This is a genomic window from Kribbella sp. NPDC023972, from assembly GCF_040639075.1.
Classification (GTDB): Bacteria; Actinomycetota; Actinomycetes; order Propionibacteriales; family Kribbellaceae; genus Kribbella.
In genome coordinates, this window is the sequence record NZ_JBEZZH010000005.1 from 1 (window position 1) to 54468 (window position 54468).

Sequence of the window (54468 nt, forward strand, 5' to 3'; positions counted from 1 at the left end):
TCGATCCGCGCAGCGGACGCCGAAGGCGCCCTTGACCCACGCCACCACGACCAGCACCATCAAGCAGCCCGGAGCCGCGCCCCACAGCTGTCCCCCGAGCACGCGTCACCAGCGCTCGCCTTACCCCAGCACGCGTCACCACAGGCCCCTCACTGGAACACGCGTCGCCCCAGTCCTCCTACTGGAGCACGCGTACCGCATTCGCCGTACCCCGAGCACGAGTAGCCGCAGTCCCCTGTTCGTGCCGACGACCTAGTGAGAGTGCGAGGCCGTGGGTGGCGGTGGGATGACTCCGTCGAGGAGGGCTCGGGCGTTCGTCAGGTTGGCGGTCATGCGGTCTACCCGTCCAGCTTGACTCCGAGCAGTGCGTCGACGGCCTGAGCCACCAGAGCTGGAGCCTCCGCATCGTCCCCGTTCGCCTCAGCCCACGTGTCGATGGCGGACAGGGCGGCGACGGTGTCGAGGTCGTTCGTGAGGGCCGCGCGTACGGCGTCGATCGCAGCCGTACCGTCAGGACCCGAACCGCGGGTGACGGCGCCACGCCAGACGTCCAGGCGTTCCTGCGCGTCGAGCAGCTCGGACGACGTCCAGAACCAGTCAGTGCGGTAGTGGTGGGCCAGGAGCGCCAGCCGGATCGCCATCGGGTCCGCCCCGGCCAGGCGCTCCTTCGACACCAGCACCAGGTTGCCCTTCGACTTCGACATCTTCTCGCCGTCCAGGCCGACCATCGCCTGGTGCACGTAGGCCCGCGCGAACGGGTACTTCCCGGTCGCCACCTGCGCGCCGCTGGCCGACATCTCGTGGTGCGGGAAGATCAGGTCCGACCCACCGCCCTGGATGTCGAACGTCATGCCGAGGTGTTCCAGCGCGATCGCGGAGCACTCGACATGCCAGCCCGGCCGGCCGCGACCCAGCGCGGAGTCCCAGGCAGGCTCACCCGGCCGCTCGTGCCGCCACAGCAGGCTGTCCAGCGGGTCCTGCTTGCCCGGGCGATCCGGGTCCCCGCCGCGCTCGGCGAACAGGGCCCGCATGGTCTCGCGGTCATACCCGGACACGTTCCCGAAGGCCGGATCCGCCTTCACCGCGAAGTACAGATCGCCGTCCACCGAGTAGACCGCGCCGGCGCGCTGCAACTCCTCGATCGCGGCCGCGACCAGGTCGACCGACTCGACCACGCCGACGTAGTTCTGCGGCGGGATCACCCGCAGCGCGGTCATGTCGTCGCGGAACAGCTGGATCTCCTGTTCCGCCAGGTCGGTCCAGTCGACCCCGGTCGCGGCCGCCCGCTCGAGCAGCGGGTCGTCGACGTCGGTGATGTTCTGCGTGTAGTGGACGTCGTACCCGGCGTCGCGCCAGAGCCGGTTGATCAGGTCGAACGTCACGTACGTCGCCGCATGGCCCATGTGCGTGGCGTCGTACGGTGTGATCCCGCACACGTACATCCGCGCCGTACCGCCGTCGGCCGGCGGCACCTCGACCGGACCGCCCGACGCGGTGTCGTAGAGGCGCAGTCGCCGGGCCGGACCCGGCACGACCGGGATGTCTGGTTTCGTCCACGCCTGCATGATCTGGAGCTTATGACAGCCCGGACTTCCCGGACGCGACACGGTTCCACTCTCCGGTCCCCCGGTCCGGCCGGCGCGGGAGCGACTACCCTGCCCAGACCCGTTCGGCGTACGACGCGAAACTCGTCGCCGGCCGCCCGAGCAAGCGCTCGATGTCATCCGTCGGCATGGTCACGTGCCCCTCGCGCATGATCTCGAACAACGCGTTCAGTTCGTGCACGGCCTCCTCGGGCCAGCCGGCGGCGAGCAGCTCGTCGCGGTACGCGGCCGGCGTCACCGCGACATACTCCATCGGCCGGCCCGAGACCTTGGCGATGGTTTCCACCGCGTCGGCGAACGTGATCGACTCCGGCCCGGACAGATCGTAGATCCGGCCGTCGTGACCGGTCGAGGTCAGAACCGTCGCAGCGACCTCGGCCAGATCCTCCACGTCGACGAACGGCTCTCGCAGGTCGCCCGCCGGCAGAGCGAGTCGGCCCGCCAGCAGCGGTTCGCGCCAGAGGTCCTCGTCGAAGTTCTGATCGAAGTTGTTCGACCGCAGGATCGTCCACCCTGCCCCGGATGCCTGGACCACTCGCTCCGCCTCGGCCATCCCGGCGCCGAACCGCCCGGCCCACTTCTCCGTGGCACGCCCAGACAGCGTGACGAAACGCCGTACCCCTGCGGCCACCGCCTGGCTGACGAACGGCTCGATCGGCGCGGGATCCTCTGGCGCGATCAGATACACCGCTTCGGCTCCGCGAACAGCGTCCGCCCAGCTGCTCCGGTCGGTCCAGTCGAACCGGGTCTCGCCCGACCGCGACGCGGCGCGTACGTCGGCTCCTCGTTCGCGCAGCCGCGGCACCACCCGGCGGCCGGTCTTACCTGTTGCCCCTAGCACCAAAATTGTCATACCCAGAGTCAATCCGGCCGCGGCGTCCGAACCCATGGGCGACCGGACCGCGGGCATGTCCGTGCGGCCCACCTATTGTGGCTGCCGTGGATCCTCTCGCCGACCTGTTGCGCGGCCTCCGCGCTGAAGGCGCCGTTCTCGGTACGCCGGTGCTCGCCGCGCCCTATGCGCTCCGCTTCACCGACGGCGCGGCGCTGACCCTTTGCGCTCCTCTGCTCGGCGACGGCTGGCTTGTCGTCGACGGTGCCGAACCACGGCTGATCAGGCCGGGCGAGACCGCGGTCGTGCGTGGACCGAATCCTTTCGTGTTCACCGACGATCCGTCGCGGACCGGACCTGCCCTGGAGGTGAGCTGCGACGGCCGGATCGACTCACCCGGACCGATCGACCACGGCACTGTTTTGCTGGCCGGCGCGTACCACGTCCGGCAGGAACTCCCCCGCCGCCTGCTCGACGAGCTCCCGCCGCTGGTCGTGATCACCGAGGACCACGACTGCTCACCGTTGCGCGACTACCTGCACGAGCGCGTCGCCGCCGGCGCTCTCGGTCGTCACGTCGTACTCGACCGGCTGCTCGACTGGCTGATGGTCTGCACCTTGCGCGACTGGTTCGAAGGCAATCAGCCACCCTGGTACGACGCCCTCGGCGACGACGTGGTCGGTCCGGTCCTGCACGCGATGCACGCCTCCCCCGCCGCGGGCTGGACCTTGGCCGGCCTCGCCGAGGTGGCGGCCGTGTCCCGGACGACCTTGGTACGACGCTTCACCGAGCTGACCGGTCAAGCTCCCCTCGCCTACCTGACGGAGCTGCGGATGACCCTCGCTGCCGACCTGCTGGCCGAGCCCGGTGCGACGGTCGCCGCAGTGGCCCGCCGGGTCGGGTACGCCGACGCGTTCAGTTTCAGCGCCGCTTTCAAACGCGAACGCGGCGCCAGCCCCAGCTCCTACCTGACCCGTCAGAAGGCAGGCCAGGGAATGGCCGGCCAGTCATCACTCGGGTAGGGGTGAACGCCGGTTTTCAGCAGCATCGCGCAGCGCTCGCGGGTCGCGGTCAGCTCGACCGCGGTGATGAGATCACACAGTTGCTGGCCGAGGCCTCCGGCGAGTTGGTCGGCCAGTTTGCGTACGTCGTCCAGCACGTCGGCCGGGATCGGTTCACCGGCCCAGCCCCATAGCACCGTCCGCAACTTGTCGTCCGCGTTGAACGTGACACCGTGGTCGACACCGAACACACGCCCGTCGCCCGGGTTCAGCACATGCCCGCCCTTGCGGTCGGCATTGTTGACCACGGCATCGAATACGGCCATCCGCCGCAACGCCTGATTGTCCGCGTGCACCAGCGTCACCGGGTTGTGCCGCCCGTCCAGCGCGTCGAGTACGCCGATCCAGCCGTCGGGCACCCGCCCTTGCGGGACGATGTCGACCAGCTCGGTCTCCTCCGGCCCGAGCTCGGCCTCGTCGATCCACAGCTGCACCATGCCCTCGCCGAGCGGCCCGTCCCGCAGCAGGGTCGGCGGCACCAGCGACCAGCCGAGCGCTTCGGAGACGACGTACGCCGCGTACTCGCGCTGGGCCAGGGTGCCGTCGGGGAAGTCCCACAGCGGCCGCTCCCCCTGGACCGGCTTGTAGACGACCGTTGCGGACTCGCCGTCGCGACTCACCGAGCCCTGGAACGTGCCGTTCGACGCTGCCACCAGCCGGCCGTGCAGGGACAGCTCCCCAGTGGCGAGCAGGTCCGGAGCGATCATTCCGGCAGGTGCCTGCGGTAGCCGTTGGCACGCGGGCAGATGTGCCCGTCCGCGTCGATCGGCCGCCCGCAGAACGGGCAGCTCGGCCGTCCGGACGCGACCAGGGCGACCGCCCGGCGGGCGAACGCGCGGGCCTGCTCCTCGCTGATCCGGACGATGAACACCTCGGCGTCCTCGGACTCCATCGCGGCCGCGACCGGGTCGGTCTCCTCCAGCTCGGCCTGCTCGCCGGTGACGACCGAGAACACCTCGATCACCACCCGCTCGGCGTCCGCCTCCCACGCCAGCGTCATCGTGCCGGCCCGGAACTCCTCCTCGATCGGCTGCTCCAGCGGATCGGTGTCGTCGAGCCCCACCGCGGTGGCCGGCTCCCGGTCGAACCGCCGGGCCACCTCGTCCAGCATCACGTCCAGCCGCTCCGCGAGCGCCATCACCTGTTCCTTCTCACAGGCCACCGAGGTCAGCCGGGTACCCGCCCTGGCCTGCAGGAAGAACGTCCTCGCACCGGGTTCACCCACGGTGCCCGCGACGAACCGATCCGGGTCGTCGTAGGAATGCACAACTCGCGCCATAGCTAGACCCTATTACCGTCCGCCCACAACCGCGTCTGAGGACTGCTTCCTGGTTCGCCGGGCCTTGGCAGGAGGGGGCGGGATCAGGGAGGCGAGCTCGCTGCCGGAGTCGTTCAGGCGGACCAGGAACGGACGGGTCGCGGTATAGGTGATGATCGTGGTCGACGCGGTGTCCACCACGATCCGCTGGAAGGTGTCCAGGTGCTGCGCGAGCGCGTCCGCGACGATCGCCTTGATCACGTCGCCGTGTGACACCGCCACCCAAAGCGCGCCGTCCCCGTGGCTCTTCGCCAGCGCCGCGTCATGCGCCCGTACGGCGTCGACCGCACGCTGCTGCATCGCCCGCATCGACTCCCCGTTCGGGAACGTGACGGCCGACGGGTGCTGCTGCACGACCGGCCACAGCGGGTCCTTCATCAGCGTCGCCAGCTTCTGCCCGGTCCAGTCGCCGTACCCGCACTCGGTCAGCCGGCGATCCGTTGCCGGGCGCAACTCCTGGTGGTGTTTCGCGATCGCGGCCGCGGTCTGCTTGCAGCGCTCCAGCGGTGAAGTGACGATCGCGGCCAGCGGCAGCTCGGCCAGCCGTTGCGCGACCGCCTCGGCCTGCCGCAGCCCGGTCTCGTCCAGCTTCACCCCCGGCGTGCGGCCGGCCAATGTGCCGGACGTGTTGGCGGCGCTGCGGCCGTGCCGGACCAGAATCACCGTGGGCATGACCTGCACGTTATCCGGTCGGGGCAAGTCGGTCGTGCCTGGCGGTCCCGCGCAGTAGGCGCTGGACCGCCAGGCACGACCGCAGCTGCCATGATGGAGAGGTGATCGTGGACTGCGGCGTGTACGCCGAGGGGGAACGGAAGGACCTGCCCAGAGACCCCGAGACCGTTGCCCAGGCCATCGACGACGACGGTCGCTGCTTCGGCTGGGTCGGCCTGCACGAGCCGACGGACGCCGAGATGCGCCGGGTCCAGGGACTCTTCAGCCTGCACGAACTCGCTGTCGAGGACGCACTCAAGGCCCACCAGCGCCCCAAGGTCGAGCGGTTCGGCGACGCGATCGTCGTCGTACTGCGCACGCTCTGGTACGTCGACGAGGGCGACGCCGTGGAGACCGGCCAGCTGAGCGTCTTCATCGGCGCCCGGTACGTCGTCACGGTCCGGCACGGCGAAGGTGGTGAACTGGCCACCGCCCGGCACGAACTGGAGGAACGCGCCTCGGTGCTCGGCCACGGCCCGTCCGCCGTCCTCTGGGCGATCTGCGACTCGGTGGTCGACGGCTACGAGGAGGTCGCCCAGCAGGTCGAGGCCGACGTCGACGAGGTCGAGTCCTCGGTCTTCTCGCCCGAACGCACCAGCGACGCCGAACGCATCTACAAGCTCAAGCGCGAGGTGCTCGAGATGCGCCGCGCGATCCAGCCGCTGCGCGACCCGATGGAGCAGTTCGCGCACGGTGTCCCCGGTATCAGCCCGAACGCCGCGCCGTTCTTCCGCGATGTCGCCGACCACGTCAACCGGGTCTCGGACCAGACCGAGGCCCTCGACGTACTGCTCAGCTCGGCGCTGAACGCGCACCTGGCCCGGGTCTCGGTGCAGCAGAACGACGACATGCGCCGGATCTCGGCCTGGGTCGCCATCGCCGCGGTCCCGACCATGGTGGCCGGGATCTACGGGATGAACTTCGACAACATGCCCGAGCTGCGCTGGCACTACGGGTACTACGCCGTACTCCTGCTGATGGCCGTCGTCTGCTTCACCATGTACCGGTTCTTCCGCAAGGTCGGCTGGCTCTAAGTCGCTGTGATGGTGCTGGTGGCCAGCAGGATGACGATCACGATACCGACCAGGATCCGGTAGAAGGCGAAGATCTCGGTGGTGTGCTTGGCGACGAACTTGAGCAGCCAGGCGACCGACGCGTACGCGACCACGAAACTGACCACTGTCCCGACCAGCACCGGCACCAGCCCGACGTCACCGTTGACGGCGTGCGGCAGCTCGAAGATCGCGGCTCCGACCAGCGCCGGGATGCCGAGCAGGAACGCCATCCGGGTCGCCGCGACCCGGTCCAGGCCGCGGAACAGGCCGGCCGAGATGGTCGCGCCGGAGCGCGACACCCCGGGGATCAGCGCCAGACACTGGATGACGCCCATCACCACCGCGTCGATCAGAGTGATCCGGGTCAGCGGCCGCGACTTGCTGCTCAGCCGCTCGGCCGCGACCATCACGAACGACCAGCCGATCAGGGACGCGGCGACCCACCACAGGCTGCGCAGCGGCCCGGAGATGATGTCCCGGCCGAGGTAGCCGACGACGCAGATCGGCAGCGAGCCGACGATCACGAACCAGCCCATCCGGTGGTCGAACTCACCGCGGTACTCGGGGTGCCGGATCCCCTTGAACCAGGCGACGGCGTACCGGCTGATGTCCTTCCACATGAACAGCACCACGGCCGCGATCGCGCCGAACTGGATCACCGCGGTGAAGGCGGTGATGCTCGGGTCGTCGATCTGCTGGCCGAGCGCCTTCGAGGCGATGGTGAGGTGGCCGGTGCTGGACACCGGCAGGAACTCGGTGAGCCCCTCGACGATGCCGAGGATGATGGCTTCCCAGATGCTCATGGAGGATCAGTCACCGACCCCGGCGAGGTCGAGCGCCTCGGCGACCGTGCGCAGATCGGCGATCCGCTGGTCGACCGTCGGCGCGAACGGGGTCAGCGAGACCGTGGTGGCGCCGGCCTCGGCGTACGCGGTGAGCTTCTCGGCCATCCGCTCCTTGCCGCCGAGCAGTGAGATCGAGTCGATGAACCCGTGCGGTACGGCGGCCATCGCCTCCCGGTGCTGCTTGCCCAGGTACAGGTCCTGGATCCGCTTGGCCTCCTCGGCGTACCCCATCCGGACAGCCAGGGCGTTGTAGAAGTTCTTCTCCCGGCTGCCCATGCCGCCGATGTAGAGGGCGGCGTACCCGCGGATCGGGTCGGCCGCGGCCTGCAGGTCGTCACCGGTCATCACCGGCACGGACGCGACGACGTCGAAGCCGTCGAGCCCTTCCTGACGGGTTCGGCGACCCGTCGCGATGTGCTTCAACTGCTCTCCCAGATAGGCGGGGTCGTTCAGGATGCCGAGCCAGCCGTCGGCGATCTCGCCGGCCAGCTCGAGGTTCTTCGGGCCCACCGCGGCCAGGTACACCGGCACGTGGTCGCGGAGCGGGTGGATGGACAGCTTGAGCGGCTTGCCGGGGCCGTCGGGCAGCGGCAGCGTGAAGTGCTCACCCTCGAACTTCACCGTCTCACGCCGCATCGCCGCGTTGACAATGGCGACGTACTCGCGGGTGCGGGCCAGCGGCTTGTCGAACCGGACGCCGTGCCAGCCCTCGGACACCTGCGGGCCGGACACGCCCAGGCCGAGCCGGAACCGGCCGCCGGACAGCCGGTCCAGGGTGGCCGCGGTCATCGCGGTCATCGCCGGGGTCCGGGCCGGGATCTGGAAGACCGCGGCGCCGACGTCGATGGTGGAGGTCTGCGCGGCGATCCAGGTCAGCAGGGTGGCGGCGTCCGAGCCGTACGCCTCCGCGGCCCAGGTGACCGAGAAGCCGAGCCGCTCGGCCTCCTTCACCAGCCTCAGATGATCCAGATGGTCGTCGCCACCGAAGACGAAGCCGATGTTGAGTCCGAGTCGCATGACAGGCGAGCCTAACGAGCCGTTGTCGGTGCCCCGCAATAGGCTCGGGTACATGCAGCAGCGCTATCTCGGTCACAGTGGACTGGCGGTGAGCCGGATCGGCCTCGGCACCATGTCCTGGGGGCGTGACACCGACGAGCATGAGGCGCGTGAGCAGCTCGCTGCGTTCGTGGCCGCCGGCGGCACACTGATCGACACCGCCGCCGCGTACGGCGACGGTGACAGCGAGCGACTGATCGGCTCCCTGCTCGGTGACGTGGTGGAGCGTGACGACCTGGTGATCGCGACCAAGGCCGGTTTCAGCGTCCGCCGTGGTGAGCGGATCACCGACACGTCCCGGGGTGCCCTGCTGCGCGATCTGGAGGGCTCGCTCCGCCGGCTGAACGTCGACCACATCGACCTGTGGCAGCTGCACACCTGGTCGGACGACGTACCACTGGAGGAGACGCTGTCGGCGCTCGACCACGCGGTCAACTCGGGCAAGGTCCGGTACGTCGGGGTGTCCAACTACGCGGGGTGGAAGTCGGCCCGGGCCGTCACCTGGCAGCAGGCCTGGCCCGGTCGCGCGGTCCCGGTGTCGAACCAGGTGGAGTACTCGCTGCTCGCCCGGGACGCCGAGGCGGACGCGATTCGGGCGGCCGGCGGGCTGGGGATCGGGATCCTGGCCTGGTCGCCGCTTGGCCGGGGTGTGTTGACTGGGAAGTACCGCACCGGGATCCCGGCGGACTCCCGGGCGGCGTCTCAGCATCTGTCCAGATTCGTCGACCCCTACCTGGACGGCCGGGGTTCGGGCATCGTTGAGGCAGTCGCGCGAGCCGCCGACGGGCTCGGCTGGACACCGCTCGAGGTGGCCCTCACCTGGGTGCGGGACCGGCCGGGCGTGTCGGCGGCGATCGTCGGTGCCCGGACGGCGATGCAGCTCAAGTCGGTCCTGGGAGTGGAGGAGCTCACCCTCCCGCCCGCGATCGTCGCAGCGCTGGAGGATGTGTCGTAGAGCGGTTGTGGAGGTGCGGATGGCCGAATACGAACTGCAGCAGTTCGAGGTGTCCAGGACGGAGTCGCGCGGCGCCGTCCGCCGGTTGCTGACCGAGCACGCCGAGTACGGCGGCTGGGAGCTGGCCCGGCTGCGTCGCTACCCCGACGGCACCCGCAGAGTCTGGCTCCGCCGCCGCATCATCCGGGTGATGCGGACCCTGTGAGCAAGGCCGCCGTCACAGGTCGTGGCGGTACTCAGACCGCTCGGCCAGGGTGGGGATCGCGATCTCGGAGATGGTCGGCAGTCTCGCGCTGTGCCGGTCGGGCTTTCACGAGGATTGTCAGCGCGACGAGAGTGGTCAGCAGGCCGGCGCCGATCAGCGTGTGCTCGGCTCCGGCGGCCGCGATGATCGGCCCACCGGCAAGCATCCCGGCGGAACTCCCCGCGTTGACGACCACGGTCTGCCCGGACAGCAGCGTCCGCCGCTCGGCGCCGGCTGATGATCGGGTGATCAGGACCGAGATCGCGGAGATCCCGAGTACGACGGCTATGCCCGCAAGTGCGCCCATCAGGGCAATGACCGGCGGTGTCGTCCACAACCCCATGCCGATCCAGCACACGCCCATGAAGCCCCAGGCGAAGGCGGCCAGTCGTACTGGTGGCACACGACGTACGACGGCCAGGGAGATCGCCGTACCGATGATGGACCCGACGCCGTACCCGGTCATGCCGGCAGCCACGTAGACACCAGGCTCACCACGCTGGGCGCCGATGACGGACAGGCCAAGGGTGAAGGCAAACCACGTCACACAGCCGGTCCCACGAGCTATCCAGCCGTAGAGCACATCGGGACGCCCTTTGAGGCTCCCCCGGATCGAGGGCATTGCTACACGTTCAGGAGCTCGCTCTGCCTTCACAGTGCAGGCCAGTAGCCCTGCTGCCACCACAGCGACCGCCTCCACCCACAGCAGCCCGTTGGTGAGACCTGTTGACACTGCAAAGGCTCCGATGACCGGTCCGACCATCATGCCGACCCTGCGGAGCCCGTCCTGCCACGTGAGCAGTACGACTGCCTTGCCCTCACCCCACCGGTCTCCGGTGTCAGCCAGCAGGGCTGACCGACCAGGAGTCGACAGAGCGTCGCCACACCCGAGCAGTAGACCGCTGACGACCAGCAACTCAGGTGTGAGGATTCCTAGCGCAGCTGCAGCCGGCACAGACGCCAGAGCGAGTGCGGTCACGACTGCAACCACAGCAAGCCGTGGACCCGAGTCCACCCACTGCCGCGCCTTCCTGGCCCACCACGGCGACAACAGCACCGGTACGCCGGACGCGCCGGCGACCAGCCCGGTCGCAGCGACAGAGCCGGTCTCATGGAGGATGACGAGCGGCAACGCGACCTGCGTGAACCGGAGCGCGAGGTCCGCCGTGCCGCCACCTGCCAGCAAGGCGAGCGCTTCGTTCCGGGCTCTCATGCCTTTGATTCTTGGAGTTGTCAAGCGACCCGGGTAGTCGGCGGCCGCTGGGTGGGCGTCATAGGCTGCACCTATGGCTTCATTACCGTCGGTCGAGGATCTCCGACTGGTGCAGGCGATCAGCCGGACCGGAGCGGTTGGTACCGCCGCCCGCGAGCTGCGGATCTCGCAACCGTCCGCGTCCCAGCGACTGGCCCGGCTCGAGCGCATGTGCGGCACCAAATTGTTCGAGCGCGACACCCGCGGCGCCCGCCCGACCCCAGCCGGCGCCGAGCTCGGCCGCCGGGCCGACCACATCCTCGGCCACCTCGAGGAGGTGTACGCCGCCACCCGCGAAGCCGCCGCCGGTCACCGGCTGGTGATCGGCGCCTTCTCAAGCATCGCGCCGATCCTGTTCCCGATCCTCGACGCCGACCTGCTCGACCTCGACATCCAGCAGGAGGTCGACCACGGCCACTTCCTGGTCGAACGGATCGCCGAGGGCACCATGGACGCCGCCTTCATCGCTATCGCCGACCAGATGACACTGCCCCGCGGCACCATAGCCCGCCTGGTCGGCCGCGACGAACTCGTTCTGTTCGTTCCACCCGGCGCGGCCTCACCCGGCCGCGGCAAACAACCGTTGAAGGACCGCCCGATCCCGTTCTCCACCTACGACCGCGGCGCCGAAGAGATCCACGCACGCCTGGTCGCCCTCGGCGCCGTACCTCGCCGCGGCGTGACGCTGAGTACCACCGTCGGCATGGCGCGTCGCCGTACCCACCTGGCCCTCGTCCCCCGCAGCGCCCTCGCCACCGAACTCCGCCCCGGCGAACGCCTCATCCCGGCCCCGTTCCGCTACCGCCTGACGCTCTCGCTCGTCACCACGCCGACCCCGCCCAAACCCCTCATCGAGTACCTCCCCAGCCTCCGCGCCACCCTCAACCTCTTGTGAGTCAGGGTTTGCGGTACGACGCTGTAGCTGAGGTGAGTGCGATGGCAGTACGGCAGTGGACGGTCGACATCGTGATCGACGAGGTCGAGGACGAGCGGACCACACATGCCGAGGCCCGGCTGCGGACCGACGGCGAACAACTGGCCGGACGAGGCACGGCGTACCGGCACCCGAACGACGTCGAAGTACCCCAGATCGGCGACGAACTCGCCGCCGCCCGGGCCCTGTCGGAGCTGTCCCACCGCCTGGTCCTCGCAGCAGCCCAAGACATCGAGGAAGTCACCCACCGGCGCCCGCACCTCCGCGGCTGACACGTAGACCGGCGTGAGGACTCGTCTCAGAGCGCCCTCGGAGGTCAGTCCGCGCCCAGGATCCTGAGCCCGTGAAACTCCCGGAAGTCATCGAAGTCCTTCAGGTTCAGGGTGGCGAGAGGCAAGTCGTAGGTGAGACAACACGCCGCGATCCACATGTCATTGATGGGTCTCGGCCTTCCTCGCTCGACGCCGGCGGCAGACAGCCGACCCCAAGTGGTCGCGACGGCCTCGTCGCCCGGCAGAACGGGGATACCGGACAGCCAATCCGCGAGCGCCTGCCGGCTGCTCGCTCCCCAGTGACGGATCTCCGTCCATTTGGTCACCTCGCCCAGCGTCACAAAGGTGATGAGCGGCTGACGACCAATCAGCCGTGTGGTCAATGGACCGGTCAGCTTCCGCTTGTGCACCAGGGAAGCGACGTCAGTGTCGAGGACGACTGGCTGCACAGGTCAGGCGATCTCGCGGTGACGTTCGGCGTACGTGAACGCCAGGAACTCTTCAAGTTCCTCGTCGGACTGGAAGGTGTCGGCGGCCAGATCATCGAGCGACCGAATCGGAGCGGTGCCTTTCGCCGCCAGCAGCTCCGCCAGGGATAGCCGGGGACGAACGAGTGGCGCTCCAGCCTGGTCAGCCTTGTCCGTGGTCATTCACACCTCCTTGTTGCCTGGAACTCAGTGTAAGACCATCGAGCCCGCAACCTTGCCGGGCCACCGGCGGCCCAGCTGGGCTGACCTCGGGGGCTAGGCCTCGTCGAGGAAGCGGTCGAGGACTCGGGAGCCGAACTCCAGGGCGCTGGTGGGGACGCGTTCGTCGATGCCGTGGAACATGCCCATGAAGTCGAGGTCTGGCGGCAGTTGCAGCGGTACGAAGCCGAAGCACCGGACGCCGAGTCGGCTCCAGGACTTGGCGTCGGTGCCACCCGACATCAGCAGCGGCGCGGTCCGGCTCTGCGGGTCCTCGGCCGCCAGGCACGCTTTCATCGCCTCGACCAGACCGCCGCTGAACTCGGTCTCCAGCGCGATGTCCTCGACCACGACCTCGCGCTGGACCTTGTCGCCGATCAGCTCGTCGATGGTGGCGAAGAACTCGTCCTCGTATCCGGGCAGGAACCGGCCGTCGATGTGCGCCTCGGCGTCACCCGGGATCACGTTCACCTTGTAGCCGGCGTTCAGCATCGTCGGGTTGGCCGTGTTCCGGATCGTCGCGCCGAACATCCGGCTGAAGCTGCCCAGCTTCGCCAGCGTCTCGGTCATGTCTTCCGGGTCGAGCTCGACCTCGAGCACGTCCTCCAGCGTCTTCAGGAACTCCCGGACCGTCGGCGTGACCCGGAGCGGCCACTCGTGACCGCCGATCCGGGTCACCGCCTCGACCAGGTTCGTGACCGCGTTGTCGTTGTTCACCATCGACCCGTGGCCCGCCGTACCGCGGGCCTTGAGCCGCATCCAGCTCATGCCCTTCTCGGCGGTCTCGATCAGGTACAGCCGCAGGTCGTCCTTCACCGTGACCGAGAACCCACCGACCTCGCCGATCCCTTCAGTGCAGTCGGCAACGGTGTCCGGGTGGTTGTTGATCAGCCACTGGGCGCCGTACACACCGCCGGCCTCCTCGTCCGCGGTGAACACCAGCCGCACCGGCCGCCGCGGCTTCGCCCCGGCCCGCTGCCGGGCCCGGACCACCGACAGCACCATCGCGTCGAAATCCTTCATGTCGACCGCGCCCCGGCCCCAGACGCACCCGTCGAAGATCTCCCCGGCGAACGGGTCGACCTTCCAGTCCTTCGGGTCGGCCGGTACGACGTCCAGGTGCCCATGCACGAGCAGCGGGTCGGCGCTCTGGTCCTCGCCCTCCCAGTGCGCGACCAGGGTCGCCCGGCCCGGCTCCGACTCGTAGATCGTCGACTCGATCCCCACCTCGTCGAGCTTGGCCGCGACGTACTCCGCCGCGACCCGCTCACCGTTGCTCTTCCCGTTGCCGTAGTTCGTGGTGTCGATCCGGATCAGCTCGCTGCAGAGCTCCACCACCTCGGCGTCAGGCGTGTACGACGTACGATCCCTGGCAGTCGGAGAAGTCATGGTCACATCCTCTCGCACCCTCGAATGACATCGGGTCAGACGGGTATCTGAAAGGTGTGAAGGGCGACCGGGTGGAGATCGTCGTCGATACCGGCAGCGGTGTGTCGACGTACGAGATCGCCGCGACCAAGGCCGGCCGCCGGGTCGAGATCAACACCACCCGGAACCTGACCGAGGTCGTCGAGGTCACCCGGTCCGGCACCCCGGTGCGTACCGCTCGGTTCATCTCCGCGCGCGTGATCGCGCTGGTCGAGCACCCGGCCGGCTCGCCGAACGGGTCGGCACCGGGCTGATGACCGAGCCGGTCCGGATCGAGTCCACTGGCGCGACGCTCCCCGGTGACCTGACTGTGCCTGCTGGCGCGACCGGGCTGGTGATCTTCGCCCACGGCAGCGACAGCAGCCGCCACAGTCCCCGGAACCAGTACGTCGCCGGGGTCCTCGGCCGGGCGGGTCTCGCCACGCTGTTGTTCGACCTGTTGACGACAGAGGAGGCGGCCGACCGCAGGAACGTCTTCGACATTCCGCTGCTGGCCGGCCGACTGGCAGCCGCCCATCGCTGGGCCGCTGATCGTCACAGTGACCTTCGCATTGGGTACTTCGGCGCCAGCACCGGCGGGGCCGCCGCGTTGTGGACGGCGGGTGACCCTGGCTCAGGCGCGAACGACGTGGGGGCGGTGGTGTCCCGCGGCGGGCGGGTCGACCTGGCCGGTTCGCGGCTCGCCGAGGTCGCCGCGCCGACGCTGTTGATCGTCGGCGAGCTCGACACCGACGTACTGGAGCTCAATCGCCAGTCCCAGCGGCAGATGCGCTGCGTCAACCGTCTCGAGGTCGTTGCCGGTGCCACCCATCTCTTCTCCGAACCCGGCACGCTCGAGCGCGTCGCCGTCCTCGCACGCGACTGGTTCCTCCGTGAACTGGCCGGCCACTGAGCCTGAGCTGGTCTCAACCCAGCACGCCCTCGCCCAGGCGACACCTCCACCGTGGACGCCGCCAGACACCTGCCTGGTCGGTGGAGTGTGGGTCTGCTTTCCCCGCGACCTGTCCGGCACCGGGTCAGCGGGCGATCGGGCCTGGGGCGCCGCGGTCGTCATCGATCACGGCGGCGTCGTCGGACGGTGTCTGGTTCCCGGTCACGCCTCAGCGTCGTACGTCCCCGGTCTGCTGGCTCTCCGTCTCGGCCCGCTGCTGGAGGACGTGGTACGCCGCCTCGAACCGCAACCCGACGTACTCCTGCTGGACGGGACCGGGCGTGATCATCCGCGGCGTGCCGGGCTGGCCTTGCACCTTGGCGCCGTACTCGATCTGCCGACGGTGGGCGTGACTCACCGGCCGCTGACCGCCTCCGGGGAATGGCCGGCCGACGTACCGGGGGCGATGTCTCCGCTGTTCATCGGCCCGGACCAGGTCGCGATGTGGCTGCGCACCCGGCCTGGCACGCGGCCGCTGGTCGTGCACCCGGGTTGGCGGACCGACCTGACCACGGCTGTTGCCGTCGTATCCCGGTGTCTCGCCGGACGTCGTACCCCCGAGCCGTTACGGCGGGCCCGCCAGGCCGCGCGGCTGCTCAGAGGACCTTGAGTCCGTACATCTCCCCCAGCGGGTCGGCGATCAACTCGACCCGGGTGCCGTCCGGGTCGCGGAAGTAGATCGACGTACCGCTCTCCTCCAGGTACTCCACACCGGCCTCGTCGAGGTTGTGCTTCAGCCGCTCCCACTTCTCGGGCTCGACCGAGATGGCCAGGTGATGCAGTCCGCCAAGCACTTCGGCGTACGGCCCGAGATCCAGCCCCGGGAAGTCGAAGAACGCGAGCAGGTTGCCATTGCCGATGTCGAAGAAGAAGTGGTTCGACCCGTCGTAGTCCCGGTTGCCGACGATCTCGGTGAGCGGGAACTCGAGCACCCCTTGGTAGAACCCCACCGTCCGCTCCACGTCCGCACACAGCACCGCGACATGATGCAGCCCCCGCGCGGAGCTCTTGCGATGGTCTTTCAGGTACGTCGTTCTGATCCGCTCGCGCTCGGCCTCGATCGCGGGCAGGTCGATGTCCGTCATGCAATCCCCCTCAAATCCGGAAGAACAGGTTGAGATAGCGGTCGGCAACGGCCCGCTCGCCGCGGATCGTGCCGGAGTTGCTCCGCCCGAACGCGGTCAGCACGAAGCTGCCCGGGTCGAACTCGATCACAGTGCCGCCGAGCTCGCCCGGTTCGTACGACATCCCGTCCGGCCCGACCCGGACCCGGGTGTCGCCGGCGTTCGGGCCGCTGGTGATCCGGATGCTCAGGTCGCACGGGTCGTTCACCTTGGTCGTGTACTGCCACAGCACGAACATGAACGGGACCAGCAGGTCGGCCGCCTCGCCGGTCAGTCCGTGTGCGCGGCCCGTCCCCTGCCGGACGTCCCATGAGTGGACGCCGTAGTCCATCAGCTGGAAGGCCGGGAAGAAGAAGGACGGCAACGGGCCCATGTAGAAGTGCGGGACGTTCAGCCCGGTCCAGTCCTCCGGGCCCAGCGCGTCGAAGATCTCCATGATCTTGTCGAAGTCGCCCCGCAACCGCTCGACCAGCTCGGCCCGGGGCACCTCACGGAGCGCCAGCGCCTGCTTGTCGACCCGCTCCGCCATCCCCGGCAGACCGTACGCGGCCGGCAGCTCGGTGTGCGACCTGGCCGCGTCGAACGCGACGAAGTACGCCTCGGTCGTGTCCGCGATATGCGCCACCACGTCGCGTACCTGCCAGTGCCCGGCCCCGGTCGGCGCCTCCCACATCTCGTCACTGTCGACGAGGTCGAAGAACTCCCCCGCCTCCCGCCGGACCACCCCCAGGATCGTGTCCTTACCTTCGAACGACATCGCGTTCCACGCGTTCATCCCGGCCTCCTCCCGGACACCACTTGAATTTCAAACTACGCCCGAGAGCCCCCCAAGTCAGCCCACCGCCACCCGAGGGCCCGAAGTCAGCCCCCGGCACCGCCCCGATGTGAATTCCACCCGTGGAGTTTGCTACTGTTCTCCGGTCAGCGTCGCTAAGGCGACCAGACCACTCGTCCGGGTGGCGGAATAGGCAGACGCGCTAGCTTGAGGTGCTAGTGCCCTTCGCGGGGCGTGGGGGTTCAAGTCCCCCCTCGGACACACACTATCCACACGCGGCGCGGGCGTAATGGAGACTATGGCCACGCGCGTTCGGTGGTCGTAGTCGACCGTCAGACGCAAGGCCTCGTACAACTCGGCCAGGTCGTCGCGATTCGCTCGATCGAGCACACAGCCGATGTCCCCGAGCTGGTCGACCATCGCTCGGATCTCGTTCGGCGTCAGCCGCTTCGGGTACTCGATGGACGCCAAACCTGCCTCTGCGGCTCGCTTCTCAGCCATCACGGGGTTGTACTGACTCGTCAGCTCACTCGGATCCCAGCCCGCCTCCAGGGCGCGGCGAAGTCTTGACATCGTCCCTTCCGCCGCAGCGATTCGCCTGCGGAACTCCGCCTCGGCTCGCTCCTCAGGGCTGCTTTCGTGCTGCGCTCGCGAGAGCTTCGACCGTGGAGTCGACCTCTGAACAGCTAGGAGTGGGACGTCCGTCGGTATCGCGGTCGACGGCTGTTCCCGGACACCCCGTTCGACGTGGTGACCGCATCTTGATCGGTGGAACGGTGCGGCACCGCCGAGCCGTCCACAGGCTTAGACCTCGCCAGCCACAGGCCGGTGAATACTGCGGTGGCCACAGTGACGGCGCCGGCAGCGACGAAGGCGCTGTTGAGGCCGGTCTCGAAGGATGCGCCGCCGGATTGCCGGCTGCGGACGATGGCTCCGAGTACCGCCACGCCGAGCACCGCGCCGATCTGCCGGGTGGTGCTGCTGATGCCAGAGGCGAGGCCGCCTTCTTGCGGGCTGACCGCTTGGATGGCGGCGCCTGTCAGTGGGGACATGGTCAGGGCGAAGCCGATGCCGACGACTCCCAGCCGCCACCACACGTTCCCGTAACCGGTGTCGGCGTGCACCATGCCCAGCGCCAGGAGCCCCCCTCCGGCCAGGGCCAGGCCGACGGTGACCACGATCCGGAAGCCGTACCGGGCGGCGAGCCGGCCCGCGAACGGGCTGACCATCACCATGGCAAGGGAGGTGGGAAGGGTCTGCAGGCCGGCGCGCAGGATCGAGCTGCCCTGGACGTACACGAAGAACTGGGAGAAGAAGAACGACGAACCCATGAGCGCGAACCCCACCACGACCATGGCGGTGTTGGACACGGTGAACAGCCGCTGCCGGAACAGCCGCAGCGGCAGCATCGGAGCGGAACGACGCGCTTCGACAGCGACGAAGGCGGCGAGGAGGATCACCGCGGCGGTGAAGCTGCCCCGGATCACCGGAGACGTCCAGCCGCGGGCACCACCCTCGATCAGCCCGTACGTCAGCGCCCCCACAGCCAGAACGGACAGCACCGTCCCCGGGATATCGATCGCGGGCGCGCTCGGATTGCGGGACTCGCCAAGGTGGCGCAGACCGACCAGCAGCAGGACCACGCCGATGGGCAGATTGACCAGGAAGATGGCGGGCCAGCCGAAGGCATCTGTCAGCACGCCGCCAGCCACGGGGCCTGCGACCAGACCAATTCCGCTGAATCCGGCCCACAGCCCGATCGCCTTGATGCGTTCCTGAGGAAGGGGATAGGCGGCGGCGAGCAGGGCCAGCGAGGCAGGGCTCAGCGCCGCGGCCCCGACGCCCTGCAGCACCCGGCCGGCGACAAGCCATCCGATCGAGGGCGCGAGGCTGCACAGCACCGACGCGGCGGTGAACACCACCGCACCGACCAGATACACCCGCTTGCGGCCGAACCGGTCGGCGAAAACGCCGCCGGACAGCAGCAGCATGGCGACCAGCAGCACGTACGCGTCGACAATCCACTGCAGACCGGTCAGCTGAGTGTGCAGCCGGTGCTGCATATCGGGCAGCGCTGCTCCAACAATCGTGTTGTCGAGCAGCACCATGAATTGGCCCAGGCAGGTCACCGTGAGCAGCACGGCCCGGTTTGGTCGACTGCCTACGGCCGCAGGCAATGCAGCCATGCGGATTCCTCTCAATCGTTGGTTGCACCTCTCCACGGCCGACGCGGTCAGCCTCTGGGCGCTCTAAAGCAGTAGTTGACTGCGTTAGGCGACTGTACGAAGGCTCTCCCCACAAACGCAAGTCCCGACTGCGTTAAGCTGGAACCATGGACGAGCGACAGCGAGCCCGGCGACCCGGCGGGCGCAGCGCCCGCGTCGGCGCGGAGGTGCACCAGGCCGTCACCGACCTGATCAGCGAGCGCGGCTACGGCAACTTCACCCTCGGCGAGGTCGCAGCCCGCGCGGGCGTGGCCGACAGCAGCATCTACCGCCGGTGGGGCAGCCTGGACACCCTGCTCACCGACGTGGTCCTCACCCGCCTCAACGCGCGGTCGCCGATGCCCGACACCGGGAGTCTGGCCGGCGACCTGCGCACTTACGCGGCCAACGTGGCCCGCGAGATCACCGGACCCGACGGCCTGGCGTTGCTACGCCTGGCCGTCGCTCTGTCGAGCAACGGTCAGCAGGGCCGGCAGGCGCTTGACGACCTCCTCGCCGAACGCGGCCGGCAACTGCAGGCCATGCTCGATCGCGCCCGCGAACGCGGCGAGCACCCACCCGACGCGCTCGGTGTGCTGGACCACGTGATGGCGCCGATGTATATCCGCGTTTTGTTCGGCATCGGCCCGCTCACCCCCGAATACGTCGACGGGCTGGTCGAGCAATTGCTGTGACCTCAGCCTGGTCCGCCCGGGAGCAGAGCACGTAGGTGCCGCCCCTCGGACGCGGCGCCAGGGCTCCGTGAGGTGCTCGCCGACACGCGCTCGCCAGCTCAGGCATCCGACCCCTTGGCTAGCTCCCGCGGCCTGGCCGAATCCGTCGGCCGACGGATCGTCGCCTCGGATCGGGGTGAAGTCGACGTCCAGATGTCACACCACCACACGATGCCGAGATCCGGATACGACGCCAGCCGTGTGCAGGCGAATTCGGACATCTGTGCAGCCGACTCCGAACATCGACAGAGATCGTTAGCGACACACCGGACTCATGGTGTCGGAAAGGTGTCGCAAAGTCGGAGTCTCGAACAACGCCATGGCCTCCCTTTCTCGTGCGGTTCAACTGTGAACGCTGCCAACCTCACCAGGCCCAGATCGTCATGTGTGCCCTGTGCGGCAACACCGTGATGCTGGGCGGGGAACTGGCCACCATGGTCGAAGGTCAGTTGCCGAGCTCGGTCTCGCGATGGCTCGGCACGGTGACAAGGCAGTTCGATAGACCGTGCGGGCACCCGGCTGTTCCCCAGCCGGCTGCCTTCACGAAGTGATACATCTCCTCGGCTGTCGGGTTAGAACCGCTGTGACGATATGGATTGCTACTTCCCCGGTGATATTGGCGAGCTGCGAACAACTGGTAGAGGCCTAGTAGGAGTGGGGCTGTCCCGGCGCCTACGATCGGCAACGCTGATCCGCCCCAGACTGGAATGTGCTTGGCGAGCAGCACAACGCCGACGACGATCGTGACCGCGCCAACAACGTCGTCGTACATGCACGGATAGTCGGTCTCGCCGAGCATCAGAGTGCGGTAGCCGACGTTGAGCAGGTCGTACCAGATGTTCAGCTCGGCCGCCGGCGCGAACTGGCCGCCACACTGGTTATCCGATCGCGGATCGCCCGGCTGTGCGGTGAGACTTGGTGATGTTGAGTTCGGCGGCGCGGTGGGTTCGGGCTGAATGACGAGCTCCGCGCACCCCGGGCGTCCGTTAGACGCCGGCTGCTTCGGTGTGGGCGGTGGTGCTTGCGGTGATCCCGTCGAGCATTCGGCGAAGTCCCCAGAGGTACTGCTCGGTGGAGATGTAGCCGGCCATCGCGGCCGCCGCCGCAGCCGTGCGGGGGTAATGCTCGGCCGGTGTCGCGGTAAAGGCGTCGAGCCGGGTGTCGATTCGTTCCGACTCCGGCGGCAGCGGACCGGGTTGGGGTAGATCGGCGACTTCGAGCGCAATTGATCCGAACACGTAGACGATCAGCAGGTAGGACGCGCGTGCGGCGTCGGTGGGGTTGAGTCCCGCGTCGGCCAGCAGCTCGAGGAGCCGCTCGTTCAGGGCGAGAGCGTGCGGGCCGTCCATCGGACCGCCGATCAGCAGCGGGACCGCGCCGGGGTGCGCCGACAGCCGCTCCCTCAACTCCAGAGCGAGGGCCTCCACGCGTTGCCGCCATGGCTGGTCGCGGTCGATGAAGACGCCGTGGTCGACCTGGCCGAGCAGTCGCTCGACGAGGGCCTTCACTATCGCGGCCTTGTCCGGGAAGTAGGTGTACACCGCATTCGGGGCCACGCCCACCTGCGCGGCAATGGCCCGCACGGAGGCCGCGTTCGCCCCGCCGGCGTCGAGCAGGGTCAGCGCGGCGTCGAGGATCTGGTCCTCGGTCAGGGCTCGCCGCGGACCGGGACGAGTTCGCTGGGCTGGTACTGGCACGACCTGCCTTCCTCTTGACTTCATCTCTGTACAGCGTACATTATCTGTACAGCGTGCAGAGTTGAAGGTAATCAGAGCTGCGCGAGATCCAACCACCAGCCCCAGCGGGCTTCGCCGGACGACTGGCACAGCCGCAGACACCCATCCCCGAGCACGTCCATCACAACCCCGGTCGGCCCTGCCGACCTCTGGAGTTGAGCAGCATGACCCGATCCGGAACATCCGACCCGGTCTTCCTACGTACCTGGTTGGTGTGGACCGCTGGGTTTCTCGCCTTCCCCATCGCCGGCCTTGCCGGCACCGCGGTAGCGGGCCGTGTCAACGACGCCCTTGCCGCGCTGCTTGGCGGCGCCGTGGCCGGGCTCGTCCTCGGCGCGGCGCAGACGCTGGTCAGCCGCAAGCGGCTCGACCCCCGCAGGTGGATACCGGCCACCGCCCTCGGCATGGGTGGCGGGCTTCTCCTCGGCGCCGTCACCGTCGACTACGGCACCTCTTTGGGCGACCTCGCCCTGATGGGCGCCCTCACCGGCGTCGTCCTCGGCCTGGCGCAAGCCCTCGCCCTGCCACGGCAGACAACCCACCTGCGTTGGGCTTGGGCCGCCGCGATGCCCGCCCTGTGGGCCCTGGGCTGGACCGTCACCACCCTCGGCGGGATCAGCGTCGACAACCAGTTCACGATCTACGGCGCCTACGGCGCGGTGACCTTCTCCGCACTGTCCGGACTCCTGCTCCACTACCTCCTGCCCTACCGCGCCACCACCGGCACAAGCCCGACGGAGCCACGGATCGCGGCCAAGGCATGACCACTCCCCCGCACGTCATCTTCGGCACCGGCGCGGTCGGCCTGGCCACTTTCGACGCACTCCGCCACCGCGGCGAGACCGTCAGGCTCGTCAACCGATCCGGCCACGCCCCCGTGCCCGACGACGTCGAGGTCCTCGGCGGTGACGCCCTCGATCCAACCTTCACCGCCGCCGTCGCCGAAGGCGCCCGAGTGATCTACCAGACGCTCAACCCGCCCTACCCCGAGTGGAGCGAACAGTTTCCCGCCCTGCAGGCCGGCGTGCTCGCCGCCGCCGAAGCCACTGGCGCGCGGCTGGTCAGCATGGAGAACGTCTACATGTACGGACGCCCCGCCGGCCGCCCGTTCACCGAGGACCGCCCCTACGACGCCCACACCAAGAAGGGGCAGCTCCGGGGACGGATGGCCCGCGAACTCCTCGCTGCCCACGTGGCCGGACGTGTCCAGGTCGCCATCGGCCGCGCCTCGGACTACTTCGGACCACGCGGCGGCGCCCAATCCAATCTCGGCGACCGCGTCTTCGCAGCGGCCCTGGCCGGCAAGACCGCTACCGTGCTCGGCGACCCCGACCAACCGCACACCTACACCTACATCCCCGACATCGGTGAAGCCCTCGCCGTCCTCGGCGAACACCCCGACGCTCCCGGCCAGGTCTGGCACCTTCCGAACGACCCCGACAGCCGCACCACTCGGCAACTCGTCGACATCGTCTACCAGCACGCAGGCCAACCGCGTACCAAGCTTCGCGCGATGCCGCCGGTGATGCTGCGCGCGCTCGGCCTGATCAACCCCACCTTGCGGGAGCTCGGCGAGATGCAGTACCTGTTCGAGGAACCGTTCATCGTCGACAGCAGCAAGATCGCGACCAAGCTCGACGTTCACCCCACTCCGATCGACCAAGCCCTGGCCGACACCCTCATGACCTATCGCCGCGGATAAGAGGTCAGCCCTCTGGACCCGATCCGCGATATGCCCGCATCCGACCGGGGTCAGGAGGGTACTTCGCCGGTGAGGTCGGGAAGTGCCGTGCCGAGGGCGTTGAGTCTGTCGGCAACGGCTTCAAAGATTCCCACTCCCCGGGGACAGGAACATCGGTCGGTGGTCCTAGAACATCGGTCGGTGGTCCTAGCCGGCGGTCGATGGGGAGACCGCCACCGGACCGGCACACAGGCGCAAGGACGGGACGGTGCCGATGGGTTGTCCCGCGCGACGATGCGGATCAGCGTGGGACAGTTCATCGGCGCTGTCGTGGCGTGGATGGTCGTGTCGGGTGGAGCCGGCGTCTCACCATCGCTGCCGCGGCCGCGATGCTCGGGGTCAGCGTGGACAAGGTCCGAGAACTCGCTCGTACCGGCGTACTCCCCCGGCACCGGTACGGCCCGGGACCGATTGCGATCGACGACGCACAGCACCTGATCGACACCGGGGCACTGACTGACCCAATCCACCGTGGCCGGGTCCCACTCGCCGTGGCCGCCGTGAAGCTCGGCGCCGGCCGCGGACGTCGCGGCATCGGCTTGCAGTGGTGCGAGCGTTCTACGAGTACTGGGCGGAGCTCGGTCTGGGGCCGGTGGTCAATCCGGTACAGCTGCGCAGCCGAGGGCGCGCGCACGCGCATCACACCCCCGCAACCGTCCGTCTGGGGAGCAACCAGGTCGACACCGCGCTCGCCAACAGCGCCAAGGAGACGATCGACGGCCGACCCGCCACCGGCAGTCGGTACCCCGGTACTCCTCGCCGCCGTGGCGATGACGGATCCGGCGTGGTCGCTGGTCGCTGGCCTGTTCCGCCCGGCTTCAAGGACCGGTGGCATCACCGCACCGACTTTCGTGTACGCGTCCACGCTAGGTGGCTCTCGATCTGGACCGCTCGAGGGGGTTGATCACCTCAGGTCGTGCGGCTCACCCCATCCCAGCCCAGGCCCACGCGGCAGCAGACTCTGCTGAGGAGGTGTGCCGGAGATGACCGTCGTGCGTGTTCTGTTGGTCGACGACCAAGCACCGTTTCTGCGGGCCATGAGTGCCGTGGTTGCGGAAACCGCTGGGTTCGAGGTCGTCGGCGAGGCCTCCTCCGGGGAGGAATGCATCCTCGCCGCGGCTGAGCTGTTGCCAGACTTCGTGCTGATGGATGTGAACCTTCCGGGCATCGACGGGGTGGAGGCCACGAGGCGGCTGCGGGGGCGCCAGTTTCCGCCGGTGGTGTTGTTGCTCTCGACGTATGACGAGGATGCGGGCGCGTACTTCGTCGCCGAGTGCGGGGCGACGGCGTACGTGACCAAATCGGCGTTGGGGCCGGACCGGCTGAGGGAGGTGTGGACAGCCTCGTCCCGGTGAACCGACTTCCACGGGCATTGCGCCGCGGTTCACGACACAGCCGGTGCTCGGGCTGACGGTGCGCGAACTTCGACGAAGGTGCGGCCGTCTCGGCCCGTGGTCGACACTGACCCGCCGGTCGCCTCGATCCGGTCACGCATGTGGCTGAGGGAGAGACCACCGCGCTCGGTGCCACTCACGCTCAGGTGCAGTTGATCACCCTGCACCGAGACGTTCACGGCGATGGGGTGATCGAAGGCATGCGTCGCCTCGGCGACACAGAAGTAGGCTGCCGCCTCGACACGTGGGTCGAAGCGCAGACCCACCGCGGAGTCCTCGACCGTCAGACGCCCAGGGAGGTTGGGTCGAGCGAGCAGCGAGCCGAGTGCCGTGTGGAGCCCCGAGCGGGTCAGCTGGGCCGGGAACACCCCACGCGTGATCTCCCGGAGCCCCTGCATCGCGGTGTTCATGGACGCAAGGAGCGGTGCGAGCTGTGCGCTGTCCAGCGCAGTAGCACCGTGAGAATCGGAGTGCGACAGCTGGCGGAGTCGGTCCGGTAGCGGCGCGAGGTGCGGAATCACCTGACGGGCGATTGCACGTTCGACTCGGCTACGTTCGGCGTCACCAGCGCTGATCAGCCGTGCACGGGACTGGTCGAGTTCGTGAGCACGCAGACTGAGCTGCTCCACCTGGGCAGACAGCTCGGCGGTCAGCCGGGCGTTGCGGAACGCCTTTGCGGCCTGGTCCGCAAGATCAGCGAGCAACCGGTGATCTCGGGGACGCAGCGGGTGTCCGGCCGCCATCTCCACGGTGATGCTGCCCAGCCGTTCCCCGTGGTCCACGACCGGTATCGTGACCCGCGATGCGGCCGCATCGTCCGCACCGGTCGGCGGCCAGGCGGCTACCCGGTCAGTACCGGCATGCACGTGGACGGACACCACGGCACGGCATGCGTTTACCGCACGCGCGGCGGCCTCGGCCACCGCGGGCAACAGCGCGGTCGGGTCGGGCTTGTCCCCGAGCCGTCGGCTGAAATCGGCCAGTGCCTCGTACGGGGCCGCGGCCGCGCCGAACGCCAACCGGTCGGCCAACCGCACCACTCGGCGCCGCAGGGGCTGGAACGCCATCGCCACCACAGCCGTCGCGATCAGTGACGGCCAGAAGCCACCGGCTCCTCCGCCTACCGCGGAGCCGACGACCACGACCACGAACACATAGCCGGTCGCTGCCAGTCCGGTTGCCACGGCCAGCATCAGCGCCCGGTTGACGATCAGGTCGATCTGCAGCAGGCGGTGGCGCAGCACCGCGACGGCCACGCAGAGCGGGACAGCGAGCAGCGCGAGGCGCAACGGCAACCCCGCCAACCAGGTTCCCGTTTCGCCCTGGATACGCGGGACCGCCAAGATGACTACGACGCCGATCGCCAGGAACACGGCCGAGGACGCTATCCACAGCAGCTGGCGCCGCTCATCATCCCTGGCCCTCCGCAGGCGTAGCACCAGGGAGACGGCCGAGGCGATCAGGCCAGCGGCGACGAGGAGGTATCCCATCGTGAGCAGCACCGTCGACAGGGTGAATCCGTCGTACTGCTCGGCGTAGACGAAGACTCCGGGCCGCGTCGTCAGTGTTCCGAGGGTGCGCAGGCCGAGACCGGCAAGTGTGGCCCACAGGGCCCACCGCCAACCGGGCGAGGCGAGGTGCCCAGTGGGCGATATGAGGAAGACCATGATCAAGGCGGCGAAGGCGGGCCAGCCGAGCAGCGGCGACGCCCAGGCGATTACGTGGGCCCAGTACAAGGAGCCGAGGCCGTCCCCTTCAAGCACCCAAAGGGTGTAGGCGTCGGCGGCCAGGGTCACCGAGAGCAGGCTCGCGACACACAGCAGCCACCCCAACATGTGCTTCGGGTGGCGCGAGACGATCAAAGCTCCCATCAGGGCGCATCCCACGCCCGCCAGCGGGGCGAGGGGCCATCCGTGGTCGGCCCACGTCGCCTCGCTCAGCAGCGGACGATGAGCGGCGGTGAAGATCGTGTCCAGGATGACGGCGATCGTCGTCAGGCCGACGACGCACCAGGCGATCCGGGCGCGCACGTCAGACGACCTGGTGGGTAAGCGACAAGGTTCCGTGAGCGCTCGCGGCCTCGTCGGGCCGGGGTATCACGGCGGTCACTGTGGTGCCAGTGCGCTCTAGGGACACGACCTCGACGGTCCCGCCGACCGCATCCAGGCGGTCGCGCATGTTGGCCAGACCCGCCCCGGATGCCGCAGCGGCGTGAGCCTGGTCGAAGCCGGTGCCGTCGTCGGTGACGGTGAGCCGCCATCGATGCGAGTCCTCGTCCACCCGCACCGACACCGTGCCGGCTCCGGAGTGCTTGGCTGCGTTCTGCACCGCCTCCATGCAACAGAAGTAGAGCGCGGCCTCGACCCGCGCTGGAAGTCGTGCCAAGCCGTGGGTGTCGATAGCGACCGGCATCGCGCTGCCGGCGACAGCGGATCGCAACGCTTCCCCAAGGCCTTCGTCGGCCAGCTGCCTGGGGTAGATCCCGCGGGACAGAGCCGACAGCGTCTCGATCGCCAGGTGCGCCGCGACCGCCTGCTCGGAGAGCACCATAGCGGCACGACTCGGGGACCGACCGGCGATCGTGTGCGCGAGTCGGAGGTTGACCGTCAGGGCCACCAGATGTTGCTGGGCGCCGTCATGGAGGTCGCGCTCGAGGCGGCTCCGCTCGGCGTCCTGGGCCTCGATGAGCCTCTCTCGGGAGGCTTGGATCTCCTCGGAGCGGACCAGCAGCTCCGCGCGACGGTCATCGAGCTCGGCTCGGAGCCCGACCCACCTCAGTACCAGGCCGGCCTGGGCAGCCAGCCCGGCGAAGAGCCGTTCCTCGACGAGGGTGAGGGCCAGACCGGGGCGCTCTTGGAGCCGGAGCACCCCCAGCAGTTGCCCCCCGTGGCGCACCGGCAGGGCTCGCAAGCCCTCCTCGGTCACGATGATGTCCTCTGATCGCATACACGGGGGTATTCGATCGGCGTCGACGTCGGAAGGCCAGGTGGCGGCCAGGTTCAGGCGGCCGGAGACGTTCAGCCACACCTGCGCCCACTTCGCCCCGGTTCCCTGAGTCAGCAGCATCGCCATCCGCGCCGGCAGTTCATCGGTTGCGTACGCGCTGGTGACCGCATCCGAGAAGTGGCTCAGCACGTCGTACGGCGTTGGAGCGCTCAGACCCCATCTGGTCGTGGCTCGTTCGAGAGCGGCCTGCACCCGCGTGAACAACAACGCCACGACGGTCGTCGCAAGCACCGACAACGGCACACTGGGCGAGTCGGTGTGGCCGATCAATGCTCCACCACCAAGCACGACGACCACGTAGACCCACACCACGAACCCCGCCACGCCGAGGAACACGACCAGTTTGCTCCAGCCGCCACGGTGCGGCGGTCGGAGAGCGCGGTGTGACCTCATACTGCAGTGTGCGCCACTGCGGCGATTGTGGGGAGGGGTTCTGCCGCACCCGCGCGGTGGGCTAGCCGTAGCAAGCCGACCTGACGGGCGCCTCAGCGGCTCGTGCCGCTGGCCTCGAGGTAGGCCAGGACGGCCATCACACGCCTGCTGACCTCGTGCTCGTCGACGAGCCCAAGCTTCTGAAAGACCGAACCGATGTGCTTCTCCACGGCCCGGTCGCTGAGGAAGAGTGTCTTCGCGATGGCCGCGTTGTTGCGGCCGGTGGCCATCTCGTGGAGGACCGCCCGCTCGCGCTGGGTCAGCCCCAGGAGCGGGCCGTCGGTTCCCCGGCGTGCGAGCAGCGCTTCGACGACCAGCGGGTCGAGCACTGACCCTCCGTGGGCTACTTCGTGCAGGGCACGAGCGATCTCGTCGAGGTCGCCGACCCTCTCCTTGAGCAGGTAGCCAACACCTGCGGCCCCTTCGGCCAGGAGCGCGAAGGCGTAGTCCTCCTCGACGTACTGCGAGAGCACGACAATCCCCACGCCCGGGTGCTCTGCGCGAATGCGCTTGGCCGCTTCGATGCCCTCGTTGGTCTGGGTGGGGGGCATCCGGATGTCGGTGAGGACGACGTCCGGCAGATGCTCTGCCACCGACCTCATCAAGGACCCCAGATCGGCCGCGGTGTCGACTATCTCTATGCCCTCGCTCTCAGCCAGCAGCGCGGAAACTCCCTCACGAGCGAGGTAGTTGTCGTCGGCGAACACGACGCGAAGCGGCATGCCTTGGACTCTAGCGACAACCCAGCTTGCGCGGGAGGCCACTGACCCAGGCGGACCGCCGGGACGCATCAGCCCGCCAGTCCCGGCGTGGTGGGGTCAGCACGCACGTGCGGTGGGGTCGGGTCCCGCTGTTGTGCTGCTCGCCCCATCGTGGCGGTCCCCGCCAGTTCGTAGCGTCGATCTCGAGCCACGGGACATGCCCGGCCTGGGATGTCTGGACGGTCGAGGTGAGGAGTCCGACATGTTGGTACATCTAGCCGACTGGTGCTATCGGCAGCGACGCCTGGTGGTCGTCCTGTGGATCGCCGCGCTGGCGGCCGCCTTCGCGCTCTCGAGCTCGTTCGGGGGAGAGACCAAGCAGGACTACCTCCAACCCGGCTCTGAGTCACAGTCCGCCTCGAAGACACTTCAGGCCAAGTTCCCCCAGCAGGCCGGCGACACCGTACAAGTCGTGCTCCACTCCGAGGACGGCTTCTCCTCGACCGTGGTCCGCACGAGGGCGGTGGACATCTTCGCCGACCTCGCCGCCGCCCCCCATGTGATGGGTGTTGCCAGCCCCTTCAGCGAAGGCGGCGCCAGCCAGATCTCACCCGACGGCAAGACCGCATACGCCCTCGTCGCGCTCGACAAGACCGCGGATGAGTACACCCCCGCACAGGCCAAGGCGCTCATCGAACCAGTTCTCGCCGCCGGCGACGACACCCTCAGGGTCGAAGCCGGCGGGCCGGTCGCAGCGTTGTCCCAGTCAGCCCCCGTCGGCGGGGAAGGCATCGGCCTCATCGCCGCCGCCCTGATCCTGCTGTTCACCTTCGGCTCCGCGGTGGCGATGGGGTTGCCCCTCCTCACCGCAGTGTTCGGCCTCGGCATGTCCATCGCGCTCGGAGAGCTGCTGCGCCGGGTCGTCGACGTCCCGGACTGGGCGACCGCCACGGCCGCGATGGTCGGCCTCGGAGTCGGCATCGACTACGCGCTTCTCATCGTCACCCGGCACCGCAGCAGCCTCGCCGAAGGACGAGACCCACGACATGCGACCCTGACCGCGATCGCAACGGCCGGCCGGGCCGTGGTGTTCGCGGGCCTGACCGTCGTAGTCGCGATGCTGGGCATCCTCCTGGTCGGTCAACCGGCCCTGGCTGGCTTCGCCTTCACCGCCTCGCTGTTCGTGCTGGTGACCATGACCGCATCGTTGACGCTGCTGCCGGCCATGCTCGGCTTCGCCGGACGGAACATCGAACGCCTGCACGTGCCGCTGGTGAGCAAGAACCAGCACGCCTACGACACCACACGCTGGTACCGCTGGAGCCGGTTCATCCAGCACCGGCCATGGATCGCGGCGATGGGTGGACTCGCCGTCCTGCTGGCGCTGGCCGCCCCGTTGCTCGGCATGCGCCTGGGGTTCCCCGACGCCCAGAACGACCCGAAGTCCTACACGACCCACCAGGCCTACGACCTGATCGCGGACGGGTTCGGCCCCGGCTTCTCAGCACCCCTGGTGCTCACCGTCCAAGGGTCGTCCGGCAACGAGCTGCTCGCGGCGAGCGACAAACTCGGCACGGAGCTCGCCGAGGTCAGCGGCGTGGCCCTCGTGTCCTCGGCCGTCATCAACGACGCGGGTGACACCGCCGTACTGACGGTGGTACCCACCACATCTCCCCAGGACGAAAACACCGAGGCTTTGGTCGACACGCTGCGCGACACGGCCATCCCGGATGCCACCTCGGACACCGATCTCACCGTCGCCGTCGGGGGGATGATGGCCTCGAACCTCGACGTCACCCGCGGGGTCGCAGACCGGCTGCCGATCTTCTTCGGCGGTGTGCTGCTCATCTCGTTCGTGCTGCTCATGATGGTGTTCCGCTCGGTCGTAGTACCGCTCAAGGCCGTGATCATGAACCTGCTCGCGAGCGCTGCCGCGTTCGGTGTCCTCACACTCGCGGTCAGCGGCGGACCGCTCGGCGATCTGGTCGGCATCCCGCAGGCCACACCGGTGCCGATCCTGCTGCCCATCGGGATCTTCGCAATCCTGTTCGGGCTCTCGATGGACTACGAGGTGTTTCTCCTCTCCCGGATCAAGGAGGAGTACGACAAGACCGGAGACAATGCGCTCGCCGTCGCCGACGGCCTCGCCAAGTCCGCCCGGGTCATCACTGCCGGCGCCGCCGTGATGATCACCGTGTTCCTCTCCTTCGTGCTCGGCCAAGAGGTACTCGGCAAGATGTTCGGCATCGGACTGGCCGCCGCCGTCTTCATCGACGCCACCGTCGTCCGAATGGTGCTGGTTCCGGCCACGATGGAACTGCTCGGCGACCGCAACTGGTGGCTGCCGGGCTGGCTCGACCGCCTGTTGCCGAACATCCACGTCGAGGGCCACGAGGTCACTGACGACGAGACAGCAGCACCCGAGCCCCTCGTTCCCAACGCCCCGGTGCCGGCGGGCACCGGCCCCCGCACGTAGCCGCCATGTGTCCCGCTCTCGACGCAGACGCATCGAGAGCGGGACCCAGCGGCCCCGCTCCTCGTCAACGAGACCGGGGCCCAGTCCACTCCCCGCGCAAGAAACAACCCGAATGAGGCTCGAATATGACCAGTCCCCAGCACACCGCGTCCCGGCAGGAGCTCGCCCCATGATCACCGTCGAAGGAGTCACCCGGAAGTACGGCAACTTCACCGCGGTCGACGACGTCAGCTTCACCGCCTCCGCGGGCCGGGTGACCGGGTACCTCGGCCCTAACGGGGCCGGCAAGTCGACCACGATGCGGATCATGGTCGGGCTCACCCGAGCCACGTCCGGAACCGTCACGATCTCCGGGCGCGGGTTCGCGGACCTGCCAAACCCGGGACTCGAAGTCGGGGTCCTCCTCGATGCGTCCGCCCAGCACGCCGGCCGCACCGGCCGCGAGATCCTGACCCTCGCCCAGCGCTTCATGGGCCTGCCACGCACCCGCGTCGAGGAGATGCTGGAGGTGGTCAGCCTCACCCCGGCCGAAGCCTCCCGTCGCGTGGGTGAGTACTCCCTGGGAATGCGTCAACGGCTCGGCATCGCGACCGCGCTGATCGGAGACCCCGAGGTACTGATCCTCGACGAGCCCGCCAACGGACTGGACCCGGCCGGCATCCGCTGGATGCGCGACCTGCTGCGCGGCTACGCCGACCGCGGCGGGACCGTCCTGCTCTCCTCACACCTGCTGCACGAGATCGAGGTCATCGCCGACGACATCGTGATGATCGGCCACGGCCGGATCGTCTCCCAAGGCACCAAGGCCGAACTGCTGCAGGCGGCCGGCACCGTCGTACGCGCCGCGAACATAGCCCATCTCGAGAAGGCCCTGAACGAATGGGGACTGGCGACGAGCCCAACCGGCGACGGCGCGCTGTGCATCGACGCGGACGCCACACTCGTCGGGACGGTGGCGCTCGAGGCCGGTGTCGCCCTGACCGAACTGCGAGCCGCCCAAAGCGCCGGCCTGGAGGAAATGTTCCTCGAGCTCACCTCCGCTACCCAGCGAGAAGGAGCACCGGCATGACCGCCATCGCAGCACAAACCATCCGCACCGGCAGGGCCACCGTCCACCGGATCCCTCTGAGCAGGATCACGGCTGTCGAGCTCCGCAAGATGTTCGACACCCGCTCCGGCTTCTGGCTGATCGCCAGCATCGCCATCTCCGCCGTACTGGCCGCCGGCGGCGTCATCCTGTTCGCGTCCGACGACCAGCTCACCTACTCGACCTTCGCGACCGCGATCCGCTTCCCAGTGGTGATCATCCTGCCGCTGATCGCGATCCTGGCCGTCACCAGCGAATGGAGCCAACGCACCGGTCTCACCACGTTCACCCTGGTCCCGCACCGGAGCCGGATCATCGCCGCCAAGGCGATCTCATCGGTCATCATCGCCATCGCGGCGATGGCGCTGACGTTCGCGGTCGGGGCCGTCGGCAACCTTTTGAGCGCCGCCGTCACCGGCACCACCTTGGTGTGGGACGTGACGATCACCCAGTGTCTGTACTACGTCCTCGGGATGATCCTGAGCCTGCTGATCGGCTTCATGCTCGGTGTCCTCATCCGCGCCTCGATCGGGGCCATCGTGGCGTACTTCGTCTACACCTTCCTCCTGCCCACCATCTTCAGCCTGCTGGCCACCAGCCAGCAGTGGTTCCACGACCTGCAGCCGTGGATCGACATCCAGTTCGCCCAGAGCGGCCTGTTCGTCTTCGACAAGTCCCTGACCGCCGAACAGTGGGCCAACATCAGCGTCACCGGGATCGTCTGGCTCGCCCTCCCCCTGCTCGTCGGACTCCGACTCGTGATGAGGACAGAGGTCAAGTAGGCACGTTCGTCCCACCTGTGCACGGAATCGAGTCCATTATGACTACCACCCCCACTCCCATCCCTACCCCCACGGACCGTCCGTCCCGCTCCGATGGCCGGCCGAGGGGAAACATCGGCTGGATCGTGGCCGGCTCGTTGGCCGCCGGTCTTATTGCTGCCCTACTGTTCGTTGCCGCACCGTTCATCCCGGCAGAGGAGAGTGAAGTCACTGGCGCGGTCCTGTGCGGATTCGCGCTCGGCTGGGCGATGTTGGCCGTGCTCTCGGTGCGGTTCACCGACCAGCCACAGCGATGGGCCGCGGCTCCTGCACTGTTCATGGGGCTGGGCGGTCTTCTCCTGGTCGTGTTCGGCTCCGGAGTTGACGAGGCGCTCAAGTGGGTGTGGCCGCCGGCCCTGCTGGCGTTGGTGATCTGGATGGTCGTCCGCGTCCATCGACAGCTTCGCAGCCGGAGCAGACGCTGGGTGATCTACCCAGTGATTGCGACGCTGGCTCTTGCCTCGATAGGCGGCGCCTACCAGACGGTGCGTGAAGCGGCGGATGCCAAGGCCTACCCGATCCCTGGTCGGTTGATCGACGTTGGCGGACACAGCCTGCATCTGAACTGCACAGGCTCAGGCAGTCCGACAGTCGTGCTCGAAGCGGGCGGAGGCGAGATGTCTTCGAATCTCGGGTGGATAGCGCCGGCCGTCGCCAGTGACACCCGTGTCTGCGTCTATGACCGTGCAGGTCGCGGGTGGAGCGAGCCCGCCGACGCCCCCCAGGACGGAGCGCAGACAGCGACCGACCTCCACACGTTGCTGCAGCGCGGAAACGTTCCAGGACCCTATGTGCTCGCGGGCCACTCCTTCGGCGGCCTCTACGTACAAACCTTCGCCGCCCGCTACCCTGACGAGGTCGCCGGAATGGGTGCTGGTGGACTCCACCGCACCGAAATCGGCGACGAAACCGGGTGCACCATCGACCGGCGACGTGGCCTCCTACGACATCATCGGCCGTGTCTCCACACTGGTTTCGACCTCGGCTCGACTTGGTCTGATCCGCCTGTACGGCCAGCTCGAAAACGGCAGCCTGCCGCCGCGGTCCCGGGACGAGGCACGCGCCAGCGCCGCGACCGCAAGCAATCTCCGCAGCACGATCGACGAGTACGTCCAGGCGAACGCGTCGATGGAGCAGGCTGCATCTCTCGGTGATTTCGCCGACAGGCCTCTAGTCGTCCTGACAGCCGGCAGCGGAAGTGATGCCGCCGACCTAGCGGCGCAGGAAGACATGGCCACTTTGTCGACCAACATCGCGCACCGCGTCATCGACGCCACCCACGATTCGCTGATCTCGGACGAAGAAGACGCCGCCGCCACCACCCAAGCGATCCTCGACGTCGTCTCGTCGGTCCGGAGTGCGGCGCCACTGGTCAGGTGAGCCGGAGCGCAGCCTCAAGAGCATCTCCATCCACTTGTGCCGGCCCGGGCTGCTTGGCCCTCGGACAGTACGCGGCGCAACCGTGTGTACGAGGTCCGCTGCCTACGGTGTGGGTCGGCGGACCCGGCCCGGGAAGAGGTAGATGCCTGGTCGGCGGCACAGTCGCTGGTGATGGACACGTCCAGCGGGGAGGACCATGCTGAGGCTTGGACGGCCGCAGCTTTGCGTTCGGTGACCCGGTCGGGGTTGCCCAGTTGCGGCCGCTCGGGGGTGGGGTTTCAGATGGACACTGGCAGCGATCGCCGGAGCAGCACGGTCGACCCAAGAAAGGTCGCCACCCTGACGGGCTGGTTGATGGTGATCACCTTCGTCACCTCGATCCCCGCGTACTTCTTCCTGTACGCCCCGGTGCGGGACAACCCCGACTACATCACCGGAGCCGGCGCCGACCCCACCGCGAGCGTGGCTTTGGGCGCTGTCCTCGAACTCATCCTCATCGTCGCCAACATCGGCACCGCCGTCGTGCCGTACGCGGTCTACCGGCGATACAGCGAAGGCCTCGCGCTGGGGTACGTCACAGCGCGCCTCGTCGAGTGCACATTCATCGGCATCGGGCTCCTCAGCCTGCTCACGTTCCTGTTGATGCGGCAGCAAGGCACGGCTGGCACAGACGCCGCGCTCGGCGAGGTCTTCGTCGCGATCCATGACCGGGCATTCCTGATCGGACCAGGCATCTTCGCCGGCGTCGCGAACGGAATGATCCTGGGCTACCTGATGTATCGGACCGGTTTGGTGCCACGCGGCATGGCGATGCTGGGGCTCATCGGAGGTCCACTGCTCCTCGCCGCCGCAATCGCCATCATGTTCGACGTCATCGAGCGCGGATCCGCGCTGCAGGGCATCGCAACGATCCCGGAGTTCATCTGGGAGTTGTCGTTCGGTATCTACCTCATCGTCAAGGGATTCAAGCCGTCCCCGATCCTGGCGGGGCTAGAGGGCGGACCCGATGCACGCGACGCGGGTTCCTGATCGCCCGTAGCAGCGAGATCCTTCCGGCCGAGCACGACCGGGCTGTTCTTGGGTCGGGGTGACGTTGGAATCCTGCCGCGCAGCCCGTCCGCGCGCCTGCTTGCCAGGGCAAGGACTGGTGGCGGCGGGTCAGCTGGGGTCGACTGGCTTCCAAGCAGGTGGGGCCGTTGTTGCGGACTCTGTTGATTGCGGCGGATGGCCGCGTAGCTCTCCAGCTGACTCCCCAATGGCGGCCTCGTCCACCTCTTCAGCGCCCCGATCGGCTACCTGACCAGGACGTACATCGTTACCGGAGCCGCGACCAGCGGACCGCCAGCCACTCCCCGCGCCGCGACTGGGACAACCCCTGATCAGAAGGCCCTCGGTCCTCACCGCTCGGGACTTCGTCCTCTGGGACACCGGCCCCTGCGGAGATTGGATGGTGGTACGGCGCCCAGAAAGGCACTCCACATGAACACCACAACCCAGCACCAGCCCGCGGTGGATCTCGCCACGCGCGTCCGGCAGCGGCGGCTGGCGCTCGGGCTCAGCCGTGCCGACGCCGCCCGCCGTGCCGGTCTCAGCATCGCGGCGATCGACCGGATCGAGAGTCGACCGTCCGCGATGACCGCCGGCGATCTGCTCCGACTTGTTGAGGCCCTGGACACGACCGTGTCCGATCTGGTCGGCACAGAGCCGCCGGAGCATCCGGAGAGAGGGCTCGGCCCAATCCATCCGACGCTCGAAGGCATGGCACGGTCGGAGTGCCTGACCATGCTTCAGACAAGCGATATCGGCCGGATCGCCTACCAGGCCGCCAACCAACTCACGGTGGTGCCGGTGACGTTCTGCCTGCACGAAGGATTGATCGTGTTCCGTACCGCCGAGGACTCCACGATCGCGCAGTACGCGCTCGAATCGGTCGCCTTCCAGGTGGACCGGATCGACGATGGCATGCATGAGGGGTGGAGTGTTCTCGTCAGCGGCACGGTCCGGCCGGCCACCGACGAAGAAGCGGCGCAGGTGCTTGAACTCGTGGAGCCGTGGGCCGATGGCAACCGCGACACGTGCATGGTGATCGAGCCTGTTCAGGTCAGCGGCCGCCGGCTCCGCACCTGGTGACCGACGCCGCCAGCCAGGACCTTCGGCCCTGGTGGGACGGCGTACCGAGAGAAGGGGGTGGACGCTGATGCATAGTCACCGATACTCAATGATGTCTGCGGTTCTCCCGCTCGACGGCGTAGACGGCCGCCTCGGTCCGGCGTTCCAGGCCGAGTTTGCGGAGCAGGCCGGAGACGTAGTTCTTCACGGTCTTCTCGGCCAGGAACATGGTCTGGGCGATCTGCCGGTTGGTCTTGCCCGCCGCGATCTCCGCGAGGATCCTGCGCTCCTGCTCGGTGAGCGACTGGTAGCGGGGATCGTCCTCCTCCGCCGGGTGCCGCACTCGCTCCAGCACGGCCGCCGTCATCGCCGGGTCGAGCAAGGACTCCCCGGCCGCCAGCCGACGGACCGCGCCAACCAGGTCGGTGCCGCTCACCTGCTTGAGCAGATACCCGGCCGCCCCGGCCATGATCGCCGTGAACAGCGCGTCGTCGTCGGAGAACGACGTCAGCATCAGGCACGCGGGCGGCTCGTCCATCGCGGACCGGACCTCCCGGCAGACCGTGATGCCGTCGCCGTCCGGAAGCCGGACGTCCAAGATCGCCACATCCGGCCGCAGCGCCGGGATCCTCGTCAGCGCCTGGGCTGCCGTCGCCGCATCGCCGACCACCTCAATGTCCGGTTCGCTCTCGAGCAGCTGGCTCAACCCGAGCCGGACCACCTCGTGGTCGTCCAGCAGGAACACCTTGATCGCCATGACGCCTCGCTCGTGGATCGAGTCACTGTTCAGTCCAGCGTAGTACCGCTGCTCCCGGGGGCCTTGCAATGAAGACTCTCGACCGCCTCGACACCTCCGGCCTCGAGATCCTCACGCGGGCAGAGTGCTTGCATCTGCTCGGCTCGGTACCGCTCGGTCGGCTCGTCTACACCGCCGGCGGGCTCCCCGTCGTACGCCTGGTCAACTTCGCCGTGGACGGCGACACGCTGGTCTTCGCCAGCGCCGACGGGGAGAAGCTACGCGCGGCCGAACGCGGAGACATCGTCGCCTTCGAGGCCGACACCGTCGATCTCGAGCGGCAGCTCGGCTGGACCGTGACGTCGGTCGGGCATCTGTCCGTCGTACCCGCCGACGAGGCGGAGCAACTCGCCCGCCAGATCCGGCTCCGATCCTGGGCCCCGCTGCCCTCGCCGCGGCTGATCCGGCTCGGGATCGAGTCCGTCACCGGACGCCGCCTCCTGCCCTGGGCTCAACGGCCCCACGACTGAACGTCCCCGGCGGCGTGACGCCGAAGTCGCGCCGTCCCGCCGGCCTCGTTGAGCCGTGGACCGGTGGACGCGACGGGGAAACACGCCAGCTCGACGAAGGCGCGCGGGACCCGGAGCTGGTGATCGCCGGAGCGCGGACAACTGCATCGATCCCGCCCGACCGGCACCGCAGCGGCCTGCGCAACCTGACCGAACGCGCGACCTCACTCGGCGGCATAGTGGATGTCAAGGACAACCACCCGCACGGCACCGTCGTCGAGCTCCGCGCCCCGCTGAATCACGGCTGACGCAGGTGGCGCGAGTGCCAGTCGAGCTCGGCCGTGGACGGGGTCAGGCGGATCCTGACGTCCACCGCAACCACACCGGTGGGGCCGGCAATCAGTGGGTTGATGTCGAGTTCGGCGATCTCTGGCAGCGTCTCGGCGAGCCAGGCGATCCGGTGCAGGACGTCGAGTACGGCGGGCTCGTCGGCGGCCTTCGCGCCGCGGTAGCCGGCCAGCAGCGGTGCGCACCGCAGCGAGCGGATCATCTCCGCCGCATCCAGGTCCGTCAGCGGTAGGCCACGCCACTGGCGATCGGCCAGCAGGTCCGTCAGGATCCCGCCGCTGCCGGCCATCAGCACCGGCCCGAACAGCGGATCACGCACCATCCCGATCACCAACTCGATGCCGGCCGGCGCCATCGCTTGGACGACGACCTGCGGATCACCGGTCGCGGAGACGATCTCGTCGTACGCGAATCCGACCTCGCGGGCATCGGTCAGTCCAAGCCGCACCCCGCCGACGTCGGTCTTGTGCAGTACCCCTTCGGCGGCCGTCTTCATCGCGACCGGAAAGCCGCTCTGCCGCGCCGCCGCGACAGCCTGCTCGACCGTGTGCGCTGAGGCGGTGCGCAGCGTCGTCACGCCCGCACATTGCAGTAGCTGCTCGGCCTGAAGCGGCCGCGCCCAGCCGCCGTCGCTGTTCTGATCGAGGAACGTGCGCGCCACAGCTAGGGCGCCATCCGGGTCGGTCCCGCTCAGCTCCGGCTCGACACCCTGCGGACGGGCACGCCATTCGGCGTACCGGACAGCGTGAGCATGCGCCCGTACGGCGCTTTCAGGGAACGGGAACACCGGCAACTTACCGCCGTCCGCCAGGACGATCTGCGGCGCCGCATCCGGAGCACCCAGACAGTTCACCACGACCGGTAGCCGGCTGCCGTCGACAGCCGACGAGATGGCCTCGTACGTCGCCTCAACCCGGCCCGCCCTGGTCGCCGCGTAGCAGACAAGCACAGCGTCGACCTCGTCACTGGCGATCACCGCGCGCACGGCGTGCGCGAGTGTTGCCGGCGAAGCCGCCGCGCCGAGGTCGACAGGATTGCCCGGGCCGACCGCACCCGTCATGGTGCTCAACTCGGTCTGCAGTGCCTGGCTCAGTTCCGGCACCTCGAGGCCAAGGCGACCTGCGGCATCAGCAGCCAGTACCCCGGCGCCACCAGCGTTGCCGATCACGGCCAGCCGTCGGCCTCGCGGCAGTGGCCGGCCAGCCAGTACCCGCGCGGTGTCGACCAGCTCTTCCACGGTGTCCATCCGCAGTACGCCGGACTGCGCGAACAGCGCGTCAACCGCGGTGTCCGGCGTGGCCGCCGCGGCCGTGTGTGAAGCTCCCGCTCGTCGCCCACCTGCCGATCGGCCACCCTTGACCACCAAGATCGGTTTGGTGCGCCCGACCAGGCGGGCGAGCCGGCCGAACTTGCGCGGGTTTCCGAACGACTCCAGATACAGGCCGATCACGTCGGTCCGCGGCTCGTGCCACCAGTGCAGCAGCAGGTCGTTGCCGCTGACATCGACCTTGTTGCCGAGCGAGACGAACTCCGAGATCCCGAGACCGACCCGTCCGGCGTGGTCAAGCACAGCGATCCCGACCGCACCGGACTGGGCAGCGATCGCCAACGTCCCCGGCACCGACGTGACCTCGGCGAAGCTCGCGTTCAACCGGACCGCGGGATCGGTGTTCACCAGGCCCAGGCAGTTCGGCCCGACCAGCCGGATGCTGTGCCGCCGGGCAACCTCCAGGATCGCCCGCTGGGCCTGCTGACCGGCTGTGCCGAGCTCGGAGAATCCCGCGGTCAGGATCACTGCGCCGGCCACGCCCTTGCGGCCGCACTCGGCCAGGACGTCGTACACCTGCGCCGCCGGTACGGCGATGACAGCCAGATCCACCGGACCGGGCACCGCCAGGATCGACGGGTAGGCCACCACATCGCCGATCCGGTCCGCCCGTAGATTGATCGCGTACAGCTCGCCGGTGTAGTTGCCTTGAGCAAGATTGTGGAGCACCTCGTGGCCGATACCACCGGACTTCCGGCTGGCACCGACGACAGCGACCGAGCCGGGCGCGAAGACCCGGCGCAGGGACCGGTCCGCCGCCGCCCGCTCGCGATCGGCCATCCGGTCCAGCGTCGCCGCACGGTAGGCCGTATCCAGCACGAGCTCGACCACACCGCTGTCCAGTCTCCGGACCTGCTCGAACCCCGAAGCGGCGAACACCCGCAGCATCGGCGCGTTCTCGGCCAGCGTGTCGGCCCGCAAGCGCTGGATGCCGTGGTCCCGGGCGACAGCGGCCAGGTGCTCAAGCAGCAACGTGCCGATCCCACGCCCATGCACGGCGTCGTCGAGCAGGAACGCCATCTCCGCCTCACCGGTGCGCAGTGGTTCGTAACTCGCCACACCGACGATCCGGTCGCCGTACTCGGCAACCAGCGCCACGTGCCCGTCGTGATTTCTCGTCAGGTGGTGACTGTGCTCGTTGGCCAGGCTGCGGCTGATCCCGAAGAAACGCAGGTAGATCGAGCGATCGGAGACCCGCTGGTTCATCGCGTCGAGGGCCGCTTCGTCGTCCGCACGCAACGGACGGATCCGGACCACGGACCCGTCCGCCGCCAGCGCGTCCCACCCGGCGTCGGGGTTCACCGAGTGGGACGGGTCCGTACGCTCGATTTGCGTCATGGCCTCTCCTTTTCGTCGCTTCCGTCCGGCACCAGTCCATCGCAGCGCACCCCGGGCATCGCAGGGACCAACGTCCCGAATCTGCCGCCAAATGACCGGCTGTACGTCGGCCAGCTGCATCCGCGCCCTCTCGTCCGGGCCTGCCAAGGGGACACCCGGACAGCTGGGCGGGACCTTCGCCCCTGGCCGGTCTGCTCGGCCCGCGCAACGTACGCCGACAGGGTCGTCGCGGACTCGCTGGAGCTGGCGAGGAAACTCGCACCAGGCATTGCGATCACCGCGGACCGGGTTGACGGCTTCCCTTCCCCTGTCCTGCTGCAGGAGTCCCGTACCGCGGACCTGATCGTGATCCCTAGCCGCGGGCTCGGCGGCGCCCTGGGGTGCTGGCCAGCTCTACCGGAACGGATCTGGTCGCCCATGCGCACTGCCCAGTGATCATCGTCCGCCCCAAGGCGACAGTGGGTCAGGTCCGCCGAGTAGTCATCGGGTACGACGGTTCACAGGCCGCCGGCGCGGCACTCGACTTCGGCCTCGACCATGCCAAGCGTCACCACCTAGACGCGCGAGTGGTCGCCGTACATTCCCCGCACGACGACGAGCAGCGTGTTACCCAGCACGACCTTGCTCGCGCGGTTCAGTCCCGGCAGCCCGGTCCGGTCGCCGAGCTGATCCATGTCCCGGCCATCGGCCAGCAGATCTGCCTCGTGGCCGAGCCCGCCGTCATCGGCCGCCAGTCGCTGCCGGACGCCGTCGACCAATTCCATCGCGGCGTCGTCCACGAGGGCCGGTTCCCAGTACGCCGTACGGCGTAAGGAGTCATCGATGACGTGAACAGCCCGAAGGGGCTCGTGCCGGAGGCTCGCCTCCTGCAGAGCCCACTCCAGGGCATCGGTGTCACGCCAGGAGTTGTCGAACCCGACGTGGATCACAGGCTGTGCCGTCATCCAGATCACCGCAGCCAGGGGTAACGCCGGACCAGGTCGAGCTTGGCCCACTGGCGCCCGAAGCCCCAGAGGTTGCCAGCGGCAACGAGAGCGAAGACGACCAGGGTGATCGCGCCGAGGATGTGGTCGTCGAGCACCGGGTTGTTCTCCGGAGGCAGGACGGCGCTCCACATCAGCAGGTAGAGCAGCGCGCCGGCGGCAGCCGCGATCCGGATCCCGATGCCCAGCGTCAGCGCCAGACCGATACCGGCCAGGCCGGCCATGAACAGCGGGGTGACCCACCAGTCACCGACCAGTGACCGGTAGAAGTCGGCGAACGGGCCGCTCGTACCCTTGCCCAGGAAGCCGGCCGTCGGGTCGCCGCCGTCGATCCAGCCCTTGCCGGACGGGGTGGCGTAGCCAAGACCGAACAGCTTGTCCACGAAGGCCCACAGGAAGCTCAGCCCGAAAGCGATTCGCAGGACAGCCAGCGCACGGCCGGCCGCCACCGAGATGATTGGGCGCCGATCAACATCGGGCTCCGTCACAGGTGCCGCGAGGGTCTGCCGGTGCGGGGTGGTGGTCATGATCTTCCTTTCGTCCTACTGGTTACTTCGATCGTCCGGCGACCGTCGGTGTTCCTGGCAGAGGCCGGGGTCACCGTCCGAGGTGCCGAAAGGCCCGACCGCTCGGGACCGATGCCGCTGCCCGTGGCCGGCGAATCCAGGCACGCTGAGAAGTGCGGCATCTAGGGCCGCCGAGCAGGTCGAGGAGGCCCCTCATGTCGCACGTTCAGCTGTCGCCAGAACAGATCGACGTACTACTGCGCGCTGCCGTCGCGGCGCCGAGCATGCACAACACGCAGCCGTGGCGGTTCGAGGTGAACGGTCACGTCATCGACATCTACCTGGACGGATCCCGCACACTGCCGGCAGAGGACCCGTCCGGCCGGGCGATGCGGATCGCCGCCGGGACGGCCGCTTTCAACCTGCGCTGCGCGGCGGCCGCACTCGACTACGGCACCTGGCTCGGCCTGGCCCCGGACACCGAGGAGCCCGACCTGCTCGCCCGCATCGTGCTGCAGCCAAGTAGCACACCGGACGAGCAGTTGCGCGCCCTGTACGCCGAGATCCCACGCCGCCACACCAGCCGTGATCCGATCCGGACCGCACCGCTGGCCCAAACCACCCGGATCGAACTGGTGCGGTCCGCGCTGGCCGAAGGAGCCGAGCTCACCTGGCTGTCACCCGAGCAGATCGAGACCGTCGTCGACATGTTCCTCGACACCGACCTGCGCGAGATCGCTGACTGGCACCGCAGCGCCGAACGAGCCCACTGGGTCGGCGGCAACCGGACCGGCGACGGCATCCCCAGCTCCGCCCTCGGACCTCGCGCCAGCAACTACCGGACCGCGTTCCGCGACATGGGCACCCGGCCCGCGGACCGGACCCGGACCCAGGCCGCCTTCGAGAAACACCCGAACCTGGCCGTCCTGTCCACCACACACGACGAACCCGCCGACCAGGTTGCCGCCGGCATCGCGCTGGAACGCGTCCTGCTGACGGCAACCCGCCACGGCGTCGCCGCCTCGTTCCTGAACCAGCCCCTCGAGTACGACGACCTCCGTGAGACCGTCCAGCGGACCACCGGAAAGGCCGGGTTCGCCGACATGGTGATCCGCTTCGGCCATGCCCGCCCGACAGCCGCCACCCCGCGCCGTCCCGTCGAAGACTTCCTGCGCGTCGAGGAGGAATGATGTCGTCCCAGACCGCACCGAATCGTCGTCGGGTACGACGGTTCGCCCGCCAGTCTCACCGCATTGCACCGGGCCACCCACGCCGCGAATCTCGTCCGCTGACCCGCTCCGGGCGGCCGAGCGGCCCGCGGCGACCTTCGGCCCTGACCCGTGCCCGGGGTACGACGTTCAATAGCAGCCAGGCGAACCGGATGAGGTGAACTGCGGCCCGGGGAGCGCCTCACCGACCGGGGTTTCGCCCGTAGCGTGATCGCTGGTGTGGGAGCGCGGCGGTCAGCGTGGTTGCCATCGGCCCTTCCAGGACGAGATATTCGTCAGGATCCACTCGAGCGCCGATCCCAGGTCATCCAACCCCCAGATCGCCTTCACCCGGACGAGCTGGGGAGACTCGCTGTCCAAGACCTCTACTGTGCCGGAGGCGGCGGGATCGACCGCCCCATCCGCTGTACCTTGACGAACATCGTGGCCGCCAGCTGATCGATCCCGTGCAGCTCCCTCAGCTGGATGGCGCGCTGGGTGAACAGGACGGCGAAGCACCGCTTGCACGCACCGAGCACATCCCTGCTCGTCCGCACGTTGAGGAAGACCTCCCGGCGATCGACGAAGTTCGCGACACCGCTCCGGACGACGACCGGCGTACCGTCGCCGCCCAACTCCTGGTAAGCAGCGGTGACAGCTCGCGCCAGCGCGGCCGGCATCTCCGCGTAGGCGAACGCCGTACGTATCGCCGCTCCCACCGCAAGCAGATCCGCGCCCTGGCGATATCGCCTGAGCTGTCCGGCGATGAACGGCCTGAGCGAGGTCGAGCGGGTGAACTCCTGGTACGCGGCCACAGTGACAATGAAGCCCTCCGGCGTCCTGATGCCCGCGGGGCTGAGCTCTCTCACCACTAGCCGGCTTGAGGCAGATCCGGTCTCTGCGATCCCGTCGACACCGGCGAAGCGATTCATGTGAACCTCCCTGTCAGATTCCATTCCATTCGCACCCCGCCGAATCCAGCAGGGCCGAAGGTCCCCAGACCCCCGGCGACTGGGCCTGACTACACGGATATGCGGATCCGGTACGGCGGCCAGAGCCGGTGCGCGATCAATCGGCGGTGCGAGCGGCGCGCGTCCAGGCGGTCCGTTCGGAGCAGGGCGAAGAACGCCGTCCACATGCCGACCATCCAGACGAACCAGACTTTCGAGCTCGTCGTGATGCGGCCTCTCACGCTTTGCTGGTGATTCCGCTCCGGATCGGTTGCGTGGTGTACCGGTTTCGACACGTGCTCAGACGCAAAGGCCCCTTCACAGGCCGGTTTGGTTCCGACCGACGCCGCGTGTGGGCAGCACGGCCCGCCAGACCATCTGCGCGAGCATGATCCAGACCACGTCCTGGCTGCCCATGTCCTGCATCATGCCGACCACCTCCTCACGTCAGCCGCTTGCCGGTGTCCATGGTCATGTCCTTTCCCCCGTCCTTCACCTCGATCCTTCCGCCGCTGCCGCGCCTCGGGCGGGGACTGTGGTCACCGCCGTACCTGCCGAAGGACACGGCTGGTCGGGACTGATGCCACTGCCCGCCGACGAGACCGAAAGGCAGGCTGGAACCGCGGCCACCCCTGTGTCGCCGAGGCAGGTTGAGGAGGACCGACAATGAGCACAACTGATGCAGTGCTGCACGAGTTCGACCGCTGGGACGAGGATCTCGCCCGACTCGAGGACGAGTGCGCGGCGGGTGACTGGGCCCAGCGGGAGCGGTTGATGGTCACCGCGCAGCGAACAGTCGCCACCTACCGCGGCCGGATCCTTCCCCAACTGAGGGCAGAGCAGGCACCGGCCGTCACGTACGCGCACGTGGTGGCGGACCAACTGACCCATGCGGTTGACCTGCTCGACGACCTCCAGCGTGAGCTGGTCAGGCCGGGCCAGACCAGTCAGCTGGAGATCCGCATCAACGAAACGCTCGCCGTGATCCGGGCCCTCGGAACGGTCGTACGCCGCGTCCACCAACTCGACCACGCGGGCCAGTCCTGATGTACGGCGTGCGCGAGCGGCAACCGATGCGCTGGTCCTGTGTCAGGTCGATCACCGAGGTCAGTTGACGCGGTCCCAGCCGCGGCGGGGGCGGTGGGTGCCCAGCTGGGTGTCGCGGCTGCGGTAGACGATGTACGGGCGGGTGAGGTAGCCGAGTGGGGCGCTGAAGACGTGCACCAGGCGGGTGAAGGGCCAGAGTGCGAAGAGCAGCATCGCGGCGAGTCCGTGCAACTGGAAGCCGATCGGAGCCTCGGCCATCAGCTCGGGGTGCAGGGAGAACCGGAAGATGCCGCGGAACCACACCGAGACACCGTCGCGGTAGTCGTAGTGGCCGAAGATGTTGGCGATCGCGGTATTGGCCAGTCCCAGCACGATGACGGTGGCAAGGACGAGGTACATCGCCTTGTCCATCTTGGTCGTGGCCGAGAAGACCGGTCCGACAGTACGCCGCCGGTAGATGAGGATGGCCATGCCGACGACGGTGCCGAAGCCGGCCACAGCACCGATCGAGACGGCGAGAAAGTGGTAGACACCTTCGGAGATGCCGACCGCCTCGGTCCATGCCTTCGGTACGCCGAGGCCCATTACGTGGCCGAGGAAGACCGCGAGGATTCCGAAGTGGAACAACGGGCTGCCCCACCGCAGCAGCCGGTCTTCGTAGAGCTGGGAGGACCGGGTCGTCCAGCCGAACTTGTCGTAGCGATAGCGCCAGAAATGGCCGACCACGAAGACGGTCAAGCAGACATAGGGCACGACGACCCACAGGACGGTGTCCATGATCAGTGCGCTCCGGGGAAGGTCGGCATCGGCAGTGGGATCGGTGCGGAGGCGGGCGGCCGCGCCGGTCCTGTGTCGAACGCGGAGCCGTACGGCGTGAGGCCGACCTCCTCCTCCGGCGGCCCTTCGGCGATCAGCCGCCGGACCGCTTCCGGCTCGTCGCCCTGCAGTGGTGGCAGCGTGGCGGTGACCGCCTGAACCGCACCGGCCCAGCGGGAGTCGGCTTCGGCCAAGGACAGACGCAGAACCTCCAGTCCGGCCCGATGCTCGACCAGCAGCCGGCGGCCTTGTTCGCGGTCGACGGTTGCGGCGTACTCCAGGACCACGCACAGGTGGTCGGGGAGCTCGCTTGCCGCGAGCTCGAAGCCCGAGGCGAGATAGGTCTGCTTGAACCGCAGCAGTGCGGCCCCGCGCTTGCGGGTGTCGCCGTACGCGAAGTACGTGAGGAAGAGGTTGTGCCGGCGGCGATTGTCAAAGGTCTCGACGTAGTCGGCTTCCAGCACCGCCAGTGGTGTGTCACCGAGGTTCGCGGCGGTTGCCCGGAGCAACTTCCCCACCTGGGATGGGAGTTCTTGTGAGGCGCGTCGGATCAGCTCGAGCCGCTCGAGCAATTGCTGGTCGGGGTAGCCGAGCAGCAGCGAGGCGGATTGCCAGGCGAGCGTCAGTTGTATGCCGTCGAGCCCCCGGGCGCGGCGCTCCTCCTTGCGAGGAAACAGCGTTCTGCCGCTCATCGGTGATCCGCCCCTCCGGTGAGACCGCCGGTGCCGCCAGGTTCCGTCTCCCCGCCGGTGGTGTCCGGGGTGCCGGTGTTGGTCACCGGTCCCGGGCCTTCGGACCTGGGCGGGAACAGGCCACTGGGCGTGCCCTTGCCGTCCCAGTTGAGCAAGTTGACTCGTGCTGCCTTGTCGTCGGGCGACGCAACAGTGTCCGAGGTCTGCCGATCCTGCAGCATCTGGAAGTTCTCGACCGCGATCGGGGTCAACGCGCCCGATCCTTCGCCGAATGGCCCAGAGCCACCCATCCCCGGGCCGCCCTCGTAGTCCAGCGAGCATTCGGTGGCCAGTTCCTCCAGCGAGTGGGCCTGCTCGGCGTGGGCGGGCGGGATGACGTAGCGCTCGTCGTACTTGGCGAGGGCGAGCAGCCGGTACATGTCGTACATCTCCTCCTCGCGCATCCCGACCGCAGCTGGAATGGCGGCATCGGGGTCGCGCCCCAAATTGATGTCGCGCATGTAGGAGCGCATCGCCGCCAGCCTCTTCAGCACCCGATCGACCGGAGCGACATCGCCCGCGGTGAACAGCTCGGCCAGATACTCGATCGGGATCCGCAGGGCATCGATCGCGGCGAACAGGTTGTCTTTGCGCTCGGCGTCCTCGCCGGTCTCGCGGACCACGTCGACGACCGGCGACAGCGGCGGGATGTACCAGACCATCGGCATGGTGCGGTACTCCGGGTGCAGCGGCAGCGCGACCTTGAAGGTGTTGATCAAGGCATGGACCGGGGAGCGCTGGGCCGCGTCGATCCAGTCGCGAGGTACGCCGTCGCGCTCCGCGGCGCGGATCACCTCAGGGTCGTGTGGGTCGAGCAGGATCGACCGCTGCGCCTCGTAGAGGTCGTGGTCATCGGGCACCGACGCGGCCTCGAGGACCTTGTCTGCGTCATAGAGCACCAGCCCGATGTAGCGCAGCCGCCCGACACACGTCTCCGCGCAGACGGTGGGCAGACCGACCTCGATCCGGGGGAAGCAGAAGGTGCACTTCTCGGCTTTGCCGGTGCGGTGGTTGAAGTAGACCTTCTTGTACGGGCAGCCCGAGACGCACATCCGCCAGCCGCGGCAGCGATCCTGGTCGACCAGCACGATGCCGTCCTCGGTCCGCTTGTAGATCGCGCCGCTGGGACACGACGCCGCGCAGGACGGGTTCAGGCAGTGCTCGCAGATCCGCGGCAGGTAGAACATGAAGGTCTGCTCGAACTCGAACTTCACCTTGCCGGCGATCTTGGCCAGCATCGGGTCGTGCTTCTCGGTGGCCGCGGACCCGCCGAGGTTGTCGTCCCAGTTGGACGACCACGAGATCTTCATGTCCTTGCCGGACAGCAGAGACTTCGGTCTCGCGACCGGCGTGTGCTCCTGGGCCGGCGCGTCGGTGAGGGTGGCGTAGTCGTACGTCCAGGGCTCGTAGTAGTCCTGGATCGAGGGCATCTTCGGATTCGAGAAGATGGTGGCGAGCTTCTTCAACCTGCCGCCGGCCCTGAGTTTGAGTCGGCCGCGCCTGTTGAGCTCCCAGCCGCCCTGCCACTCCTCCTGGTCCTCATACCGCCGCGGGTAGCCCTGGCCGGGCCTTGTCTCGACGTTGTTGAACCAGACGTACTCGGTCCCGGTGCGGTTGGTCCAGGCCTGTTTGCAGGTGACCGAGCAGGTGTGGCAACCGATGCACTTGTCGAGGTTCATCACCATCGCCATCTGCGCCATGACCTTCATCAGTAGGTCACCTCCTGGCTGCGCTTGCGGATCACCGTGACTTCGTCTCTCTGGTTGCCGGTGGGACCGAGATAGTTGAAGGCGAAGGCCAGTTGCGCGTACCCGCCGATGACATGGCTGGGCTTGACCAGGATCCGGGTCAGGGAATTGTGGATGCCGCCGCGCTTGCCCGAGGTCTCGGCGATCGGTACGTCGATCAGCCGGTCCTGCGCGTGATGCATGTAGACGGTGCCTTCCGGCATCCGGTGCGAGACGATCGCACGGGCCACCACCACGCCGTTGCGATTGACCGCCTCGATCCAGTCGTTGTCCTCGACACCGACCTTGGCGGCATCCTTGTCGCTCATCCAGATCGTCTGCCCGCCCCGCGACAGTGACAGCATGAACAGGTTGTCCTGGTACTCCGAGTGGATCGACCACTTGTTGTGCGGCGTCAGGTACCGGACCGTCACTCCCTCGACCGACGCTCCCCCGGCGCCCTGTACGTCGCCGACCGCTGGCTCGGCGAACAGCGCCGCCATGTTGAGCGGCGGGCGATAGACCGGGAGGCCCTCGCCGAGCTCTGTCATCCAGTCGTGGTCGAGATAGAAGTGCTGCCGCCCGGTCAACGTGTGCCAGGGTTTGAGCCGTTCGACGTTGATCGTGAACGGCGAGTAGCGGCGCCCGCCGGACTCCGAGCCGGACCACTCCGGCGAGGTGATCACCGGCACCGGGGCGGCCTGGGTGTCGGCGAAAGTGATCTGCTTGCCCTCGTGCTCAGCTGCCAGGTCGTGCAACCGTGTCCCGGTCCGCTTCTCCAGGGTCTTGAAGCCCTGGGTCGCGAGCCGGCCGTTCGTCGTACCTGACAAGGCGAGGATCGCTTCGCACGCGTGGATGTCGCGTTTGAGCGACGGGCGGCCGTCGGCGGGCCCACCACGGACGGCGCCGTTCTTCGCGCGCAGGTAGTCGATCGATGCGCTGACGTCGTAGGTGACCCACTTGGTCGTGGTCCCGAGTCTGTCGAGCAGCGGGCCGAGGGCCTGCATCCGGGCGCCGATCGAGGTGTAGTCGCGTTCGACCTCGACGATCTTCGGCATCGTCACGCCGGGGACCGGTTCGCACTCACCGCGCTTCCAGTCCCTCACGACTCCGTGCGGGTTGGCCATCGCGTCGGCAGTGTCGTGCAGCAGCGGTACGGCGACAACATCCGTGCGGGTGTCGAGACGCCCGGCGGCGAGCTCACTGAACTTTGTCGCGATGGTCTGCCAGGCGTCCCAGTCGGTGCGGGTCTGCCACGGAGGTGCGATCGCCGGGTTGAACGAGTGCACGAAGGGATGCATGTCGGTGGTGTTCAGGTCGTGCTTCTCGTACCAAGTTGCCGCCGGCAACACGACGTCGGAGAAGATCGTCGTACTGGTCTGGCGAAAGTCCAGCGTCAGCAGCAGATCGAGCTTCCCCTCCGGCGCACCCTGATGCCAGTCCACCTCCTGCGGGCGCTGGCTCTCCCCCGCCTCGGTCGCCCGCAGCGAACTGTCGGTGCCCAGCAGATGCTTGAGGAAATACTCGTTGCCCTTGCCGGACGACCCGAGCAGATTTGCCCGCCAGATCGCCAGCACGCGTGGGAAGTTCTCGGGCGAATCCGGGTCCTCGGCCGCGAACCGCAGCTCCCCTGACTTCAATCGCTCGACCACATGCTCAGCCACCGGCCGACCGGCCCGGGCCGCCTCGTCGGCAAGGTCGAGCGGGTTCCGGTTGAAGGTCGGGTACGACGGCATCCACCCCATCCGCGCGCTCTTCGCAATCACGTCGGCGGTGCTCATCCCGGCCAGGAGACCCTTGCCCGTCTTCGCCGCGACGGTGTCCGCGGAGAAGGTGTCGTAGCGGAACTGGTCGGTGTGCAGGTACCAGTAGGCGGTGTGGATCATCTGCCGCGGCGGACGCGTCCAGTCCAACCCGAAGGCCAGTTGCGCCCAGCCGGTGACCGGCCGGCACTTCTCCTGCCCGACATAGTGGGCCCAACCACCGCCGTTGACGCCCTGGCAGCCGGTCAGCGTGGTCAGGCCGAGGAAGCCCCGGTAGATCGTGTCGGAGTGGAACCAGTGGTTGGTCCCGGCGCCCATCAGGATCATCGATCGGCCACGGGACTCCTCGGCGTTGGCTGCGAACTCGCGTGCGATCCGGGTCGCGGCCGCCGCGGGGACGCCGGTGATCGCTTCCTGCCAAGCGGGCGTGTACGGCGCGGCAGCATCGTCGTACGAGCGGGCGTAGTCGCCCCCAAGGCCCTGTCGAGCGACGCCGTACTGAGCGAGCATCAGGTCGAACACCGTGGTGACCATCCGATCACCGACGCGACGAACCGGGACCCCGCGGGTCAGGGAGCCTGCGGTTCCGTCGACGCTGTCGAAGCGTGGCAGCTCGACCAGCACGCTGCCCGTGATGCTCTCGGCCAGCGACAGACATGGGTCGACGTCGCCGAGGTCGAGGTTCCAGCGCCCGGCTCCGGCCGCACCGAACCGGTGCCCCAGCGACCCGTTCGGCACGACCAAGGTGTCGGTGACGGCATCCACCACAACCGTCTTGAAATGCGCGTTCTCACTGGCGGCGTGACCGGGCAGATCGGCCGCGGTCAAGAACTTGCCCGGCCGGTACGTCGTGCCATCCGCGCCGGGTTCCAACGTCACCAGATACGGAAGATCGGTGTACTTCTTGACGTAGTCGGCGAAGTACGGCGTCTCCCGGTCGACGAAGAACTCCTTGAGGATCACGTGGCCCATCGCCATCGCGAGCGCGCCGTCGGTACCAGGCTTGATGGCCAGCCAGTCGTCGGCGAACTTCACGTTGTCGGCGTAGTCGGGAGAAACCACGACGACCTTCTGGCCGCGGTAGCGTGCCTCCGTCATCCAGTGCGCATCCGGGGTCCGAGTCACCGGGACGTTCGAACCCCACATGACCAGGTAGCCTGCGTCCCACCAGTCCCCCGACTCCGGTACGTCGGTCTGGTCGCCGAACATCTGCGGAGAGGCCACCGGCAGATCGGCGTACCAGTCGTAGAACGACAGCATCGAGCCGCCGATCAGTGACGTGAACCGGGCACCGGAGGCATGCGACACCATCGACATCGCCGGGATCGGCGAGAACCCCGCGATCCGGTCCGGCCCCCACTTCTTGATCGTGTGCACGTAGGCTGCGGCCACCAGTTCGCTCGCCTCGTCCCAGGTCGCGCGCACCAGGCCGCCCTTGCCGCGCGCGGACTTATAAGCCTTGGCCCGCAGCGGGTTGTCGGCGATGTGCGCCCACGCCTTGACCGGATCCCCGCCGTACTGGTTCTTGGCCTCGCGATACATCTGCAGCAGTACGCCACGCACGTACGGGTAGCGGATCCGCGTCGGCGAGTACGTGTACCAGGAGAACGCCGCACCGCGCGGACAACCCCGCGGCTCATACTCCGGCTTGTCCGGGCCGACCGACGGATAATCGGTCTGCTGCGTCTCCCAGGTGATGATCCCGTCCTTGACGTACACCTTCCACGAGCACGACCCGGTGCAGTTCACCCCGTGCGTGGAGCGCACCACCTTGTCGTGGCTCCAGCGATCCCGGTAGAAGTCGTCAGCCTGACGTCCGCCGACCTTGGTCAAGGTCCGAAGGTCATCGGACACGGTGCCTTTGGTGAAGAAGCGTCTCGTGCGCACCAGCGCGTCACTCAGGCTCCCGTCCAGGCCGACCTCGCGACCGTTGTGCTTGCCTTTGGGCTCGGCTTCGGTGCTCACGAGTGATCCTCTCGTCGGGGCTGAGACTCAGGAGACGTTCGTTGGCGACGCCGAACCCGGCGAAGAACTGCGTTGCCCTCGCTCGGTGGCTCGCACCACGGTCAGGGTCAGGACAAGAGTCAGTGCCGCGGTCACCGCCAGCAGCCAGAGCCCGATGGCGTAGGACTCGGTACGGCCGTAGACATAGCCCATGATCAGCGGTGGAACGAACCCACCCAGGCCGCCCGCGGCGCCGACCAGACCGGTGACTCCTCCCACGCGGGACGGCTCGGTCACCTTGGCGATCAGCGCGAACGTGGCGCCACTGCCCGAACCCAGCGCGGCGGCCATCCCCAGGAACGCGGCCGTGCCGGCATGCTCGAGCAGCGGGTGCGTCGCCGCGACCCCGGCGCCGACCACCACGACCGCGAATCCGGCAGCCAGAACCGGGATCGGCCCGAACCGGTCGGAAAGCCAGCCGCCGATCGGACGCATGACGACGGCGACCACGACGAAGCCCGCCATCCGGTTCGCGGCGTCCGCCGGCGTCAGTGCGTAGTCGGTCTTGAGGTACGCCGGGAGGTAGACGGAGAACGCGACGTATCCGCCGAAGGCCACCGCATACAGCGCGCAGGCCTGCCAGGTGACCGGGAGCTTCGCGTTCGACACGAGCCGCCTCAGCAGCGACGTCGTCGGCGCGGCTCGTCCCGGCGCGTCGCGCAGCATCAGCCAGCCGACCACCGCGTACACGGCAAGCGCGGTCGCCGTGATCAGGAACGGCGCCTTCGATCCGAGGCCGTCGTACAGCTTGACGGTGGTCAGCGCGCTGATCGCCGTACCGCCCATGCCGGCACCGAAGACGCCCACGGCCAGGCCGCGACGTTCCGGCGGAAACCAGGCGTTCACGAACGGCACACCGACCGCGAACGTGGTTCCCGCGATGCCGAGGAAGAACCCGCCCACCAGCAACAGGACATAGGAGTCGAGAGCAACGAACGCGATGTACAGGATCGGCACGATCGTCACGGCCGACACGATCGGGAACATCACCCGGCCGCCGAACTTGTCAGTCAGCGCACCGACAACGATGCGCCCCAGCGAGCCCACGATCACCGGCACCGCGACCATCAACGCGACGTCCGACTCGCTCAGAGCACCCAGGGCCCCGTTCTGCCGGAACAGCGGGCCGAGCGGACTGATCAGGGCCCAGGCCCAGAAGTTGACAGCAAAGCCCAGGGTGGCCAGGCACAACATCAGCCACGGCGAGCCGGCCTCGTCTCGAGTACGACGCTCCGTCGACGCCGTCATCGACCGTCACCCGCCGAAATCGTCACGCTCTCCACCCTCGCGCACGCCTCTGGCGTTGCCAATAGGTCCACAGTCATGCATCGGCCCGCCAAAAGCCTCCGCCGCCACGCCGCAGCGCCACAGATGACCGACCTGACGGTCATGTTCGACGGGCGCACAGTTCCTCCGTTCGTCGATCGGGGAGACATGCGGTGGCGGCGACCGGGGCGTCGAGGACATGCCGTGTGGCCGTTGCCCAGGAACAGGAAGCCGTCGACAAGCTCCAGGCAGGTCCACCGGAATGCTCTTGGCATCGCAGTACGCCTTCGGCGCCGCACCACCGG

54 protein-coding genes, 1 tRNA gene and 1 pseudogene are annotated in these 54468 nt (G+C 68.3%); 26 read left to right on the forward strand and 30 right to left on the reverse strand.

From position 1 onward, the window contains the following. Positions 1 to 338: 338 nt before the first annotated feature. Entirely contained in the window at positions 339 to 1565 is a 1227-nt protein-coding gene (gene mshC / locus AB0F43_RS20540) for a cysteine--1-D-myo-inosityl 2-amino-2-deoxy-alpha-D-glucopyranoside ligase (RefSeq protein ID WP_360478838.1), read from the reverse strand. Between the two features lie 85 nt (positions 1566 to 1650). Beyond that, entirely contained in the window at positions 1651 to 2457 is an 807-nt protein-coding gene (locus AB0F43_RS20545) for an NAD(P)H-binding protein (RefSeq protein WP_360478842.1), read from the reverse strand. A gap of 86 nt (positions 2458 to 2543) precedes the next feature. Here AB0F43_RS20545 and AB0F43_RS20550 point away from each other — a divergent pair, with 86 nt between their 5' ends. Next, on the forward strand, positions 2544 to 3458 hold the full coding sequence (locus AB0F43_RS20550; protein WP_360478845.1) for an AraC family transcriptional regulator: 915 nt from the start codon (positions 2544 to 2546) through the stop codon (positions 3456 to 3458). Here the strand turns inward: AB0F43_RS20550 and AB0F43_RS20555 are convergent. Genes AB0F43_RS20555 through AB0F43_RS20565 form a run of 3 tightly spaced genes read right to left on the reverse strand, consistent with a single transcriptional unit; the run spans position 3413 to position 5487 of the window. Further along, on the reverse strand, positions 3413 to 4204 hold the full coding sequence (locus AB0F43_RS20555) for an SCO1664 family protein (protein WP_360478847.1): 792 nt from the start codon (positions 4202 to 4204) through the stop codon (positions 3413 to 3415). The genes AB0F43_RS20550 and AB0F43_RS20555 overlap by 46 nt on opposite strands. Continuing rightward, on the reverse strand, positions 4201 to 4776 hold the full coding sequence (locus AB0F43_RS20560; RefSeq protein WP_360478850.1) for a DUF3090 domain-containing protein: 576 nt from the start codon (positions 4774 to 4776) through the stop codon (positions 4201 to 4203). Before AB0F43_RS20560 ends, AB0F43_RS20555 begins: the two co-directional genes overlap by 4 nt. Before the next feature lie 12 nt (positions 4777 to 4788). Further along, the gene (locus AB0F43_RS20565; protein WP_360478853.1) at positions 4789 to 5487 is read right to left on the reverse strand and encodes a histidine phosphatase family protein; all 699 of its coding nucleotides are present in this window, start codon (positions 5485 to 5487) and stop codon (positions 4789 to 4791) included. A gap of 101 nt (positions 5488 to 5588) precedes the next feature. On the opposite strand from AB0F43_RS20565, the gene corA reads away from it, so the two are divergent. Beyond that, entirely contained in the window at positions 5589 to 6560 is a 972-nt protein-coding gene (gene corA / locus AB0F43_RS20570) for a magnesium/cobalt transporter CorA (protein WP_360478856.1), read from the forward strand. On the opposite strand, the gene AB0F43_RS20575 is transcribed toward corA, so the two are convergent. After that, positions 6557 to 7384: an undecaprenyl-diphosphate phosphatase gene (locus AB0F43_RS20575; RefSeq protein WP_360478859.1), complete on the reverse strand. Its 828-nt coding sequence runs from the start codon at positions 7382 to 7384 to the stop codon at positions 6557 to 6559. The two genes, corA and AB0F43_RS20575, sit on opposite strands and share 4 nt — an antisense overlap. A gap of 6 nt (positions 7385 to 7390) precedes the next feature. Next, positions 7391 to 8443 (reverse strand): LLM class F420-dependent oxidoreductase, encoded by a 1053-nt coding sequence (locus AB0F43_RS20580; RefSeq protein WP_360478862.1) that lies wholly within the window; start codon positions 8441 to 8443, stop codon positions 7391 to 7393. A gap of 52 nt (positions 8444 to 8495) precedes the next feature. Between AB0F43_RS20580 and AB0F43_RS20585 the strand changes: the two genes are divergently transcribed. Together AB0F43_RS20585 and AB0F43_RS20590 are read left to right on the forward strand one after the other, a co-directional pair. Beyond that, positions 8496 to 9437, forward strand: a complete 942-nt coding sequence (locus tag AB0F43_RS20585; RefSeq protein ID WP_360478865.1) for an aldo/keto reductase — start codon at positions 8496 to 8498, stop codon at positions 9435 to 9437. Between the two features lie 19 nt (positions 9438 to 9456). After that, positions 9457 to 9642: a DUF5703 family protein gene (locus tag AB0F43_RS20590; protein ID WP_130448421.1), complete on the forward strand. Its 186-nt coding sequence runs from the start codon at positions 9457 to 9459 to the stop codon at positions 9640 to 9642. A 31-nt stretch (positions 9643 to 9673) separates the two neighbouring features. On the opposite strand, the gene AB0F43_RS20595 is transcribed toward AB0F43_RS20590, so the two are convergent. Then, a complete protein-coding gene (locus AB0F43_RS20595) occupies positions 9674 to 10894 on the reverse strand; it encodes an MFS transporter (protein ID WP_360478868.1) in 1221 nt (406 codons plus the stop codon). Positions 10895 to 10967: 73 nt separating this feature from the next. Here AB0F43_RS20595 and AB0F43_RS20600 point away from each other — a divergent pair, with 73 nt between their 5' ends. Further along, complete coding sequence (locus AB0F43_RS20600) at positions 10968 to 11828, forward strand: LysR family transcriptional regulator (RefSeq protein ID WP_360478871.1); 861 nt, start codon at positions 10968 to 10970, stop codon at positions 11826 to 11828. A gap of 41 nt (positions 11829 to 11869) precedes the next feature. Further along, positions 11870 to 12139, forward strand: a complete 270-nt coding sequence (locus tag AB0F43_RS20605; protein WP_360478874.1) for a DUF1876 domain-containing protein — start codon at positions 11870 to 11872, stop codon at positions 12137 to 12139. Positions 12140 to 12183: 44 nt separating this feature from the next. Here AB0F43_RS20605 and AB0F43_RS20610 read toward each other — a convergent pair whose 3' ends face one another. From AB0F43_RS20610 to AB0F43_RS20620, 3 genes are all read right to left on the reverse strand, one after another. Then, a complete protein-coding gene (locus AB0F43_RS20610) occupies positions 12184 to 12588 on the reverse strand; it encodes a type II toxin-antitoxin system VapC family toxin (RefSeq protein ID WP_360478877.1) in 405 nt (134 codons plus the stop codon). Between the two features lie 3 nt (positions 12589 to 12591). Then, positions 12592 to 12789 carry a hypothetical protein gene (locus AB0F43_RS20615; protein ID WP_360478880.1) on the reverse strand — a complete coding sequence of 66 codons (198 nt, stop codon included), beginning with the start codon at positions 12787 to 12789 and terminating at the stop codon, positions 12592 to 12594. A 93-nt stretch (positions 12790 to 12882) separates the two neighbouring features. Next, the gene (locus AB0F43_RS20620; protein ID WP_360478883.1) at positions 12883 to 14214 is read right to left on the reverse strand and encodes a M20/M25/M40 family metallo-hydrolase; all 1332 of its coding nucleotides are present in this window, start codon (positions 14212 to 14214) and stop codon (positions 12883 to 12885) included. Positions 14215 to 14270: 56 nt separating this feature from the next. Between AB0F43_RS20620 and AB0F43_RS20625 the strand changes: the two genes are divergently transcribed. The 3 genes from AB0F43_RS20625 to AB0F43_RS20635 are packed head-to-tail and all read left to right on the forward strand — an operon-like array spanning position 14271 to position 15794. Beyond that, on the forward strand, positions 14271 to 14507 hold the full coding sequence (locus AB0F43_RS20625; protein ID WP_360478886.1) for a hypothetical protein: 237 nt from the start codon (positions 14271 to 14273) through the stop codon (positions 14505 to 14507). Then, the gene (locus AB0F43_RS20630; protein ID WP_360478889.1) at positions 14507 to 15145 is read left to right on the forward strand and encodes a hydrolase; all 639 of its coding nucleotides are present in this window, start codon (positions 14507 to 14509) and stop codon (positions 15143 to 15145) included. The genes AB0F43_RS20625 and AB0F43_RS20630 overlap by 1 nt, the downstream gene beginning before the upstream one ends. Further along, positions 15126 to 15794, forward strand: a complete 669-nt coding sequence (locus tag AB0F43_RS20635; RefSeq protein ID WP_360478892.1) for an endonuclease V — start codon at positions 15126 to 15128, stop codon at positions 15792 to 15794. Before AB0F43_RS20630 ends, AB0F43_RS20635 begins: the two co-directional genes overlap by 20 nt. Here the strand turns inward: AB0F43_RS20635 and AB0F43_RS20640 are convergent. Both AB0F43_RS20640 and AB0F43_RS20645 read right to left on the reverse strand, forming a co-directional pair. Continuing rightward, positions 15781 to 16269 carry a VOC family protein gene (locus AB0F43_RS20640; RefSeq protein WP_360478895.1) on the reverse strand — a complete coding sequence of 163 codons (489 nt, stop codon included), beginning with the start codon at positions 16267 to 16269 and terminating at the stop codon, positions 15781 to 15783. The two genes, AB0F43_RS20635 and AB0F43_RS20640, sit on opposite strands and share 14 nt — an antisense overlap. Positions 16270 to 16279: 10 nt before the next feature. After that, positions 16280 to 17083 (reverse strand): maleylpyruvate isomerase family mycothiol-dependent enzyme, encoded by an 804-nt coding sequence (locus tag AB0F43_RS20645; RefSeq protein ID WP_360478898.1) that lies wholly within the window; start codon positions 17081 to 17083, stop codon positions 16280 to 16282. A gap of 175 nt (positions 17084 to 17258) precedes the next feature. On the opposite strand from AB0F43_RS20645, the gene AB0F43_RS20650 reads away from it, so the two are divergent. Then, positions 17259 to 17344, forward strand: a tRNA-Leu gene (locus tag AB0F43_RS20650). Positions 17345 to 17769: 425 nt separating this feature from the next. Here AB0F43_RS20650 and AB0F43_RS20655 read toward each other — a convergent pair. Continuing rightward, positions 17770 to 19269, reverse strand: coding sequence for an MFS transporter (locus AB0F43_RS20655; RefSeq protein WP_360478900.1), 1500 nt, complete (start codon positions 19267 to 19269; stop codon positions 17770 to 17772). A gap of 146 nt (positions 19270 to 19415) precedes the next feature. On the opposite strand from AB0F43_RS20655, the gene AB0F43_RS20660 reads away from it, so the two are divergent. Beyond that, positions 19416 to 19982, forward strand: a complete 567-nt coding sequence (locus AB0F43_RS20660; protein ID WP_360478903.1) for a TetR/AcrR family transcriptional regulator — start codon at positions 19416 to 19418, stop codon at positions 19980 to 19982. Between the two features lie 484 nt (positions 19983 to 20466). On the opposite strand, the gene AB0F43_RS20665 is transcribed toward AB0F43_RS20660, so the two are convergent. Then, on the reverse strand, positions 20467 to 20820 hold the full coding sequence (locus tag AB0F43_RS20665) for a hypothetical protein (protein ID WP_360478906.1): 354 nt from the start codon (positions 20818 to 20820) through the stop codon (positions 20467 to 20469). A 187-nt stretch (positions 20821 to 21007) separates the two neighbouring features. Then, a complete protein-coding gene (locus AB0F43_RS20670; protein ID WP_360478909.1) occupies positions 21008 to 21718 on the reverse strand; it encodes a TetR/AcrR family transcriptional regulator in 711 nt (236 codons plus the stop codon). A 203-nt stretch (positions 21719 to 21921) separates the two neighbouring features. Here AB0F43_RS20670 and AB0F43_RS20675 point away from each other — a divergent pair, with 203 nt between their 5' ends. The 3 genes from AB0F43_RS20675 to AB0F43_RS20685 all read left to right on the forward strand — a co-directional run bounded on the left by AB0F43_RS20675 (position 21922) and on the right by AB0F43_RS20685 (position 24853). After that, positions 21922 to 22521: a hypothetical protein gene (locus tag AB0F43_RS20675; RefSeq protein WP_360478912.1), complete on the forward strand. Its 600-nt coding sequence runs from the start codon at positions 21922 to 21924 to the stop codon at positions 22519 to 22521. Beyond that, the gene (locus AB0F43_RS20680; protein ID WP_360478915.1) at positions 22518 to 23459 is read left to right on the forward strand and encodes an NAD-dependent epimerase/dehydratase family protein; all 942 of its coding nucleotides are present in this window, start codon (positions 22518 to 22520) and stop codon (positions 23457 to 23459) included. The genes AB0F43_RS20675 and AB0F43_RS20680 overlap by 4 nt, the downstream gene beginning before the upstream one ends. A 1022-nt stretch (positions 23460 to 24481) precedes the next feature. After that, positions 24482 to 24853 carry a response regulator transcription factor gene (locus tag AB0F43_RS20685; RefSeq protein WP_360478918.1) on the forward strand — a complete coding sequence of 124 codons (372 nt, stop codon included), beginning with the start codon at positions 24482 to 24484 and terminating at the stop codon, positions 24851 to 24853. Positions 24854 to 24882: 29 nt separating this feature from the next. Here AB0F43_RS20685 and AB0F43_RS20690 read toward each other — a convergent pair whose 3' ends face one another. The 3 genes from AB0F43_RS20690 to AB0F43_RS20700 all read right to left on the reverse strand — a co-directional run bounded on the left by AB0F43_RS20690 (position 24883) and on the right by AB0F43_RS20700 (position 29052). Continuing rightward, positions 24883 to 26922 (reverse strand): hypothetical protein, encoded by a 2040-nt coding sequence (locus AB0F43_RS20690; protein ID WP_360478921.1) that lies wholly within the window; start codon positions 26920 to 26922, stop codon positions 24883 to 24885. 1 nt (position 26923) lies between these two features. Further along, entirely contained in the window at positions 26924 to 28291 is a 1368-nt protein-coding gene (locus tag AB0F43_RS20695; protein WP_360478924.1) for an ATP-binding protein, read from the reverse strand. A gap of 92 nt (positions 28292 to 28383) precedes the next feature. Next, on the reverse strand, positions 28384 to 29052 hold the full coding sequence (locus tag AB0F43_RS20700; RefSeq protein ID WP_360478927.1) for a response regulator transcription factor: 669 nt from the start codon (positions 29050 to 29052) through the stop codon (positions 28384 to 28386). Between the two features lie 241 nt (positions 29053 to 29293). On the opposite strand from AB0F43_RS20700, the gene AB0F43_RS20705 reads away from it, so the two are divergent. From AB0F43_RS20705 to AB0F43_RS20735, 7 genes are all read left to right on the forward strand, one after another. Then, on the forward strand, positions 29294 to 31507 hold the full coding sequence (locus tag AB0F43_RS20705; protein WP_360478930.1) for an MMPL family transporter: 2214 nt from the start codon (positions 29294 to 29296) through the stop codon (positions 31505 to 31507). A 169-nt stretch (positions 31508 to 31676) separates the two neighbouring features. Then, positions 31677 to 32576 carry an ATP-binding cassette domain-containing protein gene (locus AB0F43_RS20710; RefSeq protein ID WP_360478933.1) on the forward strand — a complete coding sequence of 300 codons (900 nt, stop codon included), beginning with the start codon at positions 31677 to 31679 and terminating at the stop codon, positions 32574 to 32576. Further along, entirely contained in the window at positions 32573 to 33376 is an 804-nt protein-coding gene (locus AB0F43_RS20715; protein WP_360478936.1) for an ABC transporter permease, read from the forward strand. The genes AB0F43_RS20710 and AB0F43_RS20715 overlap by 4 nt, the downstream gene beginning before the upstream one ends. A gap of 656 nt (positions 33377 to 34032) precedes the next feature. After that, positions 34033 to 34569, forward strand: coding sequence for an alpha/beta fold hydrolase (locus AB0F43_RS20720; RefSeq protein ID WP_360480476.1), 537 nt, complete (start codon positions 34033 to 34035; stop codon positions 34567 to 34569). A 76-nt stretch (positions 34570 to 34645) separates the two neighbouring features. Further along, positions 34646 to 34795: a hypothetical protein gene (locus tag AB0F43_RS20725; RefSeq protein WP_360478937.1), complete on the forward strand. Its 150-nt coding sequence runs from the start codon at positions 34646 to 34648 to the stop codon at positions 34793 to 34795. 282 nt (positions 34796 to 35077) lie between these two features. Next, positions 35078 to 35824: a DUF4386 domain-containing protein gene (locus AB0F43_RS20730; RefSeq protein ID WP_360478939.1), complete on the forward strand. Its 747-nt coding sequence runs from the start codon at positions 35078 to 35080 to the stop codon at positions 35822 to 35824. Positions 35825 to 36274: 450 nt separating this feature from the next. After that, positions 36275 to 36925 (forward strand): pyridoxamine 5'-phosphate oxidase family protein, encoded by a 651-nt coding sequence (locus tag AB0F43_RS20735; protein WP_360478942.1) that lies wholly within the window; start codon positions 36275 to 36277, stop codon positions 36923 to 36925. A gap of 85 nt (positions 36926 to 37010) precedes the next feature. On the opposite strand, the gene AB0F43_RS20740 is transcribed toward AB0F43_RS20735, so the two are convergent. Further along, positions 37011 to 37661 carry a response regulator transcription factor gene (locus AB0F43_RS20740; protein WP_360478945.1) on the reverse strand — a complete coding sequence of 217 codons (651 nt, stop codon included), beginning with the start codon at positions 37659 to 37661 and terminating at the stop codon, positions 37011 to 37013. A gap of 68 nt (positions 37662 to 37729) precedes the next feature. Here AB0F43_RS20740 and AB0F43_RS20745 point away from each other — a divergent pair, with 68 nt between their 5' ends. Both AB0F43_RS20745 and AB0F43_RS20750 read left to right on the forward strand, forming a co-directional pair. After that, positions 37730 to 38170, forward strand: a complete 441-nt coding sequence (locus AB0F43_RS20745; protein WP_360478948.1) for a pyridoxamine 5'-phosphate oxidase family protein — start codon at positions 37730 to 37732, stop codon at positions 38168 to 38170. Between the two features lie 14 nt (positions 38171 to 38184). After that, on the forward strand, positions 38185 to 38457 hold the full coding sequence (locus AB0F43_RS20750) for a hypothetical protein (RefSeq protein ID WP_360478951.1): 273 nt from the start codon (positions 38185 to 38187) through the stop codon (positions 38455 to 38457). Here the strand turns inward: AB0F43_RS20750 and AB0F43_RS20755 are convergent. Further along, complete coding sequence (locus AB0F43_RS20755; protein WP_360478954.1) at positions 38448 to 41162, reverse strand: GNAT family N-acetyltransferase; 2715 nt, start codon at positions 41160 to 41162, stop codon at positions 38448 to 38450. The two genes, AB0F43_RS20750 and AB0F43_RS20755, sit on opposite strands and share 10 nt — an antisense overlap. A 458-nt stretch (positions 41163 to 41620) precedes the next feature. On the opposite strand from AB0F43_RS20755, the gene AB0F43_RS20760 reads away from it, so the two are divergent. Next, positions 41621 to 41974, forward strand: coding sequence for a universal stress protein (locus AB0F43_RS20760; RefSeq protein WP_360480479.1), 354 nt, complete (start codon positions 41621 to 41623; stop codon positions 41972 to 41974). On the opposite strand, the pseudogene AB0F43_RS20765 reads toward AB0F43_RS20760, so the two are convergent. Together AB0F43_RS20765 and AB0F43_RS20770 are read right to left on the reverse strand one after the other, a co-directional pair. After that, positions 41903 to 42106: pseudogene (locus AB0F43_RS20765) on the reverse strand (universal stress protein); the annotation flags it as partial. The gene AB0F43_RS20760 and the pseudogene AB0F43_RS20765 sit on opposite strands and share 72 nt — an antisense overlap. Positions 42107 to 42111: 5 nt before the next feature. Continuing rightward, complete coding sequence (locus AB0F43_RS20770) at positions 42112 to 42672, reverse strand: hypothetical protein (protein WP_360478957.1); 561 nt, start codon at positions 42670 to 42672, stop codon at positions 42112 to 42114. 194 nt (positions 42673 to 42866) lie between these two features. Between AB0F43_RS20770 and AB0F43_RS20775 the strand changes: the two genes are divergently transcribed. Continuing rightward, on the forward strand, positions 42867 to 43841 hold the full coding sequence (locus AB0F43_RS20775) for a hypothetical protein (protein ID WP_360478960.1): 975 nt from the start codon (positions 42867 to 42869) through the stop codon (positions 43839 to 43841). A gap of 404 nt (positions 43842 to 44245) precedes the next feature. Here AB0F43_RS20775 and AB0F43_RS20780 read toward each other — a convergent pair whose 3' ends face one another. After that, on the reverse strand, positions 44246 to 44791 hold the full coding sequence (locus AB0F43_RS20780) for a PEP/pyruvate-binding domain-containing protein (protein ID WP_360478963.1): 546 nt from the start codon (positions 44789 to 44791) through the stop codon (positions 44246 to 44248). 89 nt (positions 44792 to 44880) lie between these two features. Next, the gene (locus tag AB0F43_RS20785; protein WP_360478966.1) at positions 44881 to 45051 is read right to left on the reverse strand and encodes a hypothetical protein; all 171 of its coding nucleotides are present in this window, start codon (positions 45049 to 45051) and stop codon (positions 44881 to 44883) included. A 424-nt stretch (positions 45052 to 45475) separates the two neighbouring features. Between AB0F43_RS20785 and AB0F43_RS20790 the strand changes: the two genes are divergently transcribed. Next, positions 45476 to 45856 (forward strand): hypothetical protein, encoded by a 381-nt coding sequence (locus AB0F43_RS20790; RefSeq protein ID WP_360478969.1) that lies wholly within the window; start codon positions 45476 to 45478, stop codon positions 45854 to 45856. A gap of 60 nt (positions 45857 to 45916) precedes the next feature. Here the strand turns inward: AB0F43_RS20790 and narI are convergent, their stop codons facing one another. The 5 genes from narI to AB0F43_RS20815 form a co-directional block, all read right to left on the reverse strand. After that, positions 45917 to 46633: a respiratory nitrate reductase subunit gamma gene (narI, locus tag AB0F43_RS20795; protein WP_360478972.1), complete on the reverse strand. Its 717-nt coding sequence runs from the start codon at positions 46631 to 46633 to the stop codon at positions 45917 to 45919. Positions 46634 to 46635: 2 nt separating this feature from the next. After that, complete coding sequence (narJ, locus tag AB0F43_RS20800; RefSeq protein WP_360478975.1) at positions 46636 to 47364, reverse strand: nitrate reductase molybdenum cofactor assembly chaperone; 729 nt, start codon at positions 47362 to 47364, stop codon at positions 46636 to 46638. After that, the gene (gene narH, locus AB0F43_RS20805) at positions 47361 to 49112 is read right to left on the reverse strand and encodes a nitrate reductase subunit beta (protein WP_360478977.1); all 1752 of its coding nucleotides are present in this window, start codon (positions 49110 to 49112) and stop codon (positions 47361 to 47363) included. Before narH ends, narJ begins: the two co-directional genes overlap by 4 nt. Continuing rightward, positions 49112 to 52807, reverse strand: a complete 3696-nt coding sequence (locus AB0F43_RS20810) for a nitrate reductase subunit alpha (RefSeq protein WP_360480482.1) — start codon at positions 52805 to 52807, stop codon at positions 49112 to 49114. Before AB0F43_RS20810 ends, narH begins: the two co-directional genes overlap by 1 nt. A gap of 78 nt (positions 52808 to 52885) precedes the next feature. Next, positions 52886 to 54145 carry an MFS transporter gene (locus tag AB0F43_RS20815; RefSeq protein WP_360478980.1) on the reverse strand — a complete coding sequence of 420 codons (1260 nt, stop codon included), beginning with the start codon at positions 54143 to 54145 and terminating at the stop codon, positions 52886 to 52888. Between the last annotated feature and the right edge of the window lie 323 nt (positions 54146 to 54468).

Bases quoted from the DNA above. Each gene is read 5' to 3' on its own strand.
- AB0F43_RS20580 (WP_360478862.1), bottom strand. From the start codon at position 8,443: ATGCGACTCGGACTCAACATCGGCTTCGTCTTCGGTGGCGACGACCAT.
- AB0F43_RS20790 (WP_360478969.1), top strand. From the start codon at position 45,476: ATGAGCACAACTGATGCAGTGCTGCACGAGTTCGACCGCTGGGACGAG.
- AB0F43_RS20600 (WP_360478871.1), top strand. From the start codon at position 10,968: ATGGCTTCATTACCGTCGGTCGAGGATCTCCGACTGGTGCAGGCGATC.
- AB0F43_RS20675 (WP_360478912.1), top strand. From the start codon at position 21,922: ATGACCCGATCCGGAACATCCGACCCGGTCTTCCTACGTACCTGGTTG.
- narI (WP_360478972.1), bottom strand. From the start codon at position 46,633: ATGGACACCGTCCTGTGGGTCGTCGTGCCCTATGTCTGCTTGACCGTC.
- AB0F43_RS20685 (WP_360478918.1), top strand. From the start codon at position 24,482: ATGACCGTCGTGCGTGTTCTGTTGGTCGACGACCAAGCACCGTTTCTG.
- AB0F43_RS20575 (WP_360478859.1), bottom strand. From the start codon at position 7,384: ATGAGCATCTGGGAAGCCATCATCCTCGGCATCGTCGAGGGGCTCACC.
- AB0F43_RS20700 (WP_360478927.1), bottom strand. From the start codon at position 29,052: ATGCCGCTTCGCGTCGTGTTCGCCGACGACAACTACCTCGCTCGTGAG.
- AB0F43_RS20595 (WP_360478868.1), bottom strand. From the start codon at position 10,894: ATGAGAGCCCGGAACGAAGCGCTCGCCTTGCTGGCAGGTGGCGGCACG.
- AB0F43_RS20555 (WP_360478847.1), bottom strand. From the start codon at position 4,204: ATGATCGCTCCGGACCTGCTCGCCACTGGGGAGCTGTCCCTGCACGGC.
- AB0F43_RS20565 (WP_360478853.1), bottom strand. From the start codon at position 5,487: ATGCCCACGGTGATTCTGGTCCGGCACGGCCGCAGCGCCGCCAACACG.
- AB0F43_RS20725 (WP_360478937.1), top strand. From the start codon at position 34,646: ATGGCCACTTTGTCGACCAACATCGCGCACCGCGTCATCGACGCCACC.
- narH (WP_360478977.1), bottom strand. From the start codon at position 49,112: ATGAAGGTCATGGCGCAGATGGCGATGGTGATGAACCTCGACAAGTGC.
- AB0F43_RS20775 (WP_360478960.1), top strand. From the start codon at position 42,867: ATGTCGCACGTTCAGCTGTCGCCAGAACAGATCGACGTACTACTGCGC.
- AB0F43_RS20770 (WP_360478957.1), bottom strand. From the start codon at position 42,672: ATGACCACCACCCCGCACCGGCAGACCCTCGCGGCACCTGTGACGGAG.
- AB0F43_RS20740 (WP_360478945.1), bottom strand. From the start codon at position 37,661: ATGGCGATCAAGGTGTTCCTGCTGGACGACCACGAGGTGGTCCGGCTC.
- AB0F43_RS20585 (WP_360478865.1), top strand. From the start codon at position 8,496: ATGCAGCAGCGCTATCTCGGTCACAGTGGACTGGCGGTGAGCCGGATC.
- AB0F43_RS20560 (WP_360478850.1), bottom strand. From the start codon at position 4,776: ATGGCGCGAGTTGTGCATTCCTACGACGACCCGGATCGGTTCGTCGCG.
- AB0F43_RS20695 (WP_360478924.1), bottom strand. From the start codon at position 28,291: ATGAGGTCACACCGCGCTCTCCGACCGCCGCACCGTGGCGGCTGGAGC.
- AB0F43_RS20710 (WP_360478933.1), top strand. From the start codon at position 31,677: ATGATCACCGTCGAAGGAGTCACCCGGAAGTACGGCAACTTCACCGCG.
- AB0F43_RS20665 (WP_360478906.1), bottom strand. From the start codon at position 20,820: ATGCTCGGCGAGACCGACTATCCGTGCATGTACGACGACGTTGTTGGC.
- AB0F43_RS20680 (WP_360478915.1), top strand. From the start codon at position 22,518: ATGACCACTCCCCCGCACGTCATCTTCGGCACCGGCGCGGTCGGCCTG.
- AB0F43_RS20655 (WP_360478900.1), bottom strand. From the start codon at position 19,269: ATGGCTGCATTGCCTGCGGCCGTAGGCAGTCGACCAAACCGGGCCGTG.
- AB0F43_RS20545 (WP_360478842.1), bottom strand. From the start codon at position 2,457: ATGACAATTTTGGTGCTAGGGGCAACAGGTAAGACCGGCCGCCGGGTG.
- AB0F43_RS20715 (WP_360478936.1), top strand. From the start codon at position 32,573: ATGACCGCCATCGCAGCACAAACCATCCGCACCGGCAGGGCCACCGTC.
- AB0F43_RS20720 (WP_360480476.1), top strand. From the start codon at position 34,033: ATGTCTTCGAATCTCGGGTGGATAGCGCCGGCCGTCGCCAGTGACACC.
- AB0F43_RS20745 (WP_360478948.1), top strand. From the start codon at position 37,730: ATGAAGACTCTCGACCGCCTCGACACCTCCGGCCTCGAGATCCTCACG.
- AB0F43_RS20620 (WP_360478883.1), bottom strand. From the start codon at position 14,214: ATGACTTCTCCGACTGCCAGGGATCGTACGTCGTACACGCCTGACGCC.
- AB0F43_RS20590 (WP_130448421.1), top strand. From the start codon at position 9,457: ATGGCCGAATACGAACTGCAGCAGTTCGAGGTGTCCAGGACGGAGTCG.
- narJ (WP_360478975.1), bottom strand. From the start codon at position 47,364: ATGAGCGGCAGAACGCTGTTTCCTCGCAAGGAGGAGCGCCGCGCCCGG.
- AB0F43_RS20730 (WP_360478939.1), top strand. From the start codon at position 35,078: ATGGACACTGGCAGCGATCGCCGGAGCAGCACGGTCGACCCAAGAAAG.
- AB0F43_RS20605 (WP_360478874.1), top strand. From the start codon at position 11,870: ATGGCAGTACGGCAGTGGACGGTCGACATCGTGATCGACGAGGTCGAG.
- AB0F43_RS20640 (WP_360478895.1), bottom strand. From the start codon at position 16,269: ATGACGGACATCGACCTGCCCGCGATCGAGGCCGAGCGCGAGCGGATC.
- AB0F43_RS20615 (WP_360478880.1), bottom strand. From the start codon at position 12,789: ATGACCACGGACAAGGCTGACCAGGCTGGAGCGCCACTCGTTCGTCCC.
- mshC (WP_360478838.1), bottom strand. From the start codon at position 1,565: ATGCAGGCGTGGACGAAACCAGACATCCCGGTCGTGCCGGGTCCGGCC.
- AB0F43_RS20780 (WP_360478963.1), bottom strand. From the start codon at position 44,791: ATGAATCGCTTCGCCGGTGTCGACGGGATCGCAGAGACCGGATCTGCC.
- AB0F43_RS20755 (WP_360478954.1), bottom strand. From the start codon at position 41,162: ATGACGCAAATCGAGCGTACGGACCCGTCCCACTCGGTGAACCCCGAC.
- AB0F43_RS20630 (WP_360478889.1), top strand. From the start codon at position 14,507: ATGACCGAGCCGGTCCGGATCGAGTCCACTGGCGCGACGCTCCCCGGT.
- AB0F43_RS20645 (WP_360478898.1), bottom strand. From the start codon at position 17,083: ATGAACGCGTGGAACGCGATGTCGTTCGAAGGTAAGGACACGATCCTG.
- AB0F43_RS20660 (WP_360478903.1), top strand. From the start codon at position 19,416: ATGGACGAGCGACAGCGAGCCCGGCGACCCGGCGGGCGCAGCGCCCGC.
- AB0F43_RS20815 (WP_360478980.1), bottom strand. From the start codon at position 54,145: ATGACGGCGTCGACGGAGCGTCGTACTCGAGACGAGGCCGGCTCGCCG.
- AB0F43_RS20735 (WP_360478942.1), top strand. From the start codon at position 36,275: ATGAACACCACAACCCAGCACCAGCCCGCGGTGGATCTCGCCACGCGC.
- AB0F43_RS20705 (WP_360478930.1), top strand. From the start codon at position 29,294: ATGTTGGTACATCTAGCCGACTGGTGCTATCGGCAGCGACGCCTGGTG.